The sequence below is a fragment of the Streptomyces sp. NPDC088157 genome, assembly GCF_044741545.1.
Lineage (GTDB): Bacteria > Actinomycetota > Actinomycetes > Streptomycetales > Streptomycetaceae > Streptomyces.
In genome coordinates, this window is record NZ_JBIUSU010000003.1 from 461,374 (window position 1) to 519,044 (window position 57,671).

The 57,671-nt window shown below is 72.3% G+C and carries 43 protein-coding genes and 2 pseudogenes (2 of these 45 only partly in view); 21 read left to right on the top strand and 24 right to left on the bottom strand.

Going from position 1 to position 57,671, the window contains the following annotated elements; translation table 11 throughout:
- The 3 genes from ACIPFH_RS13315 to ACIPFH_RS13325 form a co-directional block, all read left to right on the top strand.
- On the top strand, positions 1–615 hold the 3' end of the coding sequence (locus tag ACIPFH_RS13315) for an APC family permease (RefSeq protein WP_401825831.1). Its footprint begins 900 nt before the window's first position; 615 of the gene's 1,515 nt are visible here — the last part of the coding sequence; its start codon lies beyond the left edge, outside the window; its stop codon occupies positions 613–615.
- A gap of 102 nt (positions 616–717) precedes the next feature.
- Entirely contained in the window at positions 718–2,376 is a 1,659-nt protein-coding gene (locus tag ACIPFH_RS13320) for an amidohydrolase (protein ID WP_401825833.1), read from the top strand.
- A 122-nt stretch (positions 2,377–2,498) separates the two neighbouring features.
- Positions 2,499–3,152 (top strand): lysophospholipid acyltransferase family protein, encoded by a 654-nt coding sequence (locus ACIPFH_RS13325; protein ID WP_401825835.1) that lies wholly within the window; start codon positions 2,499–2,501, stop codon positions 3,150–3,152.
- 412 nt (positions 3,153–3,564) lie between these two features.
- Here ACIPFH_RS13325 and ACIPFH_RS13330 read toward each other — a convergent pair whose 3' ends face one another.
- Complete coding sequence (locus ACIPFH_RS13330; RefSeq protein WP_401826852.1) at positions 3,565–4,557, bottom strand: LacI family DNA-binding transcriptional regulator; 993 nt, start codon at positions 4,555–4,557, stop codon at positions 3,565–3,567.
- A 292-nt stretch (positions 4,558–4,849) separates the two neighbouring features.
- Here ACIPFH_RS13330 and ACIPFH_RS13335 point away from each other — a divergent pair, with 292 nt between their 5' ends.
- The 5 genes from ACIPFH_RS13335 (at position 4,850) to ACIPFH_RS13355 (ending at position 12,443) form a co-directional block, all read left to right on the top strand.
- Positions 4,850–5,776, top strand: coding sequence for a carbohydrate ABC transporter permease (locus ACIPFH_RS13335; protein ID WP_401825837.1), 927 nt, complete (start codon positions 4,850–4,852; stop codon positions 5,774–5,776).
- A gap of 4 nt (positions 5,777–5,780) precedes the next feature.
- Positions 5,781–6,704 carry a carbohydrate ABC transporter permease gene (locus tag ACIPFH_RS13340; RefSeq protein ID WP_356265101.1) on the top strand — a complete coding sequence of 308 codons (924 nt, stop codon included), beginning with the start codon at positions 5,781–5,783 and terminating at the stop codon, positions 6,702–6,704.
- Positions 6,705–6,794: 90 nt separating this feature from the next.
- Complete coding sequence (locus ACIPFH_RS13345) at positions 6,795–8,132, top strand: ABC transporter substrate-binding protein (RefSeq protein ID WP_401825839.1); 1,338 nt, start codon at positions 6,795–6,797, stop codon at positions 8,130–8,132.
- Positions 8,133–8,234: 102 nt separating this feature from the next.
- On the top strand, positions 8,235–10,280 hold the full coding sequence (locus ACIPFH_RS13350) for a beta-galactosidase (RefSeq protein ID WP_401825841.1): 2,046 nt from the start codon (positions 8,235–8,237) through the stop codon (positions 10,278–10,280).
- 135 nt (positions 10,281–10,415) lie between these two features.
- Positions 10,416–12,443, top strand: a complete 2,028-nt coding sequence (locus tag ACIPFH_RS13355; RefSeq protein WP_401825843.1) for an RICIN domain-containing protein — start codon at positions 10,416–10,418, stop codon at positions 12,441–12,443.
- On the opposite strand, the gene ACIPFH_RS13360 is transcribed toward ACIPFH_RS13355, so the two are convergent.
- Genes ACIPFH_RS13360 through ACIPFH_RS13380 form a run of 5 tightly spaced genes read right to left on the bottom strand, consistent with a single transcriptional unit; the run spans position 12,424 to position 17,735 of the window.
- Complete coding sequence (locus ACIPFH_RS13360) at positions 12,424–13,359, bottom strand: STM4011 family radical SAM protein (RefSeq protein ID WP_401825846.1); 936 nt, start codon at positions 13,357–13,359, stop codon at positions 12,424–12,426. The two genes, ACIPFH_RS13355 and ACIPFH_RS13360, sit on opposite strands and share 20 nt — an antisense overlap.
- A gap of 9 nt (positions 13,360–13,368) precedes the next feature.
- Positions 13,369–14,733 carry an STM4012 family radical SAM protein gene (locus tag ACIPFH_RS13365; protein ID WP_401825848.1) on the bottom strand — a complete coding sequence of 455 codons (1,365 nt, stop codon included), beginning with the start codon at positions 14,731–14,733 and terminating at the stop codon, positions 13,369–13,371.
- Positions 14,730–15,557 carry an STM4013/SEN3800 family hydrolase gene (locus ACIPFH_RS13370; protein WP_401826855.1) on the bottom strand — a complete coding sequence of 276 codons (828 nt, stop codon included), beginning with the start codon at positions 15,555–15,557 and terminating at the stop codon, positions 14,730–14,732. Before ACIPFH_RS13370 ends, ACIPFH_RS13365 begins: the two co-directional genes overlap by 4 nt.
- Positions 15,558–15,603: 46 nt before the next feature.
- Positions 15,604–16,767, bottom strand: coding sequence for an STM4014 family protein (locus ACIPFH_RS13375; RefSeq protein WP_401825850.1), 1,164 nt, complete (start codon positions 16,765–16,767; stop codon positions 15,604–15,606).
- Positions 16,768–16,778: 11 nt separating this feature from the next.
- Positions 16,779–17,735, bottom strand: coding sequence for an STM4015 family protein (locus ACIPFH_RS13380; RefSeq protein WP_401825852.1), 957 nt, complete (start codon positions 17,733–17,735; stop codon positions 16,779–16,781).
- A 197-nt stretch (positions 17,736–17,932) separates the two neighbouring features.
- Between ACIPFH_RS13380 and ACIPFH_RS13385 the strand changes: the two genes are divergently transcribed.
- Together ACIPFH_RS13385 and ACIPFH_RS13390 are read left to right on the top strand one after the other, a co-directional pair.
- Complete coding sequence (locus ACIPFH_RS13385) at positions 17,933–18,259, top strand: hypothetical protein (RefSeq protein ID WP_401825855.1); 327 nt, start codon at positions 17,933–17,935, stop codon at positions 18,257–18,259.
- 31 nt (positions 18,260–18,290) lie between these two features.
- A complete protein-coding gene (locus ACIPFH_RS13390) occupies positions 18,291–19,400 on the top strand; it encodes a DUF6745 domain-containing protein (protein WP_401825857.1) in 1,110 nt (369 codons plus the stop codon).
- A 24-nt stretch (positions 19,401–19,424) separates the two neighbouring features.
- On the opposite strand, the gene ACIPFH_RS13395 is transcribed toward ACIPFH_RS13390, so the two are convergent.
- Positions 19,425–20,147: an FAD binding domain-containing protein gene (locus ACIPFH_RS13395; RefSeq protein WP_401825860.1), complete on the bottom strand. Its 723-nt coding sequence runs from the start codon at positions 20,145–20,147 to the stop codon at positions 19,425–19,427.
- A gap of 199 nt (positions 20,148–20,346) precedes the next feature.
- Here ACIPFH_RS13395 and ACIPFH_RS13400 point away from each other — a divergent pair, with 199 nt between their 5' ends.
- Positions 20,347–21,273 carry a GNAT family N-acetyltransferase gene (locus ACIPFH_RS13400; protein ID WP_401825863.1) on the top strand — a complete coding sequence of 309 codons (927 nt, stop codon included), beginning with the start codon at positions 20,347–20,349 and terminating at the stop codon, positions 21,271–21,273.
- Positions 21,274–21,316: 43 nt separating this feature from the next.
- Here ACIPFH_RS13400 and ACIPFH_RS13405 read toward each other — a convergent pair whose 3' ends face one another.
- Positions 21,317–22,483 carry a M23 family metallopeptidase gene (locus tag ACIPFH_RS13405; protein WP_401825866.1) on the bottom strand — a complete coding sequence of 389 codons (1,167 nt, stop codon included), beginning with the start codon at positions 22,481–22,483 and terminating at the stop codon, positions 21,317–21,319.
- Positions 22,484–22,709: 226 nt separating this feature from the next.
- On the opposite strand from ACIPFH_RS13405, the gene ACIPFH_RS13410 reads away from it, so the two are divergent.
- On the top strand, positions 22,710–23,681 hold the full coding sequence (locus ACIPFH_RS13410; protein WP_401825869.1) for an STM4015 family protein: 972 nt from the start codon (positions 22,710–22,712) through the stop codon (positions 23,679–23,681).
- A gap of 19 nt (positions 23,682–23,700) precedes the next feature.
- Here the strand turns inward: ACIPFH_RS13410 and ACIPFH_RS13415 are convergent, their stop codons facing one another.
- Together ACIPFH_RS13415 and ACIPFH_RS13420 are read right to left on the bottom strand one after the other, a co-directional pair.
- On the bottom strand, positions 23,701–27,075 hold the full coding sequence (locus tag ACIPFH_RS13415) for a pyruvate carboxylase (RefSeq protein WP_401825872.1): 3,375 nt from the start codon (positions 27,073–27,075) through the stop codon (positions 23,701–23,703).
- Between the two features lie 130 nt (positions 27,076–27,205).
- Positions 27,206–27,632: pseudogene (locus ACIPFH_RS13420) on the bottom strand (hypothetical protein); the annotation flags it as partial.
- Between the two features lie 38 nt (positions 27,633–27,670).
- Here ACIPFH_RS13420 and ACIPFH_RS13425 point away from each other — a divergent pair.
- Complete coding sequence (locus ACIPFH_RS13425) at positions 27,671–28,120, top strand: helix-turn-helix domain-containing protein (protein ID WP_401825875.1); 450 nt, start codon at positions 27,671–27,673, stop codon at positions 28,118–28,120.
- Between the two features lie 46 nt (positions 28,121–28,166).
- Positions 28,167–33,359 carry a family 43 glycosylhydrolase gene (locus ACIPFH_RS13430; RefSeq protein ID WP_401825878.1) on the top strand — a complete coding sequence of 1,731 codons (5,193 nt, stop codon included), beginning with the start codon at positions 28,167–28,169 and terminating at the stop codon, positions 33,357–33,359.
- 371 nt (positions 33,360–33,730) lie between these two features.
- Here the strand turns inward: ACIPFH_RS13430 and ACIPFH_RS13435 are convergent, their stop codons facing one another.
- The 5 genes and pseudogenes from ACIPFH_RS13435 to ACIPFH_RS13455 form a co-directional block, all read right to left on the bottom strand.
- Positions 33,731–36,547, bottom strand: a complete 2,817-nt coding sequence (locus tag ACIPFH_RS13435; protein WP_401825881.1) for a hypothetical protein — start codon at positions 36,545–36,547, stop codon at positions 33,731–33,733.
- Positions 36,544–37,668, bottom strand: coding sequence for an AAA family ATPase (locus ACIPFH_RS13440; protein WP_401825884.1), 1,125 nt, complete (start codon positions 37,666–37,668; stop codon positions 36,544–36,546). Before ACIPFH_RS13440 ends, ACIPFH_RS13435 begins: the two co-directional genes overlap by 4 nt.
- Positions 37,669–37,696: 28 nt before the next feature.
- Complete coding sequence (locus tag ACIPFH_RS13445) at positions 37,697–39,103, bottom strand: VWA domain-containing protein (RefSeq protein ID WP_401825886.1); 1,407 nt, start codon at positions 39,101–39,103, stop codon at positions 37,697–37,699.
- Positions 39,100–40,476, bottom strand: a complete 1,377-nt coding sequence (locus tag ACIPFH_RS13450; protein ID WP_401826857.1) for a hypothetical protein — start codon at positions 40,474–40,476, stop codon at positions 39,100–39,102. The genes ACIPFH_RS13445 and ACIPFH_RS13450 overlap by 4 nt, the downstream gene beginning before the upstream one ends.
- 54 nt (positions 40,477–40,530) lie before the next feature.
- Positions 40,531–41,058: pseudogene (locus tag ACIPFH_RS13455) on the bottom strand (hypothetical protein); the annotation flags it as partial.
- Positions 41,059–41,276: 218 nt separating this feature from the next.
- On the opposite strand from ACIPFH_RS13455, the gene ACIPFH_RS13460 reads away from it, so the two are divergent.
- The 3 genes from ACIPFH_RS13460 to ACIPFH_RS13470 all read left to right on the top strand — a co-directional run bounded on the left by ACIPFH_RS13460 (position 41,277) and on the right by ACIPFH_RS13470 (position 45,292).
- A complete protein-coding gene (locus ACIPFH_RS13460; RefSeq protein WP_401825889.1) occupies positions 41,277–43,532 on the top strand; it encodes an ATP-binding protein in 2,256 nt (751 codons plus the stop codon).
- Between the two features lie 307 nt (positions 43,533–43,839).
- Entirely contained in the window at positions 43,840–44,820 is a 981-nt protein-coding gene (locus tag ACIPFH_RS13465; protein WP_401825892.1) for a helix-turn-helix domain-containing protein, read from the top strand.
- A gap of 109 nt (positions 44,821–44,929) precedes the next feature.
- A complete protein-coding gene (locus ACIPFH_RS13470) occupies positions 44,930–45,292 on the top strand; it encodes a hypothetical protein (protein WP_401825895.1) in 363 nt (120 codons plus the stop codon).
- A gap of 11 nt (positions 45,293–45,303) precedes the next feature.
- Here ACIPFH_RS13470 and ACIPFH_RS13475 read toward each other — a convergent pair whose 3' ends face one another.
- From ACIPFH_RS13475 to ACIPFH_RS13490, 4 genes are all read right to left on the bottom strand, one after another.
- Positions 45,304–45,912 (bottom strand): flavin reductase family protein, encoded by a 609-nt coding sequence (locus tag ACIPFH_RS13475; protein WP_401825898.1) that lies wholly within the window; start codon positions 45,910–45,912, stop codon positions 45,304–45,306.
- A 51-nt stretch (positions 45,913–45,963) separates the two neighbouring features.
- A complete protein-coding gene (locus ACIPFH_RS13480; protein WP_401825901.1) occupies positions 45,964–46,404 on the bottom strand; it encodes an Lrp/AsnC family transcriptional regulator in 441 nt (146 codons plus the stop codon).
- A 28-nt stretch (positions 46,405–46,432) separates the two neighbouring features.
- Positions 46,433–47,782 carry a transaminase gene (locus ACIPFH_RS13485; RefSeq protein ID WP_401825904.1) on the bottom strand — a complete coding sequence of 450 codons (1,350 nt, stop codon included), beginning with the start codon at positions 47,780–47,782 and terminating at the stop codon, positions 46,433–46,435.
- An 82-nt stretch (positions 47,783–47,864) separates the two neighbouring features.
- Positions 47,865–48,539, bottom strand: a complete 675-nt coding sequence (locus ACIPFH_RS13490) for an ANTAR domain-containing protein (protein WP_401825906.1) — start codon at positions 48,537–48,539, stop codon at positions 47,865–47,867.
- Positions 48,540–48,800: 261 nt separating this feature from the next.
- Between ACIPFH_RS13490 and ACIPFH_RS13495 the strand changes: the two genes are divergently transcribed.
- The 3 genes from ACIPFH_RS13495 (at position 48,801) to ACIPFH_RS13505 (ending at position 52,426) form a co-directional block, all read left to right on the top strand.
- Positions 48,801–49,148 (top strand): helix-turn-helix transcriptional regulator, encoded by a 348-nt coding sequence (locus tag ACIPFH_RS13495; protein WP_401825909.1) that lies wholly within the window; start codon positions 48,801–48,803, stop codon positions 49,146–49,148.
- A 239-nt stretch (positions 49,149–49,387) separates the two neighbouring features.
- Positions 49,388–51,100: an NlpC/P60 family protein gene (locus ACIPFH_RS13500; protein ID WP_401825912.1), complete on the top strand. Its 1,713-nt coding sequence runs from the start codon at positions 49,388–49,390 to the stop codon at positions 51,098–51,100.
- 138 nt (positions 51,101–51,238) lie between these two features.
- Complete coding sequence (locus ACIPFH_RS13505; protein ID WP_401825915.1) at positions 51,239–52,426, top strand: cytochrome P450; 1,188 nt, start codon at positions 51,239–51,241, stop codon at positions 52,424–52,426.
- Between the two features lie 12 nt (positions 52,427–52,438).
- On the opposite strand, the gene ACIPFH_RS13510 is transcribed toward ACIPFH_RS13505, so the two are convergent.
- Positions 52,439–52,612, bottom strand: coding sequence for a hypothetical protein (locus tag ACIPFH_RS13510; RefSeq protein ID WP_401825918.1), 174 nt, complete (start codon positions 52,610–52,612; stop codon positions 52,439–52,441).
- A 129-nt stretch (positions 52,613–52,741) separates the two neighbouring features.
- On the opposite strand from ACIPFH_RS13510, the gene ACIPFH_RS13515 reads away from it, so the two are divergent.
- Positions 52,742–53,377, top strand: coding sequence for a class I SAM-dependent methyltransferase (locus ACIPFH_RS13515; protein ID WP_401825921.1), 636 nt, complete (start codon positions 52,742–52,744; stop codon positions 53,375–53,377).
- 42 nt (positions 53,378–53,419) lie between these two features.
- Here the strand turns inward: ACIPFH_RS13515 and ACIPFH_RS13520 are convergent, their stop codons facing one another.
- The 4 genes from ACIPFH_RS13520 to ACIPFH_RS13535 form a co-directional block, all read right to left on the bottom strand.
- A complete protein-coding gene (locus ACIPFH_RS13520) occupies positions 53,420–54,001 on the bottom strand; it encodes a phosphatase PAP2 family protein (RefSeq protein ID WP_401825923.1) in 582 nt (193 codons plus the stop codon).
- Positions 53,994–55,448 (bottom strand): diacylglycerol/lipid kinase family protein, encoded by a 1,455-nt coding sequence (locus ACIPFH_RS13525; protein WP_401825925.1) that lies wholly within the window; start codon positions 55,446–55,448, stop codon positions 53,994–53,996. Before ACIPFH_RS13525 ends, ACIPFH_RS13520 begins: the two co-directional genes overlap by 8 nt.
- A complete protein-coding gene (locus ACIPFH_RS13530; RefSeq protein WP_401825928.1) occupies positions 55,445–57,226 on the bottom strand; it encodes a hypothetical protein in 1,782 nt (593 codons plus the stop codon). Before ACIPFH_RS13530 ends, ACIPFH_RS13525 begins: the two co-directional genes overlap by 4 nt.
- Before the next feature lie 208 nt (positions 57,227–57,434).
- Positions 57,435–57,671, bottom strand: the end of a protein-coding gene (locus ACIPFH_RS13535) for a DUF1996 domain-containing protein (RefSeq protein ID WP_401825931.1). The gene runs 1,824 nt beyond the window's last position; the window shows 237 of its 2,061 coding nt (coding positions 1,825–2,061); the start codon falls outside the window, past its right edge — the gene reads right to left on this strand; its stop codon occupies positions 57,435–57,437.

Consider the following 57,671-nt stretch of genomic DNA (forward strand, 5'->3'; position numbering starts at 1 on the left):
GCGAGCCTGCCGCTGCTCGCCCTGATGTTCTCGGCCGTGGCCTCCGTGCAGTCCTCCGTCATCCCCACCGCCCGCGGCCTGCTGGCCATGGGGCGCGACCGCACCATGGGCCGGGTGTGGACGCGGATCCACCCCCGGTACGGCACCCCCGCCGCCGGAACCGTCATCGTGATGTCGATCGCCGCCGGCGTCGCCCTGCTCGCCGTGGCCATCCCCAAGCTGAGCGACATGCTGCTGGCGGCGGTCAACGCCATCGGCCTGGTCGTCGCCCTCTACTACGGGCTCACCGCGATCGCCTGCGCCGTCCGCTTCCGCGCCGCCCGGCACGACGGACCGCGTGAGGCGCTGCTCGCGATCGGCGTGCCGGCCGCCTCCGGGACGGTCCTGCTCGGCCTCGGGGTCTACCTCGGGTACTCCTACGTCACCATGAGCGACCACTTCGCGCTCAGCCCCGACAACGGCTGGTTCATGCTGTCGCTGCCGTCCGCCATCGTCCTCGGCGGACTCGTCATGGCGGCGGTCGCCAAGTACGCCCGCCGCTCGCCGTACTTCGCCTCCGGTCAGGGCACCGACGCCGATGCCCTGACCCTCCCCATGGACCGCACGGCTGCCTGACCCGTCCACCCGCGTCGTCCTCCCCCGCACATCGGCCCCCCTCGCCGTCCCCCACGCACCTCTGCTCCCCCACCCGCATCGGCCCACATCGGAGATCACCCCATGTCCCACCCCCAGGCCGCCGATCTCGTCTTCACCGGCGGTCCCGTGCACACGGTCGATCCCGCCCGCAGCAGCGCCACCGGCGTGGCCGTGCGCGGCGGGCGGATCGTCGCCGTCGGCCACGACGAGGTCCTCGACCTCGTCGGCGCCCGCACCGAGGTCGTCGACCTCGCCGGGCGCCTGCTGGTGCCCGGCTTCCAGGACGCACACGTCCACCCGCAGGGCGCCGGGCTCGAGCTCGCCCTGTGCCACCTCGGCGACACCGTCGACCCCCAGGAGTACCTGCGGCGCGTCAAGGCGTACGCCGACGAGCACCCGGACGCCGAGTGGATCACCGGCGGCGGCTGGTCCATGGAGGCGTTCCCCGGCGGCACTCCCACGGCGGCCCTGCTCGACGCGATCGTCCCCGACCGGCCCGTCTTCCTGCCCAACCGCGACCACCACGGCGCCTGGGTCAACACCCGCGCCCTGCAGCTGGCGGGCATCGACGCCCGGACGCCCGACCCGGCCGACGGCCGCATCGAACGCGACGCCGACGGCAACCCCACCGGCATGCTCCAGGAAGGCGCCGTCCATGTCGTCGGCGCTCTGGTGCCCGATCCCACCCGCGCGGAGCAGACCGCGGCCCTGCTGCGCGCCCAGGCCGTGCTGCACTCCTACGGCGTCACCGCCTGGCAGGACGCCATCATCGGCACCTACGCCAACATGACCGACCCCTCCCCGGCCTACCACGCGGCGATCGCCGACGGCCTCCTCACCGCCCGGGTGGTCGGCGCCCTGTGGTGGGACCGCGCGCGGGGCGCCGAGCAGATTCCCGAACTCGTCGCCCGGCGGGAGGAGTTGAGCCGAGGACGGTTCCGGGCCGGCACCGTGAAGATCATGCAGGACGGCATCACGGAGAACCACACCGCCGCCATGCTCGACCCGTACCTCACCGGCTGCGGCTGCGTCTCGGACAACAGCGGGATCAGCTTCGTCGAGCCCGATGAGCTGAACAGGCACGTCACCGCACTCGACGCCCTCGGCTTCCAGGTCCACTTCCACGCCCTGGGCGACCGAGCCGTCCGTGAGGCGCTGAACGCCGTGGAGGCCGCCCGCGCCGCGAACGGACGGCGCGACACCCGGCACCATCTGGCACACCTCCAGGTCGTCCACCCCGAGGACGTCCCACGCTTCCGCTCGCTGGGCGCGACCGCCAATCTCCAGGCGCTGTGGGCCGCCCACGAACCGCAGATGGACGAGCTGACCCTGCCCTTCCTGGGCGCCCGGCGCGGCACCCGGCAGTATCCGTTCGGCGACCTGCTGCGCTCCGGGGCCACCCTCGCGGCGGGCAGCGACTGGCCGGTCAGCAGCCCGGACCCGATGGCCGCCATCCATGTCGCCGTCAACCGGATCGCCCCCGACGCGCCCGAGGGCGCACAGGTCTTCCTGCCCGAACAACGACTCGACCTCGGAACGGCCATCGCCGCGTACACGGCCGGCAGCGCCCATGTGAACCACCTGGACGACACCACCGGCAGCATCACGACCGGCAGGTTCGCCGACCTCGTCGTCCTGGACCGCGACCCGTTCGCGGGCCCGCCCGCGGAGATCGCCGCCACCCGCGTCCTGCAGACCTTCGTCGAGGGCAGGCGCGTACACGCGGCCTCCGACGCGTGAGGAGCGCTGCGGCACGAGTGCGCTGCGGTACCGGGCGCGCTGCTTGAGTATCCGTACTCAGGCGCGTTCCTCCCCCGCGGCACGACACTGGGGCTCCGATCGCCCTCACCGGAGGTTCCCACGTGCTCAGCCGTGCCGTCCTCGCCCTGACACCGCTCTTCGGGCGCCTCACCGTCACCAGTGAGATCAAGCTGCGTCTGCCCGCGGGGACCCTCTTCGTGGCCAACCACGACTCCCTGGCCGACCCCGCCGTCGTCATGGCCGCGCTCCGGCGGCTGGACCTCGAGCCGGTGGTGATGGCGACCGCCGGGCTGTGGCGCGTACCGCTGCTCGGCAGGGCGCTGAGCCGGGACGGACACATCCCGGTCCACCGCCGTACGGCGCACGCTGCGCTGGCCCTGGACGCCGCCGCCGAGGCGCTGGCGGGCGGGCGGCACGTACTGCTCTACGGCGAGGGCCGGCTGCCGCGCCGCAGGGACGCGGCCGCCACCGCGCCCGAGCCGTTCCGCACCGGGCTCGCCCGCCTGGCGCAGGCGAGCGGCGCGCTGGTGGTGCCGGTGGGTCACGCGGGTGCCCGGCGGATCGCCTCGGGGTCGCCCGCGAAGCAGCTGGCGGGCACGTTGACCGCGCCGGTCCGGCGTCCGCACTGCCATGTCCACCTCGGCGCGCCCCTGCGGCTCCCGGCGGAGACGGAACGCGGCACGGCGGCCGCCCGCCTCGCCGTCACCGCGGCCTGGCGAACGGCGGCCCGCGCCGTGGGCGAACACCCTCGGTAGCACGGGCGGCCACCGAGGTCCCAACCGCCGTCACACACGTACGAGGCAACCGGCACGGCGCCGAGGAGGCCGTCCCGAGGCCCACGACGAACGCCCCACGGCCACGCGGACCACGGCCCACGACCAACGCCCGGCCCCCGCGGCCAACGAACCGCGCCACGCGGCCCAAGGCCAACGCCCCGCGGCCACGCGCCGCAGCGGCCCACTCGAACACCAAGGCCGTCACAGGCGGACGCCCGCCACTCTCACGGCCCCGTACACCCGACCGCAGCCACCGTCGCCACACCGCACCGCCGCCCGTGGCAGGCAACCCGCGCCGCAGGGCCCGGCCCCGCGCCACGGGCGAACACCGGAGCCGTCACAGCCGGGACGCCCGCAATGGTCACGGACGCGCGTGTGACCGCGGCCGCCCTCAGCCGGCCGCGGGCGGCGGTGCCGTGCTCTGCCGGAGAACCAGCCGGGTCGGTACGAGCGTCGTCCCGCGTTCCGAGCCGTCCGGACGCATCTTGCGCAGCACGGCCTGGACGCAGAGCCGGCCGACCTCGGCGAAGTCCTGGTGCAGGGTGGTGAGCGGGGGCAGGAAGGAACCCGCCTCGGGGATGTCGTCGAAACCGATGACGCTGACGTCCTCGGGCACCCGGCGCCCGCGTTCGTGCAGGGCGCGCAGCAGGCCCAGGGCCATCTGGTCGTTGGCCGCGAACACGGCGGTGCACTCCTCGCGGGCGGCCAGCTCGAGACCGGCCAGGTAGCCGGACTCCGCCGACCAGTCGCCCCTGACCAGGGGCGGCGCGGTGCGGCCCGCCTCGGTGAGGGCCGCCCGCCAGGCGTCCGCGCGGCGCTGTGCCGCGAACGAGCCCTCGGGACCGCCCAGGTGCCAGACGGTCCGATGACCCAGGTCGAGGAGGTGCTGGACGGCGGTCCTGGTGCCGCCCGCCTGGTCGGTGTCCACGACGGTGTAGTGGTCGCCGGCGTCGGAGTCCACCACCACGACCTGGACGTGCGGCGGCAGTTTCACGGTCGCCGCGTCCAGCAGGTGGACCTCCATGATGACGATCACCGCGTCGACGGCCAGTTCCTCCAGCCGGGAGAACGCGCCGCGCACCTCGTCGGTGGTGGGCACGGCCACCGGCAGCAGCGTCACCGCGTAGCCCTCGGCGGCCGCCGAGGTCGCGATGGCCTCCAGGGTGCGCACATTGCCGGTGGTGGACAGCGTGAAGGTGATGACGCCGATCGTGCGGAACTCGCCCCGCTTGAGGGCCCGGGCGGCGCTGTTGGGCCGGTAGCCGAGTTCCGCCATGGCTTCGAGGACCTGCTGCCGGGTCTCCTCGTTCACACCCGCGTAACCGTTGGAGACCCGGGAGACGGTCTGCGAGGACACCCCGGCGAGCCTCGCCACGTCCGCCATGGAAGCCGTGGCCCGGGTACGTCTCGGCACGTTGGCCGGTGTTCTTTCAGCCATGCCCACTCGGTGTGCCCACCTCTCTGTCGGCGCAGGTGCCACGGTCGCCCCGGAGGACCCTTGACCATCGTTATCGGGGCAGTGTAGACATGCCGCCATCAGATGTTTACGTAAACATAACAGCTTGCCAAGCCTCTTGCGTGGCTGATGTTTACGTAAACATCATGGTGGTGGTGGGGCGTTCGGAAATCTCCGCGCAACACTGCCGGGCTCCAGGACTGGACGAGCGAGGAACGACATGACGACGCTGCAACCGCCGGTGGCCGCCGAGCCGCGGCCGGCACCTCCCCCGGCGAAACGGGACCGCCGCTCCTGGACCGGGTGGGGTTTCATCGGTCCCTTCGTGGCCGTCTTCGCCCTGGTCTTCCTGGCCCCGATCATGTACTCGATCTACCTGAGCCTCTTCCGCGACCAGCTCATCGGCGGAAACCAGTTCGTCGGCCTGGACAACTACACCCGGGCCCTGCAGGACGACGCGTTCTGGTCGGCAGTCGGCCGGGTGACACTCTTCCTGGCGATCCAGGTGCCGATCATGCTGGGCATCGCCCTGCTGGTGGCGCTGGCGCTGGACAGCGGCCGGCTCTACGGCAAGAGCTTCTTCCGGATCACGATCTTCCTGCCGTACGCCGTGCCCGCGGTGGTCGCCACCCTGATGTGGGGCTTCATGTACGGCACCAAGTACGGCCTGGTGGGCGACATCAACTCCGCGTTCGGTGTCACGCTGCCCGACCTGCTCTCCCCCGGCTGGGTGCTCGCCTCCATCGGCAACATCGTGACCTGGGAGTTCGTCGGGTACAACATGCTGATCTTCTACTCGGCGCTGCGGGTCATCCCGACCTCGCTGTATGAGGCGGCGGAGATCGACGGCGCCGGCCAGTGGCGGATCATCAGCTCGATCAAGATGCCCGCGATCCGGGGTGCGATCGTCATCGCGACGATCTTCTCGATCATCGGCAGCTTCCAGCTCTTCAACGAGCCGAGCATCCTGCGTCCGCTGGCACTGAACTCCATCACCACGGACTTCACGCCGAACTTCTACACGTACTCGCTGTCCTTCAACGGTCAGCAGCACAACTACTCCGCGACGGTGGCCATCATCATGGGCGTCATCACGATGATCGTCGCCTACGCCGTCCAGCTGCGCGGCATGCGCAAGGGAGCGTGACCCGATGAGCACCTCTGTCACCGCTTCCCCCGCGAAGAGCACCGCGCCCAGGCTGCGGACCCCCCGTAAGAAGCACAGCCCGAGCAAACCGAAGCGCAACGTGCTGCTGACGGTGCTGATGGCCCTGATGGTCCTCTACACCGTGGTGCCGCTGATCTGGCTGATCATCAACTCCACCAAGACCCAGTCCGGCCTGGCCGACTCCAACGGCCTCTGGTTCGCCCACGACTTCGCCCTGTGGGACAACATCCGGGACACCTTCACCTACCACGACGGCATCTTCGGCCGCTGGCTGCTGAACACTCTGCTGTACGTGGTTCTCGGTGCGGGCGGCGCGACGCTGCTCGCGGTGCTGGGCGGGTACGCGCTGGCGAAGTTCGACTTCCCCGGCAAGCGTGCGATCTTCGCCGTGGTCATCGGCGCGGTGGCCGTGCCGGGTACGGCGCTGGCGGTGCCGACCTTCCTGATGTTCAGCAAGATGGGGCTGACCGACACCCCCTGGGCGGTGATCATCCCGTCGCTGGTCTCGCCGTTCGGCCTCTATCTGATGTGGGTGTTCGCCGCGGAAGCGATCCCGACCGAGCTGCTGGAGGCGGCCCGGATGGACGGGGCGAGCGAGGCGCGGACCTTCTTCCAGGTCGCGCTGCCGCTGCTGGCCCCCGGGATCGTGACCGTGCTGCTGTTCACCACGGTCGCCACCTGGAACAACTACTTCCTCCCGCTGATCATGCTGAAGGACCCGAACTGGTACCCGTTGACGCTGGGGCTGAGCGCCTGGAGCTCCCAGGCACAGACCATCGGTGGCGACGTGATCTTCAACCTGGTGATCACGGGGTCCCTGCTCACGATTCTTCCGCTGATCGCCGCCTTCCTGTTCCTCCAGAAGTACTGGCAGTCCGGCCTCGCCGCCGGAAGTGTCAAGGAGTGACCCGGGCCGCGGCCCCCAAGCCCCACGTTTGAGCAACACCCGCACCACCCCCACCCTCACCTGTCCCACCCACGAAGAAGTGGAAGCCCCATGCGCAGTACAACGAGCCGCATCCTGCGCGGCATCGCCCTCGTCTCCACCCTCGCCCTGGGCGTCACCGCCTGCGGCGGCTCGGACGACGACTCCGACACGAAGGCCGTCTCCGCCGGCGACCTCCAGGCCGCCCTGGACAAGGGCGGCGACATCACGGTCTGGGCCTGGGAGCCCACGCTGAAGACCGTGGCCGCCGACTTCCAGAAGAAGTACCCGAAGGTCAAGGTCAACCTGGTCAGCGAGCGCTCCGGCGACAAGCACTACACCGCGCTGTCCAACGCGATCTCGGCCGGCAAGGGCGTCCCGGACGTCGCCCAGGTCGAGTACTTCGCGCTCGGCCAGTACTCCCTGACCAAGGGCCTGACCGACCTGGCCCCCTACGGCGCCGACAAGCTCGCCTCGAAGTACACGCCGGGCCCGTGGAACGCGGTCAGCGACGGCGGCAAGGTCTACGGCCTGCCGATGGACTCGGGCCCGATGGCGCTGTTCTACAACAAGACGGTCTTCGACAAGTACAAGATCGCCGTCCCGACCACCTGGGACGAGTACCTGGACGCGGCCCGCAAGCTCCACAAGGCCGATCCCAAGGCCTACATAGGCAACGACACCGGTGACGCGGGCCTGACCACCTCCCTGCTGTGGCAGGCCGGTTCGCGCCCCTACAAGGTCGACGGCACAAAGGTCGGCATCAACTTCGACGACGCGGGCGCCAAGAAGTTCGAGACGGTCTGGCAGCAGCTCATCAGCGAGAAGCTGCTCGCCCCGGTCACCGGCTGGACCGACGACTGGTACAAGGGTCTGGGCGACGGCACCATCGCCACCCTGGCCACCGGCGCCTGGATGCCCGCCAACTTCGTCACCGGCGTCCCGAACGCCAAGGGCCAGTGGCGCGCGGCGGCGATGCCGGCCTGGACCAAGGGCGACAAGGCGAGCGCGGAGAACGGCGGCAGCTCACTGGCCGTCCCGGCGCTGGCCAAGAACAAGGAACTCGCCTACGCCTTCACCGAGTACGCCAACTCCGGCGCCGGTGTCGCCACCCGCGTCGGCGAGGGCGCCTTCCCCGCCACCAAGGCGGAGCTCGAGTCGCCCGCGTTCCAGAGCAAGAAGTTCGACTACTTCGGCGGCCAGGAAGCCAACAAGATCTTCGCCGACTCCGCCGCGAACGTGGCGAGCGACTGGTCGTACCTCCCGTTCCAGCCGTACGCCAACTCGATCTTCAACGACACCGTCGGCAAGGCCTACGTCTCCGGCACCAAGCTGGCGGACGGTCTGAAGGCCTGGCAGGACGCCTCGATCAAGTACGGCGGGGAGCAGGGCTTCACCATCGAGAAGTAGTCGGGAAGCAGTCGGTACGCAGTAATCGGTACGCAGTAAAACGCCGGGCGGCGCGGCTCCCGGGCCGCGCCGCCCCCGTGCACCACCTTCGGAAGGACCGCCATGATCTCCACCCTCCAGTCCCGCATGCTGCGCGGGGCGGACGGTGACCCCGCCCCGCGTCTGGCGTACGGCGCCGACTACAACCCCGAGCAGTGGCCCCGGGACGTGTGGGAGGAGGACGTCCGGCTGATGCGGGAGGCCGGTGTCACCGTCGTCTCCGTGGGGATCTTCTCCTGGGCCCGTATCCAGCCGGGCCCGGACACCTGGGACTTCGGCTGGCTCGACGAGGTCATGGACCTGCTGCACGCGGGCGGGATCGGCGTCGACCTGGCCACCGCCACCGCGTCCCCGCCGCCCTGGCTCACCACCGCCCACCCGGAGATCCTGCCGGTCACGGCGAACGGTGAGACGCTCTGGCCGGGCGCCCGCCAGCACTGGCGGCCCACCTCGCCCGTCTTCCGCGAGCACGCCCTGCGTCTGGTCCGCGAGATCGCCGACCGGTACAAGGACCATCCGGCCCTCGTCGCCTGGCACGTCTCCAACGAGCTGGGCTGCCACAACATCTACGACCACTCGGACGACGCGGCCCGCGCCTTCCGGGTCTGGCTGCGCGCCCGCTACGGCTCGCTCGACGCCCTCAACCACGCCTGGGGGACGGCGTTCTGGTCGCAGCGCTACAGCGACTGGGAGCAGATCCTGCCGCCGCGGCTGGCCGCCTCGCACCCCAACCCGACCCAGCAGCTGGACTTCAAGCGGTTCTCCTCGGACGCGCTGAAGGACCATCTCGTCGCTGAGCGCGAGATCCTGCGGGAGATCACGCCCGGGATCCCGGTCACCACCAACTTCATGGTGATGGGCGGCACGAAGGGCATGAACTACCCGGACTGGGCCGACGAGATCGACTTCGTCTCCAACGACCACTACGTCCACCCCGGGCCGCAGGACCGCGACGAGCTGTCCTTCTCCGCGAACCTCGTCAGCGGCATAGCGGGCGGCCGGCCCTGGTTCCTGATGGAGCAGTCCACCAGCGCCGTCAACTGGCAGCCCGTCAACGTGGCGAAGCGGCCCGGCGACCTGGCCCGTGACTCGCTGCTGCACGTGGCGCACGGCGCGGACGCGGTGTGCTTCTTCCAGTGGCGGCAGTCGGCGGCCGGGGCCGAGAAGTACCACTCGGCGATGGTCCCGCACGCCGGTGCGGACAGCGACCTCTTCCGCGCCGTGGCCGACCTCGGCGCCACCCTCAAGTCCCTTGCCCCCGTAGCGGGTTCGGAGCGGGAGTCGGCGGCCGTCGGCATCCTCTACGACTGGGAGTCGTGGTGGGCCAGCGAGCAGGACTCGCACCCCACCGCGCTGCTGGACTACCGGCAGGAGGCGCTCGACTGGTACTCGGCGCTGCTCGCGCTCGGCGTCCGCGCCGACCTCGTCACCACCCGCGCCGACCTCTCCCGCCACCAGGTGCTCATCGCACCCGTGCTGCACGTCATGCCGGCCGAGCTCGCCAAGGAGCTCACGCGCTACGCCGAGCAGGGCGGCCACCTCGTCACCACGTACTTCTCCGGGGTCGTCGACGAGAACGACCACGTCTGGCTCGGCGGTTACCCGGGCGCCCTCCGGGAACTGCTCGGCATCCGCATCGAGGAGTTCGGTCCGCTGCTCGCCGGGGAGTCCGTGGAGCTGGACGACGCCACCTCGGGCAGCCTGTGGACCGACCGGATCACGGTCACCGACGGCGACACCGAGGTCCTGGCGCACTACCGCACCGGTGTGCACGCCGGACGTCCCGCCGTCACCCGGCGCCCGACCGGCGGCGGTTCGGCCTCCTACGTCTCCACCCGGCTGGGCGTCGACGGGCTCCGCTCGCTGCTGCCCCGGCTGTTGGACCCGGCCGGGGTCAGCAGTGAACTGCCCTCGGACGTCCGGGGATCGGTCGAACTGACCGTCCGGCGCGGCGCCGAAGACCGGTTCCTGTTCCTGGTCAACCGGACCGACGACACGGTGCCGGTGACCGGACTCGACGGAGAGGTGCTGATCGGCACCGGCGGCACGCACGGCGGCCTCGTCCTCGGGCCGCGCGAGGTCGCCGTGCTGCGACAGCCCGTCGGCTGACGTCACCCGTTCCCACCCCCTTCTCACCCCCACCACTCCTCGGCACGGCACGCGCCCGTACCGGGGGCCATCCCCTCCTGCCCGCACGGCAGGAGGGGGCCCACCACAGCGACCGCACCGCAGTTGGGAGCACACATGGCACGCCGTACCCGCAGCAGACGGACCCTCGGGGCCGCCGCACTCACCGCGCTGGCCACCGGGGCCGCCCTGCTCAGCGTCCCCGTGCAGGCGCACGCCGAGGCCGCCGTCACCGTGACGCCGGACCCGTCGTACGCGCACGACGAGTTCGAGGGCTGGGGCACCAGTCTGGTCTGGTTCGCCAACGCGACCGGCGGCTACCCGCCGGCGGTCCGCGAGAAGCTCGCGGACCTGCTCTTCGGCGACGACGGTCTCGCGCTGAACATCGCGCGCTACAACATCGGCGGCGGCAACGCCCCGGACGTCAAGGACTATCTGCGGGCCGGCGGCGCGGTCGAGGGCTGGTGGAAGGCGCCCGCGGGCACCACCCGCACGGACACCGACTGGTGGAGCGCCGACGACGAGGCGGACTGGAACGAGGACGCCGACGCCAACCAGCGGTGGTGGGTGGAGCGCATCAAGAAGGACATCGACCACTGGGAGACGTTCAGCAACTCGCCGCCGTGGTTCATGACCGTCAGCGGATACGTCTCCGGCGGCTTCGACGCGAACGCCGACCAGCTGAAGACCGACTCGGTCGACGACTTCGCCGCCTACCTCGCGGGCGCGACCAAGCGGCTCGAGAAGTCCGAGCACATCAAGGTCGACACGATCGACCCCTTCAACGAGCCCAACACCGGCTACTGGGGCACGCGTCTGGGTGCGGACGGGCAGCCCACGGGCGGCCGTCAGGAGGGCGCCCACATCGGGCCCGAGCTCCAGCAGAAGGTGCTCGCCTCGCTTCCCTCCGCGCTGAAGAAGGCGAAGGTCAAGGCGGGCATCTCGGCGATGGACGAGACCAACCCGTCCATCTTCGCGACGAACTGGAACTCCTACTCGCAGGCGTCCAAGGACGCCGTCGCGCAGATGAACGTCCACACCTACGGCACCGGGCAGCGCACCACCGTGCGCGACCTCGCCAAGGCCGCCGACAAGCCGCTGTGGATGAGCGAGGTCGAGGGCGACTGGGGTGACGGGCAGAGCTTCACGGACATGCGTCCGGGCCTCGGACTCGCCCAGCAGATGGTGAACGACCTGCGCGAACTGGAGCCCAAGGCCTGGGTGTTCTGGCAGCCGGTCGAGGACTACGACAACATGAAGCCGGGCGGCGAGTCCGCCAAGGGCGGCAACTGGGGCTCCATCCAGCTCCCGTTCAGCTGCACCGAGGCCGACACGCTCCAGTCGTGCCCGATCTTCACGAACACCAAGTTCGACACCGCGCGCAACTTCACGCACTTCATCCAGCCCGGCGACCAGCTGATCAAGGTGGACGACACGTCGAGCGCCGCCGCCGTGACGAAGAACGGCAAGGGCGCCTCGCTCGTCCACGTCAACTCCACCACCGCGGCCCGCACGGTCACCATCGACCTGTCCAAGTTCGGCACGATCAAGGACAACGCGAGGGTCACGCCGACCGTGACCAGCGCGGACGGCAAGCTGCAGCAGCAGGCCTCGATCAGGGTCGTCGACGGCAAGGCCACCTACACCGTCCCCGCCCAGTCGGTGACCTCCTTCGCCATCAAGGGCGTCTCGGGCGTCGCGGAGAACGCGAGCCTGTTCACCACGGGCCACTCCTACACGCTGACCGGCGTCCAGAGCGGCAAGGCGGTCACCGTCAAGGCCAACGGCGCCAACCTGGCGATCGGCTCGGCCAACGGCACCGTCGCGCAGCGGTGGCAGCTGGACGCCCGGTACGGCGAGACCGGCAACCGCCAGCGGTACGTGTTCGCCAACCCGGCCGAGGGCAAGCGCCTCGCCGTCCGCGACAACGTGCCCGTGATCGAGCCGGACACCGGCGAGCGGGACCCCGCCACCGAGTGGATCATGTCGACCACCGGTGACGGCACCTGGACCCTGGTCAACGCGGCCACCGGACGCCTCCTCGAGGTCGGCGGTCAGGCCACGAACGAGGGCGCGGCCGTCACGACCTGGCAGGCCAACTCCGGTTCCAACCAGCGTTGGAGGGTCACGGACGTGACTCCGTAACGCCCCGCTGGTCCGCTGTCTCCGCCCGCATCGCGATCGTCGCGATGCGGGCGGAGTGCTGTACGGGGGCGGGGGCGGCCGCCGGGATGCGCTCCAGGACCCCGCCCGCGAAGACGTCGTACAACGGCAGCGTCTCGAGGTGGACGTAGCCGATGTGGCAGTCGCAGACGGCGAGCGGGCAGGGGCGCGGGCGCAGGGCGGCGCGGTACGAGCCGTCGTAGAGGTTGCCGAGTTCGGCGCGGACGAAGTGGCAGCGGCGCACCTTGCCCTCGCCGTCGACGGAGATCACGGACTCGCCGGTGCGGCACGGCAGGCCGGCGCTGGTGTGCGGGTGGCGGCTGTAGGGGAAGAGCGGGTCGAGGGCGGTCCACCGGTCGGCCTCGGCGTCCTCGTAGGTGCGGCCCTCGGCGGCGTTGATCCACAGGTAGACGTGCGCGGGCAGGTCCGCGCGCAGTCGGCGGGCCGCGTCGAGGTGCTCGGGCAGGCCGACGACGCCGACGCTGAAACGGATGCCCCGGTCCGACAGTTCGCGGCACTTGCCGAGGAAGCGGTCGTAGGGCGTCTGGCCCGGGTGGTAGGTGCACCACAGGGCCAGGGTGCCGGGGTCGGCCTCGGCGAGCCAGTCGGTGCGGCAGCTGAGGTTGGTCTGGATGGCGACCCGGCGGATGTGCGGGAGGCGGGAGAGGTCGGCGAGGGCACGCCGGTACCAGGAGCGGACCAGGCCCTCGCCCCAGGGGGTGAAGAGGAGGGAGAGGCTGTCGTCGGTCCGGGCCGCGGCCCACTCCGTGAACCGTTCGAGAGCGGCCCGGTCGGCGCGCAGTTGCTCGCTGCTGTCGCGCCGCTTGGCGAACGGGCAGTAGGGGCAGTCGTAGTCGCAGGAGGCGAGCGGACCGCGGTAGAGCAGGGTCAGTTCCATGGCGGCACGTCACTTCCGTTCGTAGGCGGCCATGGCGGCCCGTACGGCCGGGGAGAACAGCTCGGGACCGATGGCGTCGGAGTGGGCGAGGCCCTCGGGGGTGAGCCGGAGGGTCGTCGGGTCGGCGTCGGTCAGCCAGCCGCGGTCGGCGAAGCGTTCGAGTTCCAAGCCGAAGTCGTCGGCGGGCGCGCCGCCGAAGCGGACCCGGTAGTCGTCGAGGCGCAGGCCCTCGGCCTGGAGGAGCGACTGGAGGAGGTGGCGGCGGCGCGCCTCCTGGGGGTTCATGAGGTGGCCGACCTCGGCGTGGGCGAAGTCGGAGGCGTCGGCGGCGACGTAGTCGTCGATGATGCCCCGGATCTGGTGCATGCCGACGGCGTAGTCGAAGGAGTAGTGCAGGCCGGCCGTGTAGGAGCGGGCGCCGCAGCCGAGGCCGATCATGCCGTCGGTCTGGCAGGCGTAGTCGTCCGCGCCCTGCGAAGGGGCGTCGGCGCGGCGGAACATGCGCATGGACTGCTGGGTGTAGCCGTGCGCGAGGAGATGGTCGCGGCCCGCGCGGTACAGCCGCAGCCGCTGCTCGTCCCAGGCCGGGTCGCCGCCCGCGGCCGGTCCCGGGCCCGGGCCGCGGCGGTCGAGGCCGGTCAGGGGGCGGACGTAGAGCGGGTACAGATAGAGCTCCTCGGGCCGCCAGGCCAGGGCCGCGTCCAGGGAGTGCCGCCAGGTCCGCTCGCTCTGGCCGTCGATGCCGTAGATGAGGTCGATGTTGAGGACCGGTACGGTGCTGTCGCGGATGCGGGCGAGGGCCGCCTCGACATCGGCACGGCGCTGCGGGCGTACGGCGGCCCGGGCCTCGGCGTCGACGAAGCTCTGCACGCCCAGGCTCAGTCGGGTGGTGCCCCGGCCGGCGAGGACGGCGAGCCGGTCGGCGGTGGCCGTGGCGGGCGAGGCCTCGACCGACAGCGGGACCGCGCGGAGGTCGGCGCCCATGCGGTGCTCGGCGATGTCGCAGAGGCGGTCCAGCTCGGCGGCGGTGAGGAAGGTGGGGGTGCCGCCGCCGAACGCGGCCGTGGCGAACCGGACGTCGTCCGTCTCCCCCAGGGCCTCCCGTACGGCGGTCGCCTGCCGTTCCAGGGCGTCCAGGTAGGCGCCGGTCAGGCCGTCGGGGGCGCCGATGCGGGTGAAGAGGTTGCAGAAGCCGCAGCGGACCTCGCAGAACGGTATGTGCAGGTAGAGGGAGAGGGTGTCCTTGGGCTCGGCCGCCCAGAGGGCCTTCAGGGACGGACGGTCGGGGAGCCGGCGGTAGGCCGTCTTGTGCGGGTAGGCGTAGACGTAGTGCTGGTAGGGGCTGGTGCGGGTGGTCGGCTCCGCGGTGGTCATCGGCCGGCCTCCGTCGGACGGGGTGCGGGATCGAGGAAGAAGTGGGCGTACGGCACGGTCCACACGGACTCGTGGCCGATGCGGTGGCCGGTGTAGCCGTCGTCTCCGTAGGCGGTGCCGTGGTCGGAGCAGACGATCGCGAAGCAGCGGCGCCTGCTGCTCGCCGCGTCGAACAGCCGCCCGATGTGCCGGTCCACGTACTCCAGCGCGGCGGCGTGCGTCTCCCGGCTGTCGCCTGCCTCGTGGGTCGCGCCGGGCAGATGGAACCAGTTCGGCTGGTGCAGGGCGGACACGTTGACGAAGAGGAACAGCCGCTGCTCGGGCGGAAGCCGACGTACGGCGAGCTCGGCGCGGGCGACCTGGTTCTCGAAGGACTCCGGTGAGGTGACGCCGAACTCCGGTGCCCAGTGGGACTCGTGGAACAGGCCGGGCAGCACCGAGCCCAGCGGGCCCTGCTTGTTGAAGAAGCCCACGCCGCCGACGCACACGGTGTGGTAGCCGTCCTCGGCCAGGCCCGAGACGAGGTCGGGCGTGTCGTAGACGTAGGTTCGGCCGGCCGTGGTCTCGCTGCCCGCGAAGCTCGCCGCGAACAGCCGCGGATGCGGTCCGGGGGAAGCCGGGGTCGGCAGGAAGCCCGCGAAGATCGCCTGGTGGGAGGCGTAGGTGAAGCTGCCCGGTGCGTGCCGCTCCTCCCAGCGGCCGCCGGGGAGATGGCGGGCCAGGTGGGGGATGCGGCCGGCCGCCGCCAGCTCCGCGGCGACGTCGTGGCGGAGCGTGTCGAGGGTGACGAGGAGGAGGTCGTGGCTGCCCACCACCTCGTTCATGTCGGGCACTTCGTCGTTCATGTCGGTCACTTCGTCGATGTCGTGCTCAGGCATGCGGTGTTCCTGTTCTGTGCCGGGCGAAGTCACCGACGACGGCGGCCACTTGGGCGGCGTGGGTGTCGAGGCCCTCCGCGCCGCTGCCGGGCAGGCCGGTGAGCCGGGGCAGCAGGTCCCCGAAGGCGTTGACCTCTCCCACCGCGGCCCTGCGCCAGCCGACGGCCGGCAGCAGGTCGACGCCGACGCACAGGGTGCGCGGGAAGCAGGCCGCGGCCCGCTCGCACACGCCCAGCAGGTCGGCCCAGCGGGCGCCCGCCGCCTCGACGGCCTCCCGGGCGGTGTCCAGGTCGCCCCGGCGGCCGCCGAGATGGAGGTTGGTCATGGGCGAGCGGCTGGTGCGGACCACCGCGTGGGTGGCGCGACCGGCCACGACGACGACCCTGAGGTCGGCGGCCCTGCCCTCCTGGGACGCTTTCGGCAGCCAGCGCTCCAGGTGCAGCCCGTCCGGGGCGAGCGCGTCGACGATGGCCGCGACCTCCTGCTCGCGTTCGTAGCGGCGCACCCTGAGGGAGTTGTACAGGCCGCCGTCGGCGGCGAGTTCCACGGAGGTGGTGGCCCGGATCCGGCCGCCGCCGCCCGACTCGACGGCGAGGACGCCCGACGCGGACGACCCGTGCGCGGGCTTCACGAACAGCCGGGGCATCCGGTGCTCGCGCATCGCCGCGCGGACGTCGTCCCAGCCGCGTACCGGCGCGCCCCGCGGGCCCGAGGTGGGTGAGGCGGGCACCGGGACGCCCGCCGTGTCGAGGACGGCGTGGCAGAGCCGCTTGTCGAACAGCACGGCGAGGTCGTCCGGGTCGTCGAGGCGGACGCCGCCGCGCAGGCTTCGTACCGCGGTGGTGAAGGCGGCGTACCAGCGGGCCGAGCCCTCGACCCGCGTGGGGTCGAGGGCGCCCCGTAGCAGCCGGTCGACCTCGGGGTTCTCGCCGGGTGAGTCCAGGCGGACGATCTCCTCGGCGGCGAAGTCGGCGCCTCCGTCGCGCAGTACCTCCGTCCATGGGACGACACGCGGGGCCGGCAGGCCGGCCGCGCGTACCGCGTCCTCGAAGAGGGCGACCCGGCGGTTCTCCGGGTTGCCGACCACCGCCAGGCGCGGTTCGGGCGCGCGCCGCGGGCGGCGGCACTCGTCGAGGGAGGGGAGACGGTGACCCATGGGTGGTGTGCTCACTCCCCCACGGCCACGTAGCGCCACGGCGTGCCGTCGTCGTCCGCGTCCTCCTCGGCGTCGTCGCGGTCGAGGTCCACCTCGACGCCCGCGGTCTCCACGGTCCGCCTGATGCGCTCCTGGAGGGGGTCGCTCAGGTAGTGGTAGTGCAGGTCGAGCTTCTTGAGGTGGGTGAGCGGCTGGCCGCCGAGCAGGGCGGCCGCGCCCTCGTCGGTCAGCACGCCCATGGAGAGGTCCAGCACCTCCAGACGCGCCACCACCGGCGCGGACGCGACCGCCGCGGCCACGGCGTCCTGGATCTCGCTGTTGCGCAGGGCCAGATGACGCAGGCTCGGCAGACGGGCGCCGGACAGGATCGGCTCCAGGTCGGCGACCTCGCTGTCGCCGCCGTATTCGGGCGTGCCGAGCCACAGGTCGAGGTGGACCAGGGCGGGCAGGTCGCTGCCGCCGACCCCGCGCACGACCTCCGCGGGCAGCCCGCCCGTCTCGATCACGAGGCTGCGCAGCGCGCCGTGACTCACGGCGGGGAAGAGCAGCCCGGATCCGCCGCGCACGCCGAGTTCCTCCAGCGCGGGGAACGCGGTCAGGAGCGGGGTGACGTCGGTCTGGTTGATCCAGGAGATCTCGCACTCCTCCCCCACCATGTCTCCGAGGAAGACGGCCCGCAGCGCGGGGAACCGGTGCCGGGCGGCCACCAGCGCCTCAACGACGTCCGAGGGGTCCGTGTCGTACGCCTCCTGCCAGGCTCCGACGATCAGGGCCTTCACCCGGGTGGTGTCGACGGCGGAGCAGAAGCGGGCGAACGCCTTCGTCCAGTCCTCGTCGGCGTCGTAGACGTCACTGGTGACCCGCCAGGCGACGGATTCCGGCTCCACCGGGCGGGGCTGGTGCTCCGGGCCGGGAAAGGTGTACGCGGGCAGCCCGAACAACACGTCGAGGTGATCACCGATGGTCATGCAGCTGCTCCTGGAAAGAGAAAGTGCGCGGTCCGTCATGTGTCCGCAGTTCTACCAACAGGCACCGACAACGCCCCTCGGCGGGGCCTCGGTTCAGGGCCGGGTCCGGCCCCGGTCCGAAGCCGTTGTCAGTGGTGGTCCGTACGGTTTTCGTCATGAGGCCGGTCCGTGAAGCGTCCGGCGGGAGGGGGAGAGCCATGTACCGGCAGGGAGACGTGCTGATCGTGCCCGTCACGCGGGAGGCGGTGCCGCCGCACGTGGCGGCAGCGCCGAAGGAGCGGCGGGACCCGCGCGGCCGGCTCGTGCTGGCGCTGGGCGAGGTCACCGGGCACGCCCACGCGGTGGTGGGACCGGGTGATCTGGTGCGGGAGGCCGGGCCGTTCGGTCCGCTGCTGCTGCACCTTCCCCAGGGCGGCCGGGTGGTCCATGAGGAGCACGCGGCGATCGCGCTGCCGAAGGGCTGGTACCGGGTGATCCGGCAGCGGGAGTACGTGCCCGGATCCGTGCGGATCGTCGCGGACTGAGCGGCGGGTGTCGAGGGTGACGGAGGGGCAGATGACGACTACGAGGACCACGGACGTCGCCGAGGCGGTACCGGAGACCGTGCCCGGGGCGGGTGCGGGTGCGGTGGTGGAGACGGTGGTGGAGGGCACGTCCTTCGACGACGTCCGTGAGTGGCGCGCCTGTGCCGCGGCGGCCGTGCCCGCCGACCGCGCGGCCGCCGAGGACGGCGTGCGTCGGGCCTACCGGCAGGCCGGGCTGGCCGACCCGGAGCGCGTGGTGTGGGCCGCTTCACCGCGCGAGGCGGTCACGCTGGTCCGGGAGCAGGCGGACAAGGGCCCCAGTGTGCGTGAGGCGGTCCGCAGCGCTCCGTGGGCCCGCGAACGGCGGCGGCTGCACACGCGGTTGGGCCCGGCGGGCTGGGCGGCGCACTGGGCGTCGACCGGTGGGCTCCTGTGGGAGCCCACCCAGGCGCTCGTCGACCGGATCCGCGCCGGGGTGCTGGAGGAGCTGGCCGGCAAGGACACGGGGAAGGAGGCCGCGGAGATCCGGCTGGTGCTGCTGGACGCCGTGCTCGGTCAGCACGACGCACCGTGGCTCGCCGCGTTCCCGACGGACCGGGGCCCGCTCGAGGGGCTGGCCGCGGTGAGTCGCAGCGCCGGCTGGTGGTGGCCGTTCGCACGGGTGGCGGTGGTGTGCGAGCGTCCCGTCGCGCTGCATCGCGACGAAGCCGGACGGCTCGACCACGGGGACGGCCCGGCGCTGGCCTACCCCGACGGTTTCGCGCTGCACGCCTGGCGCGGCATGCCGGTGCCGGCCGATTTCCTCGCGGAGCTGCCGGCGCTCACCCCGGAGCGGATCCGGTCCGAGGAGAACGCCGAACTGCGCCGGGTGATGCTGGAGCACTACGGCTACGACCGCTATCTGGCGGACTCCCGGGCGCGTCACGTCCACCGCGACGAGACGGGCACCCTGTGGCGGATCGACCTCCCGGACGACGAGCCCGTCGTCATGGTGGAGGTCCTCAACTCCACACCGGAGCCGGACGGAACGCGGCGCACCTACTGGCTGCGGGTACCGCCGGCGACCCGCACGGCGCGGGAGGGCGTCGCCTGGACGTTCGGCTTGGCGGCGGAGGTGTACGCGCCCGAGCGGGAGACGTGACCCGGGGAACCTCGGGGCCGGGCCTCAGCCCCGTGCGGTGCGGGCCAGTACGTCGGTGACCTGCACGCGGACCGCGTCGCGGGCGGCGGCGGGGAGGGCGCCCAGGTCCGTGTCGGCCAGGGCGCGCAGAACCTGTTCGGGGTCCGGGTCGTACGGCGTGCGCTCGCTGAACACCTCGTAGCCGTCGCGCACGGCCACCCGCAGGTCGCTCGGGCCGTCGTCGGCGGCGTGGACCGCGGCGGCGACGACGAGGGGCGGCGCCCCGCCCGCCTCGCCCTCCAGCTTGCGGTAGCCGCTGACCAGGGGGGTGCGCCAGCGCAGGGCGAGCAGTACGTGACGCTTCGCCAGCAGTTCCGTCAGGTCGGTGTCGTAGACGCTGTCGGGATCCAGGACCGTGGCCCGGGCGTCGAGGACGAGGGCCGCGGGGAGCAGACAGCGCAGGGTACTGCCGACGATGTTGCCGCCGACCGTGGCGGCACGGCGCACCGCGCCCGTGCCCACGCCGGAGGCCGCCCGGTGCAGCACCTCGGGCACGGTCGCGTCGACGCGGTGCAGCAGCACGGCCCCGCCGAGTTCCTCGGGACCGACCGTCCCCGCCTCGGGCACGTTGCGCAGCGACACGGCCTGCTCGGGGAAGCCGTCCCGCTGCCAGCCGGCCCAGACGAGGGTGGCGCCTCCTATCGGTACCGCTCCCTCGGCCAGACAGCGCTGCGCTTCGGATATCGAGGAGGGAAGACGCAACTGCACGACAACCGACCTGCCTTCCCTGGAAGTTCGCGGTGAGTGACACGGCGTCGTGGTGTGTCCCCGTGTCCACCCGCCCGCATGATCAATGGCAGAACGGATTCTGCCCAGACGCACGGGGGCGCATACAGGGCTCATGGCTGCACCTCGCGCGACGTGGAATTGCGTTGCGGCCGGCCACCCTGCCCCGGACCCTGGCGTCATGCCCTACCTCCTGCGTGCCGCGTCCCTCGCCGACGCGCCGGCCGTCACCGGTCTCCTCAACGAGATCGACCTCGTCGAGATCGGCCGGCCCGAGACGGACCTGCACACCGTCGAGGCCGATCTGAAGCACCCCGAGACGGATCTGGAGCGGGATTCCTGGCTGGCCTTCGACGGGGACCGGCTGGTCGCCCACGGGCTGTTGTGGGACGAGTCGGGCGGCGAACGCGTCGACGTCGACCACTACGTGCTGCCCGACCGGCAGGAGGCGGGGCAGCTCGTCCTGGCGGCGATGGAGACCCGGGCGCTGGAAAAGGCGCGGGAGAACGGAGCCGGGCGGGCCGTGGTGCATCTGCATCTCAACGCGGAGCCCACCCTCGACACCGCGCTGCTCCGGGCCCGCGGCTGGTCCGTCGTACGGCGGTATCACGTGCTGCGCCGCTCCCTGGACCGGGCCGGGGACCGGCCGCCGACGCCGCCCGCCGGGGTACGGCTGCGGTCGTGCGTCACCGAGGCGGACCGGGTCCGCGTCCACGAGCTCTACCAGGCCGCCTTCGCCGAACACTTCGACTTCCAGCCGCGCGGCTACGAGCAGTGGCTGCACGACGTGGACGCGGCGGGGCTCGACTGGTCCCTGGTGTGGATCGCCGGCACCGACGGGTCCGGGGACGCCGGCTTCCTGATGGCCCGCGACGACCGTGGGGCGATGGGGTGGATCCGCAGCATCGGCGTGCTGCGCGAGGCCCGGGGACACGGTCTCGCGGGGCTGCTGCTGCGGCACGCCTTCGCGGCCTTCGCCGCCCGGGGCCGGGACACCGTCGGGCTCGGTGTGGACACCTCCAACGCGACCGGCGCGCCCGGGCTGTACGCCCGCCACGGGATGGTCCTGCATTACGCCGTGGACACCTGGGAGGCCGTCCTGCGCTGACCGCGAGGGCAACGTCGGGTGCCCGGTCCCCGGGGCGCGGCGGTCAGCCGGAGGACGCCAGCCAGGGCACCGGGTCGGCGTAGTAGCCGTCGTAGATCACCTCGAAGTGCAGATGGGGGCCGGTGGACAGGCCGGTGGAGCCGACCCGTCCGAGCGGGGTCCCGGTCTGCACGGTCTGTCCCGCGGCGACCTCGATCGCGGACAGGTGGCTGTACGTCGTCTGGAGCCGTTTGCCCTCGATCGTGCCGTGGTCGACGACGACGCGGTTGCCGTAGGCCGTGGTCATGGCTGCGAAGACGACCGTCCCCGCCCGGGCGGAGGAGACCTGGGCTCCCTGGGGCGCGCCGAAGTCCACCCCCGTGTGGAGCTTGGTGACCCCGGTCAGTGGGTGCTGGCGCGATCCGTAGGGGGAGGTGACGGTGAGGGTGGTGACCGGTGCGGACAGGATCGCGTCGGCCAGGACGCCGCCGGCCGGCGGGTCCTCCCGGTCGAAGGCCTCGTACTTGCCGAACAGGGCCTTGACCTCGGTGAGGTAGGTCTTCGCCGTGGCGGGGACCGCTCCCGCCGTCGTCACGGCGTCCGTACCGACCGCGTAGGCGGCCAGGGTGAGGTCGACCAGGTCCCCGTTGACCGTGCCGTCGGTTCTGAGGCCGGTGACCTCGCGGGCCAGGGAGCAGTCCTGGCGGCCGAGCGCCATGATGGCGTCGGCCGGATCGGTCGGCGAGGAACGCCCGTTGCCGTCGTCGTCCTTGCCCCAGGTCTTCCAGCCGGCGTCGGTGAAGGCCGCGATGCCCTGCGTGCCGGAGGTGGTGGCACTGTCGTTGCTCCAGCCGGTGAGCTGGTCGATCTGGGCGGCGAGGACGGACGGGGTGACGACCGTGCAGGCGTCGGCGGACTTGCGCAGCCAGGGGCCGTAGGTCGCGTTGACGCCGCCGGCGGCGTCCTGAGGTGCGCTCCCCTCCGCGCTCCCGTCGTCGGGGAACCCGCCCGTCAGGGCGAGGAACCCCGCGACCGTGGAGAGGGTGACGAGGCCCGGGAGGACCAGGAGGGTGAAGGCACCCGGGCCGCGTCGGCGGGGGCGTGGGGCGGGCGGTTCCTGGGCCGGTGCTCGCGGGGCCGATGGTTGCGGGGCCGGTGCTTGCGGGGCGGTGGCCTCCGGACCGGTGACGGCCTCGTGCGGAGGGCTCTCGACGGCATGCTCGTCGCTCACGCGGCGGGCTCCTGACGGTCGGTCACCGGCCGTTGTGCGGAAGTGCGGTTGCTCACGGGCGGACGTTAGCCGGTGTCCCGTCCCCCGTCACCGGACGCGAGGGCAGACCTGCTGCCCGTGGGGGCAACCGCGGCCCGGGGACGGTGGGCGGGGGTTGGTAGAAAGTACGGCGCACGGGCCGGGGCGCGCAGTTTCCGGCCACCGTCCGCTCACGGAGGTACCCGCCATGACGCTGAGCCACATCTCGGAACTGCACGGCCTGCCGGTGTTCGTCTTCCCCCTGCCCGGGGAGGACATCCGGGGCCTGCCCGAAGCGGAGTCGGTGGCCTGGAAGCTCGTCCGGCAGGAGGGCGACCCGGAGGACTTCGACGAGTGCTGGAACCGGTTCCTGGACACCGTGGACCCGGCGCGGGTGCGCGCCCTGGTCCTCGGCGCGGGCGCCTACGGCAGCGAGCTGGACGCCGGTGACGCCTGCGACGAGGTGGTGGAGCGCCTCGCCGGAGCGGCGGACCGGCTGACCGGCCTTCGGGCCCTCTATCTCGCGGACCTCGAGTTCGAGGAGTGCGAGCTCTCCTGGATCGTCCAGGGCGACGTCAGCCCGTTCCTCGCTGCCTACCCGGGGCTGGAGGAGCTCGCCGTACGCGGTTCGGGCGGTGGCTTCGGCGGTGGTCCGGGGCTGGAGTTCACGCCGTTGCGCCATGAGAGCCTGCGCGTCCTGCGCTTCGAGAACGGCGGACTGCCCGCCGAGGTGGTGCACGGGCTCGCCGCCTCGGATCTGCCCGCGCTGGAGCATCTCGACCTGTGGCTGGGGGCGGAGGGGTACGGCCGCACCACCACCGTGGCCGACCTCGCGCCCATCCTGGACGGCTCCCGGCTGCCCGCCCTGCGCCGGCTGGGTCTCCAGAACGGCGACAACCAGGACGAGGTGGCCGCCGCCGTCGCCGCCGCACCCGTGGTGGCCCGGCTGACCGCCCTGCACCTGGGCCGCGGCACCCTGTCGGACACGGGTGCCGCGGCTCTGCTGAGCGGCCAGCCGCTGGTGCATCTCCAGGAGCTGGACCTGCACCACCACTATCTGTCCGACGCGATGGCGCAGCGGATACGACAGGCTCTGGAGCCCTACGGCGTGAAGGTGGACGTGTCGGGGCGGGAGGACGCGGACGGCCCGGACGAACGGTACGTGGCCGCGGGCGAATGACCGTCCGCGGCCGGTGACCTCACCCCACCTCGGCCAGCAGGTCGCCGCCCTCCACCTGCTGGATCCGGTTGATGGCCAGCCGCGAGACCGTGCCGGCCTTCGGGGCGGTGATCGTGGCCTCCATCTTCATCGCCTCGATGGTGGCGATCGTCGCGCCGGCCTCCACCTCGTCGCCCTCGGCCACGGCCAGCGTGACCACGCCCGCGAACGGCGCGGCGACATGCCCCGGGTTGGCACGGTCGGCCTTCTCGGTCACCGGCACGTCGGAGGCCGCCGCCTTGTCCCGGACCTGGATGGGCCGCAGCTGGCCGTTCAGGGAGGACATGACCGTGCGCAGGCCGCGCTCGTCGGCCTCGCCGACGGCCTGGAGCTCGATCAGCAGCCGGACGCCCGGCTCGAGGTCCACGGCGTACTCCTTGCTCGGACGCAGACCGTAGAAGAAGTCCTTGCTGTCGAGCACGCTGGTGTCGCCGTAGGCCTGACGGTGGGTTTCGAAGTCACGGGTCGGGCCGGGGAAGAGCAGCCGGTTCAGGGTGGTGCGGCGGGTCTTCTCCAGGCCCTCGCGGTCCTCGGTGGTCAGGTCCTGGACGGGCTTGGCGTCGGCGCGGCCCTGCAACGCCTTGCTGCGGAACGGCTCGGGCCAGCCGCCGGGCGGGGTGCCGAGCTCGCCGCGCAGGAAACCGATGACGGAGTCGGGGATGTCGTACCGGTCGGGCGTCGCCTCGAACTCCCGCGGGTCCACTCCGGCGCCGACCAGGTGCAGGGCGAGGTCGCCGACCACCTTGGAGGACGGGGTGACCTTCACCAGGTGGCCGAGGATGCGGTCGGCGGCGGCGTACATCGCCTCGATGTCCTCGAAGCGGTCGCCGAGGCCGAGCGCGACGGCCTGGGTGCGCAGGTTGGAGAGCTGTCCGCCGGGGATCTCGTGGTGGTAGACGCGTCCGGTCGGGGAGGCCAGGCCCGCCTCGAACGGGGCGTAGATCCTGCGGACACCCTCCCAGTACGGCTCCAGGTCACCGACGGCCTGGAGGTCGAGGCCGGTGGGCCGCTCGGAGTGGTCGGTCGCGGCGACGATCGCCGACAGCGAGGGCTGCGAGGTCGTCCCGGCCATGGAGGCGACGGCTCCGTCGACGGCGTCCGCGCCGGCCTGGATCGCGGCCAGGTAGGTGGCGAGCTGACCGCCCGCGGTGTCGTGGGTGTGCAGGTGCACCGGCAGGTCGAACTCGCGGCGCAGCGCCGACACGAGCTTCGCGGCGGCCGGTGCACGCAGCAGGCCCGCCATGTCCTTGACGGCCAGGACGTGGGCGCCCGCCTCGACGATCTGCTCGGCCAGGCGGAGGTAGTAGTCGAGGGTGTACAGCCGCTCCGACGGGTCGGACAGGTCGGAGGTGTAGCACAGGGCGACCTCGGCGACGGCCGTCCCCGTCTCCCGTACGGCGTCGATGGCGGGCCGCATCTGGCCGACGTCGTTGAGCGCGTCGAAGATGCGGAAGATGTCGATGCCGGTGGCGGCGGCCTCCTGCACGAAGGCGTCGGTCACCTCGGTCGGGTAGGGCGTGTAGCCGACGGTGTTGCGGCCGCGCAGCAGCATCTGGAGGCAGATGTTGGGGACCGCCTCGCGCAGGGCCGCCAGCCGCTCCCACGGGTCCTCGGCGAGGAAGCGCAGGGCGACGTCGTAGGTGGCGCCTCCCCAGCACTCCAGGGACAGCAGCTGGGGCAGGGTCCGGGCGACCAGCGGGGCCGGGGCCAGGAGGTCCTTGGTGCGGACCCGGGTGGCGAGCAGGGACTGGTGGGCGTCGCGGAACGTGGTGTCGGTGACGCCGATGGTCGGGGACTCACGCAGCCAGCGGGCGAAGCCCTCGGGGCCGAGGTGGACCAGGCGCTGGCGGGAGCCCGCGGGCGGCTCGGTGTCGGGCAGCGGCGGCAGCTTGGTGACCGGGTCGATCAGCTCGGGCCGCTCGCCGTGCGGCTTGTTCACCGTGACGTCGGCGAGGTAGGTGAGCAGCTTGGTGCCGCGGTCGGCGGAGGAACGGGCGGTGAGCAGGTGCGGGCGCTGCTCGATGAACGACGTCGTGACGCGTCCGCCCTGGAAGTCCGGGTCGTCCAGGACGGCCTGGAGGAAGGGGATGTTGGTGGCCACGCCCCGGATGCGGAACTCGGCCACGGCGCGCCGGGCGCGTCCGATCGCGGTCGGGAAGTCCCGGCCCCGGCAGGTCAGTTTGACCAGCATCGAGTCGAAGTGCGCGCTGATCTCCGTACCCGCGTGGGTGGTGCCGCCGTCCAGGCGGATGCCGGAGCCGCCGGGCGAGCGGTAGGCGCTGATGCGGCCGGTGTCGGGGCGGAAGCCGTTGGCGGGGTCCTCGGTGGTGATCCGGCACTGGAGGGCGGCGCCGTGCAGGGTGACGGTCTCCTGGGACAGACCGAGGTCGGCCAGGGTCTCGCCCGCGGCGATGCGCAGCTGGGCCTGGACGAGGTCGACGTCGGTGACCTCCTCGGTCACCGTGTGCTCGACCTGGATGCGGGGGTTCATCTCGATGAAGACGTGGTTGCCCGCGGGGTCCAGCAGGAACTCGACGGTGCCGGCGTTGCGGTAGCCGATCTGCCGGGCGAAGCGGACCGCGTCGGCGCAGATGCGGTCGCGCAGCTCCGGGGCGAGGTTGGGCGCGGGGGCCAGCTCGATGACCTTCTGGTGACGGCGCTGAACCGAACAGTCGCGTTCGAAGAGGTGGATGACGTTGCCCTCACCGTCGGCGAGGATCTGCACCTCGATATGGCGCGGGTCGACGACGGCCTTCTCCAGGAAGACGGTGGGGTCGCCGAAGGCGGACGCGGCCTCACGGGACGCGGCCTCGATGGACTCGCGCAGCACGGCCGGGTCCTCGACGCGGCGCATGCCTCGTCCGCCACCGCCGGCGACGGCCTTCACGAACAGGGGGAAGCCGACCTCCTCGGCGGCCCGCACCAGTTCGTCGACGTCGTTGGAGGGCGCGGAGGAGCCGAGGACGGGCACGCCCGCCGCGCGGGCCGCCGCCACGGCGCTCGCCTTGTTCCCGGTCAGTTCGAGGGTGCGCGCGTCGGGGCCGACGAACGTGATGCCCGCCTCCTCGCAGGCGCCCGCGAGTTCGGGGTTCTCGGAGAGGAACCCGTAGCCCGGGTAGACGGCGTCGGCGCCCGCCCGGCGCGCGGCGCCGACGATCTCCTCCACGGAGAGGTAGGCGCGCACCGGGTGCCCGGGCTCGCCGATCTCGTAGGCCTCGTCGGCCTTCTGCCGGTGGAGTGAGTTGCGGTCCTCGTGCGGGAAGACCGCGACCGTGCGCGCGCCCAGCTCATAGCCGGCGCGAAACGCACGGATCGCGATCTCACCACGGTTGGCGACCAGCACCTTGCGGAACATCCGGGACCCCTTCAGCCTGGCGGTGACGAGGACCATCGTGTCGGTGGGGGGCCGGATTGGCCATGTGAGTCGGGCCACTCGGCCCATGTCTCGCTCGATCGGACCGTGCCCGGCCGCGTGCGACGCCCTGTCAGGTCGCGGTGGCCGCCGCGGCCGCGCGTCCCGCCTGGCGCGCCCGGAGAACAGACAGCCGCCGAGGATCGTGCCCTCGAGGGAGCGGTAGCCGTAAATTCCGCCGCCGCCGAAGCCGGCGACCTCCCCGGCCGCCTACAGACCGGTCACGGGGTTTCCTTGTCCCACCGGGCACCGGGTGGACGGCGCCGGCTTCCGCAACCGGGCAGGACGCGGATGCCGTGGCCGCGCCAGATCGGGTCGTAGTTGCGCAGGCCCTCGGTGTGGTGCCCCATGCGGTCGGGGATGACGATGCGCCCACCCGCCTTCTCGGTGATGCCCGGCATGCGGCCGTCGACGTGCGCGGGCACTCCCGTGCCCACGCCCGCCGCAGGCCGGTGAGGTCGACCCCCGAGGCGCTCGTCGTGGTCGCGCCCACCGCTCCCCTGCCGGAACTGCCCGCGCCGTACCGGCTGTGCGCGCCATGGATCTCGGCCGACAGCACGTCCTGCGGGCACTGTACGACGTCACGGACTTCGCCGCCCGGATCCCGCTCGCCGAACGGCCTTCACTGGGCTCCCTGTTGAGCCGTGGGCTGCTCGGCTCCCTTGGTCCGGCGGACGCGTTTCACCGCCAACTCACCCGCACCGCACTGGCGTTCCTGGACAACGGGGGTCGGCTCGACCGGACGGCAGCGGCGCTCTTCGCCCAGCCCAACACCGTCCGCCACCGACTCGGCAGGCTCCGGCAGATCACCTCCTTCCCTGGCGGACGGCGACGGCCCGTTGGCCACCCTGCACTGGTGGCGGGCCCTCACCGCGTGGCTGGAGTCGTCAACCCGGCGCTGAGTCAGGGACCTTGGCCGCCACCCCGTCGCGTTCGGCCTGTCGGACATTGTTCGAGAACTCTTGACGCGACCATGCACACCGTTTGACACTCTCGCAACATCACGTCACACGGTTGAAACGGCGGTTGCCCCCATGACGCACAGACATCGACTCCGCGACCGTGCGAGACGTGGGGCGGGGCGACTGGCCGCACTGACCGCCGTCTCCCTGCTCGTAGGCCTCGTCGGGGCGACGACTCCCGTCCAGGCGGACGAGGCGGCCGACCTCTCCGAGGGTCTGGCGCTCTGGTACAAGCTCGACGCCACGTCCGGCACCACGGTGACCGACGCCTCCGGCCACGGCCGCGACGGCACGGTGGCCGGCACCGCCGGATGGTCGTCCACCGGGCAGGGCCTCGCCTTCAACGGCTCCGACACCTACGTCAAAGTGCCCAACGACGTGATGAAGGGCATGGACGCGATCAGCGTCGCCATGGACGTGCGCATGGACGCCGCCCAGTCCACGCCCTACTTCCTCTACGGCTTCGGCAACTCCAGCGGCAGCAACGGCAACGGCTACCTGTTCACCACGGGCAACTCCCTGCGCACCTCGATCGCCACCGGCAACTGGTCGACGGAACAGACCACCAAGCCCGCCGACTCCCACAACCTGACCCGCTCGGTGTGGAAGCACCTCACCTACACCCAGTCCGGCACCACCGGTGTGCTGTACGAGGACGGCGTCGAGGTCGCCCGCAACGCGTCGGTCACCATCACGCCGGGCGCCATCGGCTCCGGCATCACCACCGCCAACTACATCGGCAAGTCCGTGTACTCGGGCGACAAGCTCTTCAAGGGCGACATCCGCGACTTCCGCGTGTACGACCACGCGCTGCCCGCCTCCGACGTGGAGCAGCTCGCCCTCCCCGTGGCCACGCAGGGCGTCGCCGACGACGAGGCCGCCCTGGACCTCGGTGACACCGACGCCGTCGTGGCCGACCTGGACCTGCCCAGGACCGGCACGGCCGGCGGCGCCTCGATCAGCTGGGCCAGCGACAACGCCTCCGTGGTGTCGGACGCGGGCAAGGTGACCCGTCCCGCCGCGGGCGAGCCGGACGGCCACGCCACCCTCACGGCGACCCTCAGGAAGGGGACGGTCACGGCCACCAAGTCGTTCGACGTCACGGTCCTCGCCGCGTTCGACGACGCGACCGCCGCCCGGCAGGCCGCCGACGCCCTCGCGGTCCACAACCTCGACGACGCCCGCGGCAACCTCAGCCTCCCGGCGACGGGTTCCTACGGCACCGACGTGACCTGGGCCTCCGAGCGGGCGGACGTGGTCTCGGCCGACGGAGTGGTCCACCGTCCCGCGCACGGCGCGGGCGCGACCACGGTCGCCCTGACGGCCACCGTCACCAAGGGCGCGGCCAAGGCGACCCGCGTGTTCACCGCGAAGGTCCCGGAACTCCCCGTGAAGGAAGCCCTCAAGGGCTACATGTTCAGCTACTTCACCGGTGAGGGCACGTCCGACGGCGAGCAGCTCTACGCGGCGCTCAGCAAGGGCAACGACCCGCTGAAGTGGCGGGAGCTGAACGACGCGAAGCCCGTCCTGACCTCCACCCTCGGCGAGAAGGGCCTGCGCGACCCGTTCATCATCCGCTCCCCCGAGGGCGACAAGTTCTACCAGATCGCCACCGACCTCAGGATCTACGGAAACGGCGACTGGGACGCCTCCCAGCGCACCGGCAGCAAGTCCATCATGGTCTGGGAGTCCACCGACCTCGTCCACTGGACGGACCAGCGCCTGGTCAAGGTCTCCCCCGACAGCGCCGGCAACACCTGGGCCCCGGAGGCCTACTACGACAGCGCCCTCGGTGAGTACGTGGTCTTCTGGGCGTCGAAGCTGTACGACAACGCCTCGCACTCCGGTGACACCTACAACCGGATGATGTACGCCACGACCCGCGACTTCTACACGTTCAGCGAGCCCAAGGTCTGGATCGACCGCGGCTACTCGGTCATCGACTCCACGGTGATCCAGCACGACGGCACGTACTTCCGCCTGTCGAAGGACGAGCGCAACAACACCTCCTCCACCCCCAACAGCAAGTTCATCTTCGAGGAGAAGAGCGACTCGCTGCTGAACCTCTCCTGGAACGCGGTCGCCGAGGGCATCGGCAAGGGCGCGATGAACGCGGCCGAGGGACCGCTGGTGTTCAAGTCCAACACCGAGGAGAAGTGGTACGCCTTCCTGGACGAGTTCGGCGGCCGCGGCTACCTCCCGTTCGAGACGACGGACCTCGCCTCCGGCGTCTGGACCCCGTCCACCGGCTACGACCTGCCGGCCAAGCCCCGCCACGGCACCGTCCTGCCGGTCACCCAGGCCGAGTACGACCGGCTGCTGCGCGCCTACCAGCCGGACCAGCTGGTCGAGAGCGTCGAGGACACCGCGGTGAAGACCCGCATCGGTGACGCCCCGGTCCTGCCTGCCACCGTGATCGCCACCTACGCCGACGGCGTGCGCCGCCCGGTGGCGGTCACCTGGGACGCCGTCCCCGCGTCGGCCTACGCCCAGGCCGGCACCTTCACCGTGACGGGCAGCCTCCCCGACGGCGCCGCGCTCCCGGTCCGCGCCGAGGTCACGGTCTCGGCGGAGGGCCCGGACGTGCCCGCCGACCTGCTCCTGCACTACGACTTCGACGAGACGTCCGGCAACATCGCCCGTGACTCCAGCGGCCACGGCAACCACGGCACCTACGTCCGCACGCCCGAGTTCGGGACCGGCGTGGACGGCGGCTCGTTCAAGATGTCCGGCGACTCCGCCACCTCCCCGTACGTCAAGCTCCCGAACGGCGTACTGAAGGGCGCCGACAGCGTCACCGTGTCGACGTACGCCAAGTGGAAGGGCGGCTCGGCCTTCCAGTGGCTGTTCGGGCTCGGCCCCGACAGCAACAAGTACCTCTTCGCCACCCCCTCCAACGGCGGCTCCAGTCTGTACTCGGCCATCACGAAGGCGAGTTGGTCGGCGGAGTCGAAGCTGACGGCCGGCTCGCAGCTGACGCCCGGCGAGTGGCGGCACGTCACGGTGACCCTCGACGGCTCGACCGGCACGATGGTCCTCTACGTCGACGGCGTCGAGGCCGCCCGGGCCACCGGCGTCACCAGCAAGCCCTCCGAGCTGTACGACGCCGCCAAGGACTACAGCGGCTACATCGGCAGGTCGCTGTACTCGGGCGACCCGTACTTCGGCGGCGAGGTCGACGACTTCCGCGTCTACGGCCGGGCCCTGTCGGCGGCGGAGGTCATGGAGCTCAGCGGCAACACCGCGGGCATCGCCAAGGCGACGCACCCCGCGCTGAAGGTCGACGCCCTCCTGGACAACGCGGCCGGCAAGATCACGCTGCCGCTGAAGGAGGGCACCGATCCCACCTCACTGGCACCCGAGTTCACCCTCGCCCACGGGGCCGCGATCAGCCCCGCCTCCGGCAGCGTCCACGACTTCACCCAGCCGGTGACGTACCAGGTGACCGGCTCGGACGGCACGAAGCGCACCTGGACCGTCTCCGCGCTGATCATGAAGAGCCCGGTACTGCCGGGTCTCAACGCCGACCCCAACATCGTGCGCTTCGGGGACACCTTCTACATGTACCCGACGACCGACGGCTTCGAGGGCTGGAGCGGTACGCAGTTCAAGGCGTACTCGTCGACCGACCTGGTGCACTGGACGGACCACGGCGTCATCCTCGACCTGGGTCCGGACGTGAGCTGGGCGGACAGCAGGGCGTGGGCGCCGACGATCGCCGAGAAGAACGGGAAGTACTACTTCTACTTCTGCGCCGACGCCAACATCGGTGTCGCCGTCTCCGACTCGCCCACCGGCCCGTTCAAGGACGTCCTGGACAAGCCGCTGCTCACGGCGGGCCAGTACAGCGGCCAGATGATCGACCCGGCGGTCTTCACGGACGACGACGGCCGGTCGTACCTCTACTGGGGCAACGGCCACGCCTACGTCGTCCCGCTCGGCGACGACATGGTCTCCTTCGACGCCTCGAAGGTCACCGACATCACCCCGAGCGGCTACAACGAGGGCAGCTTCGTCGTCAAGCGCAAGGGCACCTACTACCTCACATGGTCGGAGAACGACACCCGGGACGAGAACTACCGCGTCGCCTACGCGACCGGCCCCTCGCCCACCGGCCCGTGGACCAAGCAGGGCGTGATCCTGGAGAAGGACCTCTCCCTCGGCATCAAGGGCACCGGCCACCACTCGATCGTCCAGGTGCCGGGCACGGACGACTGGTACATCGCCTACCACCGCTTCGCCATCCCCGGCGGTGACGGCACCCACCGCGAAACCACCGTCGACAAACTGGAGTTCGACGCCGACGGTCTGATCAAGAAGGTCGTGCCCACCCTCACCAGCGTCGACCCGGTGACCATCGTGCACGCCGGTCCGGACGCCAAGGGCGTCGAAGGCGCCGCGATCGCGATCGACGGCACGGTCTCCGGGGCGGGCGGTGCGCGATGGACCCTCGAGAAGGGCGCGCCGTGCACGATCGCGGACCCGGCCGCCGCCCGGACCACGGTCAGCTGCACCGACGACGGCGCCTACACCGTCACCCTGACGGGCGGCCGCAGCACCGACGCGGCCGTGGTGACGGTGACGAACGCGGCACCGGCCATCACGTCCGCCACCGGCCCGTCCGGCCCGCTGCCCACCGGGCGCCGTACGGCGGTCACCGCCCGGTTCACCGACCCGGGCGCCGGTGACAGCCACACCTGCGTGGTCGACTGGAAGGACGGCGGCAGGCCGGCCGTCGGCACGGTCACCGCGTCCGGCTGCCGTGCGGAGCACACCTACACCTCGGCGGGCATCCGCCGTCCGGTGATCACCGTCACCGACGACGACGGCGCCTCGGCCGCGACGACGCTCCCCGAGCTGATCGTGTACGACCGCGCTGCCGGACCGGTGGTCGGTGCGGGCACCTTCAGTGCCCCGGTCGGGCCGAAGCTGAGGGGCCGGGCGTCCTTCTCGCTCGCGGCCGGCTATCTGCCCGGGGCCACCGCCCCGGCCGGAGAGGTCTCCTTCGACTTCAGGCAGGCCCACCTGAAGCTCCGCTCCACCGGCCTCGACTGGCTCGTCGTCTCCGGCTCCACGGCCGTCCTGCAGGGCTCGGGCACGGTCAACGGCAAGGGCGGCTACGCCTTCCGCCTCACGACGACGGACAACCCTGACACCTTCCTCGTCAAGATCTGGAAGAAGTCCGACGGGAAGGTGATCTACAACAGTGGTGCCGCGGCGAAGGTGAACGGCGTCATCACGGTCGGCGTCCAGCGCCGCCGGTAGGACATCCGTCCGGTCCCGACACCGGATGACCGGTCAGTCAACGGGCCCCCTGCTCACGCAGGGGGCCCGCTCGTCTCCCGGGCGCCCCCTGACCTCGTGGGCCCGGCGGACACGTACACCACGTCAGCCCGGCCGCCCGCGCCAGCCGGGGCCGCCGGGGCCGCCGGATCAACCCTGTCGGTCCGGTCAGCCGGGTCGGCCCTGTCGACGGAGTCGGCCCGGTCGGTCCGGTCAGCTGGGTCGGCCCTGTCGACGGAGTCGGCCCGGTCGGTCCGGTCAGCCGGGTCGGCCGGATCAGCCCGCTCGGGCAGGCCCGGTCGGTCGCGTCAGCCGGGGCCGCCGGATCAACCCTGTCGGTCCGGTCAGCCGGGTCAGCCCGGTCGGCCGGGGGTCAGTAGTGCTTCCAGGGCCGTCGCGGTCTCCGGGTGGCGGGAGAGCAGGGCGGCTCCGGACGAGGCGGCTTCGCCGGTCTCCCACGGCCCCTCGCAGCCGAGCAGCTCCGCCAGCGCGTCGCAGGTCTCCGGGTGCGCGGCGAGGAGCGGCAGGCCGCCTCCGGTGAGCGCCGCCGACTCCGCCGGTACGCGCGGCGGTTCCTGCGGGAGCAACCACGGCGGTACCCAGGTGTCCAGTTCGGTGAGCCGGGCGGGGAAGACCCGGCCGGCCTCGCGGATCAGCAGCGGGGCCGACTCGGCGCCTCCGGCCCGCAGGGTGGTGATGAGGGTCGGCAGCCAGGGCAGCAGCACCGCGTCCGGGAGACGGGCGAACGCGTTCGACACGGCCTCCACGACGAAGTCGGCCAGGCCCGGAACCGGTTCCAGGGCGTGCACGAAACCGCTGAGGTAGCGAGGGTAGGAGGGCACCACCAGCGGGTTGCCGAGCAGCTCGGCGCAGCGCGCCCGCAGGGCCGTCCTCGGCAGGGTGCCCAGGTGGGTCTGGGCCGCCCAGAGAAGTGCGGTGCGTGCGGGATCGGTCGGGTGGGACTGGGCGAGGGCGAGTTCGAGCTGGGTGCGGTCGCAGCCCAGGGACAGGGCCAGGCCCTCCATGCCGAACAGGAAACCCAGCATCGCCGCGACCTGACGGACGGTCGCGTCCTCGTCGGTGAACGCCGTCGGCAGCAGGGTGCAGTAGTGCGCGTACCCGGTCTTGACGAAGGACTCGATCCAGGGCGGGAGCACCGGTTCGCAGGTGCGGTAGTGGGCCAGCAGACGGCGGACCCGGCGCAGTACCTCCGGCGCGCCGTCGACGCTGCGTTCGCCCGCCAGGACCTCCAGGGCCCGGGTGCCGAGCTCGTCGGCGAGACGGCGGCTGCGCAGGTAGAGCGTGGCGTCCTCGACGGCCTCCAGAACCTGGGCCGCCGTGGCCTGCGGGGCGTACGCGGCGCGCCGCAGCCGCTGTTCGAGGACCTGCTCGATACTGACGCCCTCGTAGCCCAGTTCGATGAGGGCGCGCTGGTGGGTGCCCAGGGCCAGGTCCCAGGACTCCTGGATGGGGTGTTCGCCGAGGCGGCGCTCGCCCATGATGGGCCGGGCCGCGCCCTGCGGCAGCAGTCGGCGCAGCATCCACAACAGGTCGGAGCAGCGCGCGAGTTCCGGCCGGGAGGCGATGTCCAGCAGCGCTCGCTGCACCCCGCGCTGCTGGAGCCTCAGGTCCAGCGGGGCGAGCCGGTCGTGCACATCGCGGGCCAGCGGCGGCAGGGCGTCGTAGCCGACCTGGCCGACGCGGTCGCCGCCCATCATGATCTCGACCAGCCGGCCCACGTCGCGCCGGCCCGGTACGGCGTCCTTCTCGATGCAGGTGACGGCCGCGTCCTGGAAGTCGTACGGCGTCGGCTTGGCGCGGTCGCGCATCCCGGCCAGCAGGATCGAGGTCTCGAAGACCGCGATGGCGTCGGCGGTGGAGGCTAGGTAGCCGTTACGGCGTGCGGCGCGCACGATCTCCACGGACCAGCCGAGCAGTTCGGCCTCGTCGAGGGCGTCGAGGGCGGGCGGCCGCCGCAGAAAGCCCGTGAGCCGGTCGGCGGGCGGGGCGGGGCGCATGGAGACCGTGGTGGCGAGGGCCTTCCTCGGCTTCGTGCTCCTCTTCGTGCCCGCCTGGCCGTCCAGGCGGAACGGGCGGACGCCGGTGCGCCTGACGTTCTTCGCCCATTCCGTGGCGGCGATGGACACCGAACCCGCGGCCAGTCCGAACTGCGCTTCGATCGCGCCGTGGCTGGAGGGGATCAGGCCGTGCCGCCACTCGGTGCCGCTCGGCGGGCTGATGGCGAAGGTGTCGCTGCCGTGCACGCCGAACTCGGCGACACGGCTGGCCGCGTGGAAGGCGCCGCAGACGTAGAGGCAGTCGGCGGGGTCGGTGCCGGTGCGGGTGAGGTGCCGGCGCATCCGGGTCCACATGTACCGCTCGCGGTCCTCGTCCACCCGTACCCTGCGGGGGTCGCCGGGGGCGAGGCGCCGAAAGAGGCTGCCGATGAGCAGCATCACCTGGCGGTAGGTGTCGTGGTCGCTGTCGCCGAGGGGCAGTTCGACGTACTGGTGCCACCATTCCGACCAGTGCCGTACCCGGCCGTGGCGCAGCAGGTGCTCCTCCAGTTCGGTGAAGCGGGGGCGCAGGTCGCCGATCTCCACGCCGACGGCGTCGCCGTGCAGGGCCGCCTGCTCCGCCGCCTCGGGCGCGTCGGGGTCCCCGTCGCCGTCACCTTCGCCGTCGGGGCCGGTCTCCCACTGGAAGACGTGGTCCGAGGAGCGGTCGACGAGGACGAGTTCGACGCCCGGGGTGTCCAGCGCGTAGGCGATGGCCTGGTACTCGGCGGAGGCCTCGGTGACCGGGGCGACCACCGAGAGCGGTGCCCAGTCGGCGGGGAAGCCCTCGATCTCGCTCGCGAAGGACTGGACCGCCACCGGCAGACGGCAGTTGCGCAGCTCGGTGAGGAGGGGTGCCATGTCCTCGCACAGTTCGAGGTAGACCACCTTCGGCTGTTTCTCGTGCAGCCGGCGTGCCATGGCGATGGCCGAGGCCGGTGAGTGGTGGCAGACGGGGAAGATCTCCAGGGGTTCGCGTACCGCGCGTTCGACGTCGTCGACGATGCCCCGAAGGATGCCCTCCAGGGCGCCGGGTCCGTCGGCGAACGTGGTGGCGGCGTCCTGGAGTTGGCTGCGCAGGGCGGTGAACGTGCCCTCGGGGGTCGCGGTCACGAGAGGGTCGCGATCGCGTCGCGGCCGCCCTCGAGGAACTCCGGCCAGGAGCCCCCTTCCTCCTTGCTGCGCGGTTCGACGACTCCGTGCAGGTACTTGTTGAGGATCGCGAGGTCCTCCGGTGCGCGCCGGGCCAGGGAACCGACGAGGGAGGAGGCGAGCGTGTGGGCGGTGAGGGCGCGTTCGCCGAAGAAGTTGCTGTGCAGGATGGCGTCCTCCAGGACGCCGATCTGCTCGGCCGTGGACAGCGCCGACTCCAGCTTCTCGTCGTCGCTGCCGGCGGCGGCCGACGAGGCCCGCAGGTCGGCGAAGCTGCGCAGCAGCACGTCCAGCAGGGTCGGCGGGACGTCCAGCTCGATCCGGTGGCGGCGCAGCAGTTCCTCGGTGCGGAAGCGGACGATCTCCGCTTCGCTCCTCTTGTTGGTCACCACGGGGATGCGCACGAAGTTGAAGCGGCGCTTGAGTGCCGAGGAGAGGTCGTTGACGCCCCGGTCGCGGCTGTTGGCGGTGGCGATGACCGAGAAGCCGGGCTTGGCGAACACGATGTTGTCGCTGTCCCCGTCGCTGCCCAGTTCCGGGACCGAGATGTACTTCTCGGAGAGGATCGAGATCAGCGCGTCCTGGACGTCGCTGGTGGAGCGGGTGAGTTCCTCGAAGCGGCCGATCGAACCGGTCTCCATGGCGGTCATGATCGGGGAGGGGATCATCGACTCGCGTGACTGGCCCTTGGCGATGACCATCGAGACGTTCCACGAGTACTTGATGTGGTCCTCCGTGGTGCCCGCCGTGCCCTGCACGACCAGCGTGGAGTTGCGGGAGATCGCGGCGGACAGCAGCTCGGCCAGCCAGCTCTTGCCGGTGCCGGGGTCGCCGATGAGGAGCAGGCCGCGGTCGGAGGCGAGGGTGACGATGGAGCGCTCGACGAAGCTGCGGTCGCCGAACCATTTCGGGGCGATCTCCCGGTCCAGGCCGTCGGCGCGCTCGGAGCCCAGGACGAACAGGCGGACCATCTTCGGGGACAGCCGCCAGGAGAACGGCTTGGGATCGTCGTCGACGGACTCCAGCCAGTCGAGTTCCTCGGCGTACTTGAGCTCGGCGGGGGCGCGCAGCAGGTCGGTCATCCGAAGGCCTTTCCAGGGGAGGGGTGGATCAGGTGAGGAACGTCTTGAGTTCGTGCACCAGCTTGTCGATGTGGCCGGAGATCACCGGTGTGCCGAGGGCCTTGAACCGTTCCCGGAACCACGGGTTGACCTCCTGACGCCCGGAGCTGGTCACCGAGCCGACGGGGATGAACTTCACTCCGGAGCGGTGGACCTCCTCGATGCCCTCGAACAGCGGCTGGGACCGGTCGAACTCGTAGAAGTCCGAGATCCACACCAGCACGGTGTTCTTGGGCTCGGCGATCTTCGGGCGGGCCATCGCCATGGCGACCGGGCCGTCGTTCCCGCCGCCCAGCTTGGTCCGCAGCAGCACTTCGAACGGCTCGTTGACCCAGGGGGTGAGGTCGATGGCGCGGGTGTCGTACGCGATGAGGTGCACGTCCACCTTGGGCAGTCCGGCGAAGATCGACGCCAGGATGGTGCAGTTGACCATCGAGTCGACCATCGAACCCGACTGGTCCACGACCACGACGAGCCGCTGGGGTGTCGTCCTGCGGGCGGTGTGGCGGTAGTACAGACGGTCGACGTAGAGGCGTTCCTCTTCGGGGCTGTAGTTGGTGAGGTTCTTCCAGATCGTGCGGTCGAGGTCGAGGTTGCGGTACACGCGTTTGGGCGGGACCGAGCGGTCGATCGCCCCGACGGTGGCCTTCTCCACCTGGGTGCGCAGCACTTCGGCGACCTCGTCGACGAAGCGGCGGATCAGCGCCTTGGCGTTGGCGAGGGCGACCCCGGAGAGGTTGTTCTTGTCCCGCAGCAACTGCTCGATCAGCGACATGCTCGGGGTGAGCCGCGCGGCGAGCTCGGGGTCGGCGAGCACCTCTCGCAGGTGCATGCGCCGGACGAGGTCCGCTTCGATGGCGCCGAGTTCCGGGCCGATCGCGGGGAGGAGTCCCGTACCGTCGGGTGCCGTCCCGCGACCGCCTCGCAGTTCCCCCGGACCGCAGCCGAGCGCGCGCTCCAGCCAGTCGGCGTCGCTCTGCCAGCGGGACAGCTGCCCTGCGCTCACGGCTCCGGAGCCGGTGGAGAAGACGTTCAGCAGCACCTTGGACACGAGTGCCGCGCGCCGCACCTCGGCCGCACGATCGCGCTCGTCGTCGTCAGCGGCAGCGGCACTGCCGGTGCCTTCCTCGGTACGGGTGCCGGCGTCGGCGCCGGTGCGGGGGGCCATCAGCCCGTCGAACTCCGCCGCCAGTTCCGGGTGGCGCTGGACGAGGGAGTCGACGGAGGTCTGCGGGTCGAGCAGGGCGGGCGGCAGGCCGATGTCCTCGACGACGGCGAGACCGGCCGATTCCAGACCGGCCTGCTCCTCGGGGTCGAAGAGGCGGGCCAGCAGCCGCCAGTAGAGGACCTGCCGGCGGTTGTCGTGGGGAACGGCTTCCGGCGTGGGGGCGTTCATTTCCGCAGCAGCCTTCCCGCTCGTTCGCGCAGGACGGTCACGGCGTCGGTGGCGGCCTTCTCGGCCCGGACGCCTGCCTTGTCGGTGGTGCCGCCGGCCCACGCGCCCGCGTGCAGGGCGACGGGCTTCTTGCGCACCATGGTCTCGACGGCGAGCGGGTGGAGACGGAAGCCGCCGCCGTCCCAGCGGAGCAGGCCGACGCAGGCGCGCGAAGCCTCGACGGCCTCCGGCGTGAGCGGGCTCGCGGTCGGGATGCGGTCGGTGTCGACCGGGAACGCCTGACCGGCGACGTCGAAGGTGAGCGTGTCGCCGTCCCGCCTGCTGTCGTAGCCCTCCAGGAACACCGGCTCCGCGATGCGCACGGGGTGGCGGTCCAGGGGCGCGGTGGGCAGGGCGGTGGCGGTCGGCAGAACGACCCGTGCGGTGGCGAGGGCGTCGGCGGCGGCGCCCACGCGGGCCCGGTCGCCGTCCCAGATCAGGTCGCCCTCGTCGGTGAGGGGCATGGCGTCGAGGTCCATCGCGCGGCCTTCGCCGAGGGCGGTGAGCAGCGACAGATGCGGCCGCAGCAGTTGCCAGACGCCTGCCGCGACCACGGTGTCCGGCTTGGGCACCGAGACGCTCGCGCGGACCAGCCGGGGCGCGGTGCCGTCGGCGGGTTCGAACACCGCGTGGACCTGGACCTGCGCGGCGGTGGCGTGTTCGTGCAGGTCGACGCCGAGCGGCAGCAGGCGGCCGGTGGCGGTCGCGACGGCGGGCCGGTCGGCGGCGCCGGGCAGGGTCAGCAGCAGGGCGCGGGACCACAGGTCGCCCCAGCGACGCGCGGGGATCCGTTCCAGGGTGGCGCCGGGGCAGGAGGCGGCGAGTTCGGCGGCGAACCCGTCGAGCAGTGTGGCCAGGCGGCGCAGCTCGGGATGGGGCAGCATCGCGGAGACGATGGGCGCGGCGCCGCCGGCCAGTTCGTGGTCGATGCCCTGCCAGCCCGCGCGGGCGAGGTCCGACAGCCAGGTACGCGCGGCGGCCGGCAGGTTCACCGCCGGCCGCTCGGCGAGCGGCCCGGCTGTCCGCTCCTCCCGCCTCCGGCCGGTCAGCGCGTCCACACCGAGGGTGAGCGCGTCGTGCACGGCACCGAGCAGGGCGGTGCGGGCGGCGGCGAGGGCGACGAAGTGGTCCTCGCTCGCGGCTCCGGCCGCGGCCTTCGCGGCGGCCTCGGCGACCCGGGCGGCCGGCGGGCTGCCGGCGACGGCGCGGGCGAGCACCGTGAGATCGTCCACCTGTTCGGGTCGGGGACGCAGCAGACCGGCCACCAGGGTCCGGTCGAAGGCGTCGACCGCCGCCAGGGCCTCGCCCAGCCCCTCCACGGGAGAGCCGAGCAGGCCGGCCCGCTCCCCCGTGCCCGGACCGTGCTCGCTCGGGGTCGCCTGCGGGCCGGCCGTCGCCCGGGTCGGCGGGAACCACTGGAGCTCCGGGAGCGGGGCGGTGACCGGCGGCAGCTCCAGGTAGGCCAAGTGGCGCAGGAACCGGCTGAAGACGGGTGCGGCGGCCGCCTTGCCGTCCGCCTGCGGCGGGTGGGTGCCGGTCATCGCGGCGGTCAGGGCGGCTGCGTCCGCCTCCGCGCCCGCGGGCTCGACGCGCAGGTAGCGGGCGACGCGGTCGGCGCCGTACTGGAGTACGGCCTCGGTGACCAGCGCGCGGATGTGGTTGCAGAACGAGCCCCGCGCGCCTCCGCAGGGACGGTTGTTGTTGGTGCTGCAGGCGAAGGCGTAGGTGCCGGCGGCGACCGACGAGACGTACACGCGCTCGATGTCCGAGCCGCTGGAGACCACGCCCTGCAGGCGTCCGTCGGCCAGTTCGACGAAGGGGACCTTGGCGAGCTTGCGGGGCCGTGCGGGTGGCACCACCCGGGCCGTACTCGAACTCTCCCAGTCGGACAACGCACCATCTCCTTTGCGGCACAGGGCTCCGCACGCCGAATCGGCGCGGCACAGGGGGGTTGTCGCGCCAGATCGGCCCGACAACGACGAACCTACCGGCGACCACTGACAACGCCGTCCGCGACCGGGGAGGATCCCGTCCGTATGCCGGTCGGGCCGGATCCCGCCGTCCCGGTTCTTCTAGAATTCCGATGATCATGCCCGGGGGCGACGGCGGGGCATGTCGACCTGAAGGGGTGGGGTTGAGCGGGGAGCAGGCGGCGTTCGGGGCGCTGCTGCGGGAGTTTCGGCTGGCCGCGTCGCAGACCATCGAGGGGCTGGCCGAGGCGTCGGGCGTGAGTGTGCGGGGCATCGGGGACCTGGAGCGCGGGCGGCGGGCGGCGCCGCAGCGGCGGACGGTCGCCGCGCTCGCGGACGGTCTGCGGCTGGACGAGGCGCTGCGGGAGCGGCTGCTCAGCGCCGCGCGGGCCGGGCGCGGCGGAGGTTACAGCCCGGTGGGAGTGCGGGCGTTCCCGCGCGGTGTCGACGATTTCGTGGGCCGGGACGGGGAGTTGACACGGCTGGCGGCGCTCGCGGAGCACGGGGCCACCGCCCAGCCGGTGGTGGTGGCGGTGTCCGGGCCGCCGGGCACGGGCAAGACGACGCTGGCGCTGCACGCGGCCCGCGAGCTCGCCGACCGGTTTCCGCACGGGCAGCTGGTGCTGGACCTGCGCGGCACGGACGACGATCCGCCCGGCCCCGCCGAACTCGTGTTGCGTGTGCTGAAGGCCCTCCAGGTGGCCGACCGGGACCTCGCCCAGGCCGGACCGGAGGGTCACCCGGCCCTGTACCGGCAGCTGTTGGCCGAGCGACGCTGTCTGCTGATCCTGGACGACGCGCGCGACGAGGGGCAGGTGCGTCCGCTGCTGCCGGCCGCGGGCGCCGGCATGGTGGTGGTGACGAGCCGTCGCATGCTGACCGGGCTGGACAGCGTGCATCGTCTGCCGCTCGGCGAGCTGAGCCCCGCGGAGGCCGCCGAGTTCCTGGCCTCACTCGTCGGAGCCGACCGGGCCGCCGCCGATCCGGCCGCCCTCCACGATGTCGCCGAGCGCTGCGGACATCTGCCGCTCGCCCTGCGGGTGGCGGGCAACTGGCTGGCCACCCGCACCGGTTGGAGTGTCCGCAGGCTCGCGGACCGCCTCGCCGTCGAGGACCGGCGGCTGGACGCGCTGGCCGCCGGGGACGTTCGCGTGGCCGCGGCCTTCGACCTCTCCTACCGTCAGCTGACTCCCGCCGCCGCCCGGCTGTTCCGGCGTCTCGCCCTGGTCCCCGGCCAGGACACGGCGGCACCCGGCGCGGCCCGGCTCACCGGGCAGCCGCTGTTCGACGCCGAGGACACCCTGGAGGAGCTGGTCGAGACCGGGCTGCTGGGGACGGACGGGGACCGCTACCGCCTGCACGACCTGCTGCGGCTGTACGCCCGCAGCCGTCTGGAGGGGGAAGAGAGCGCGCGGGACGTGGACGCGGCCCGTACGGCGCTCTTCCACTGGCTGCTGGAGACCGCGGTCGTCGCCGGCCGCTGGTTCGAGCCGGGCCACGGCGCTCCGCCGCCCACCTGGCAGGGCGCGGTGGACCTGTCGACGGCGGCCCGGGCCCGCGCGTGGCTTCAGGCGGAGGGCGCCAACTGGCTGGCCGCCCTGCGCGCGGCCGAGGCCGCCGGTGAGCACGCGACGGTGGTGGAGGTGGCCGAGGCCCTGCACTGGTTCTCCGACCAGTGGATCTTCTGGGGGCACTGGCCCGAGGTGTTCGGCACGGCCGCCCGCTGCGCGCAGGCGCTGGGCGATCCGTCCCTGGAAGCGACCCAGCTCAACTACCACGCCTGGGCGCTGCTCGTGTGCGAGCGCCGCCACCAGGACAGCCTGCGGCGTTCCGCCGAGGCGCTGACCGCCGCGGAACGGGCGGACGACGTCGGCCAGCAGGCGTGGGCCCACATGTACCAGGGCTGGGCGCTGCAGCAGATCGAGGACCTCGGCCCCGCCGCCGAGCAGATGCACCGCGCCGCCCGTCTGTTCGAATCCGTCGGCGATCTGCACGGCGGTCTCCAGGCCCGGCACGGGCATGCCATCGTCCTGGAGAAACAGGGCCTGACCGAAGAGGCCCACCTGTTCTACCAGGAGACGCTGGCGTTCCTCGAGCAGGTCAGCGACCGGCTGGAACCGCATATCGCCGACGTCACCCGGATCGGACTGCACGCCGGCCTCGGCAGCAGCTTGCGGGCTCTGGAGCGCTGGCCGGAGGCGGTGGACCAGCTGACCACCGCCGTCGCGATCTGCCGGGCCAGCGGCAACACCGCCCTGGAGAGCCGCCAGCTCGTCCACCTCGGCAACGCGCTGCTGTCCGCCGGACGTCCGGCGCAGGCACGCGCGACCTTCGCGCGCTGTGTCTCCCTCGGTGTCCACGCCGATCCCCTGCCCGTCGCCGAGGCCCGCGACCGGCTCGCCCGTCTCGACGCGTCCTGACCCCGCGCCCCGTCCCCGGTCCGCCGCGACACGGGGACAGGGCGGGGGCGGCACACACCGCAGACGGGCGAGGCCCTCGCCGTGCCACCCATCCTGCTCCCACGCACTCCCCCGCGTCTTGTCCCGGAGCGCACCGCGCTGTTCTCTCAGCGCACGAGGCACGACCGTTCCCGCGCCGGTCCGCGTTTCTGCCTGCTTTCTGCCTGGAGCCCGCCGTGGAGCGCTGCTTGGCTGAGGACAGCGGGGAGAACGGGTTGCCTGTGCACCCCCTCCCCGCCGCTTTCGCACAGGTGGAGAGGAGAGCCAGGTGGCCCTGGTGCTGACGACTGCTTCGGTTCCCGACGGGGAGCGACTCGCGTACTGGCGGGACGCGCTGGGCGACGCGCTGGTACCGGTGGCCGTCACCGCGCGGCACGACGGCCCGTTCGAGGGCCGGGTCTCCATCGGGCGACTGGGATGTCTTCGCATCGCCACGGTCGAGGCCGACGCGCAGCGCGTGCGCCGCACCCCCGCGCAGCTCGCCGGAACGGCCGCGGCCCCGGCCGCGGCCGATGTGGCGGTCGGACTCCAGACGGCGGGTACGGCGACCCTGGTCCAGGACGGCCGGCGCGCCTTCGTGGACGAGGGCGACCTCGTCGTCTACGACACGGGACGGCCGTACTCCCTGGACTTCCCGCGGCGCTTCGCCACCCATGTCGTCCACATGCCCCGGCGTGCGCTCGGCGTACCGGAGGATGATCTGCGCCGGGTGACCGGGACCGCCATCACCGGGACGGAGGGCCTCGGTGCCCTGCTGGTGAACTTCCTGACCTCGCTGACCGCCTCGGTCCCGCCCTGCGCCCCGGCCGTCGCCGCCAGGCTGGCCGCGGGTGTCGTGGACCTCTTCGCCACCCTGGTCGACGAGCGGACCCGGGACGGTGCGAGGCCCGAGGCGAACCAGGGAGACCACCTCGTCCCGCGCGTCCGCGACCACATCGACCGCAATCTCGCCGATCCCGCCCTCTCCCCGCAGACCCTCGCGGCGGCGCACCACATCTCCGTGCGCTATCTCCACCGGCTGTTCGAGAGCGAGGGCGTCACGGTCACCCGGCTGATCCAGCAGCGCCGTCTGGAGCGGTGCGCCCGGGAACTGCACCGGTCCGACGCCACGGCCGCGACGGTGTCGGCGGTCGCCCAGCGGTGGGGTTTCGCCAGCCCGGCGCACTTCAGCCGGGTCTTCCGCGCCGCGTACGGGCGCTCCCCGCGTGAGTGGCGCGATGCCCGGCACGAGCTGCTCCCGACCGGCTGACCCGACCGGGTCACCGGTCGGCCCGTGCGCGGCCGGGACCGGCGCACGTCACCCCGGGGAACGGCTTCGTCCCGATGCCCGGGTGCACAGGAGGACCGTCCCGGCGACCGTGAGCGCCGCCGTGCCGACGGCGCACATTCCGCCGCGGGAGCGCCAGGACAGTACCGAGCCGGTCGAGTGGCCGGACAGCACCGAACCCGAGCTGAGCCAGGAACCCGCGGAGACGAAGGACACCGCGGAGCCCACGGATCCCACGGACAGGAAACTGCCGACGGAGGCGATGGAAAGGGAACTGCCCACCGAACCGATGGAGAGGAACGAGTCGACGGAGCCGATCGACAGCGCCGAGTTCTTCGACCACAGCGAACGCCAGGAACCGTCGGCGGCGCCCTTGGTCGCGGCCCGCGCCACGGTCCTCGTCCTGGATCTCGTACTGGATCTCGTACTGGAGTCCGTCATGCTCCGATCATAGGAGCGGACGGGTCAGGACGGCGGCCGGTCGCGGTAGGCGACGCGGGCTCGGTCGTGGACCTCCCCGACGGTGCCCCACTCGTTGCGGCCCAGCCGGGACAGGGGCAGCAGGCGACGGATGTCGGGGTGCCCGTCGACGACGACGTCCTCGCGCACGGCGGCGTGCACGACCTCGCCGAGGACCAGCGTGGAGTTGCCGATGCGGAGCGTGGAGTGCAGCCGGCACTCCAGAGCCACCGGCGAGGCGGCCACGCGCGGCGGCTTCACCCGCAGCGAGGCCTCCCGCTCGATGCCCACGGCGTCGAACTCGCCCTCGTGCGAGGGGAAGTCGGTACCGGTGGCGTTGATCTCGTCGAGGAGCGGCTCGGACGCGAAGTTGACCACGAACTCGCCCGTGGCCTCGACGTTGCGCAGCGTGTCCTTGCGTCCGACGGAGGTGAACTGGACGATCGGTGGGTCGGTGCAGGCGACGGTGAAGAAGGAGTGCGGGGCGAGGTTGGCGGTCGTGCCGTCCGGCGCCAGGGTCGACACCCAGGCGATCGGCCGGGGTACGACGACGGCGGTGAGCAGCCGGTAGAAGGCTCCCGCACCCAGGGTCCCGGGATCGTAGTCAACGCGCATGTCGGCAAGTTCTACCTGATCAACCGCCCGGGAGCGGAATCGGGCCGTCGCTCAGCCCACCTCCCAGAGGAATCGGTGGGTGTGGATGGCGAAGTAGGGGAAGGACTGCACACCGCTCACCCCCTCGATCTGCCGCACGGTGTCGTTGACGAAGTCGAGCAGGTCCTTGGCGGTGGGGCTGACCACCTCGGCGAAGAGATCGAAGCCCCCGGAGGTGAGCACGGAGTAGACGACCTCGGGGTGGAGGGTCAGTTCGTCCGCCACGGGACGCGGGTCCCCGGCGGCGGTGATGCCGAGGAGGGCCATGGCCTGGCCGCCCATGGCCATCGGATCGGTGACGCCGACGACCTGGACGGCCCGGGAGTCCAGCAGGCGTTGCAGGCGCTGGCGGGCCGCGGAGGCGGACAGACCGACCCGGGGGCCGAGGTCGGCGTAGGCGATGCGTCCGTCGGTCTGAAGTTCACGCAGGATGGCCCGGTCGATCTCGTCCACGCGCGGTTCCCTTCCCGTCTCGGTGGAGTCAGCCGGCCAGCTCGGCGAGGGCCGCGGCGTAGAGCTCGGTGTGGGTGTCCACGTCCTCCTCGGTGGTGTCCGGGCACATCAGGGCCATGTTGTGGAACGGGGTGAGGAGGATGCCCCGGTTGGCCAGGTAGAGGTGGAGGTAGTCCTCCAGTTCGGTGTCACCGGCGTCGGCGGCCTCGGTGCCGGTGCGGGGTGCGGGGGCGCTGAATCGGTACTCGGTGCGGGCGCCCAGGCGGCTGACGGACCAGGGCAGGGCATGCGCTTCGATGCCCGCGCGCACGCCGGCCTCGAAGCGTTCGGACAGCTTGTGCATACGGGCGAACGCGTCGTCGGTCAGGACGTGTTCGAGGGTGGCGCGGGTCGCGGCGACGGACAGGGCGTTGCCCGCCAGGGTGCCGCCGACCCCGCCCATGTCGACCAGGTCCAGGTCGGCGCGGCCCAGCAGCCGGTCGGCCAGGTCGGCGGAGAGACCGTAGGCGCCGGCCGGGACGCCTCCGCCGATGGCCTTGCCGATCGTCACGACGTCCGGTTCCAGGTCCCACGCGGCGGTGCAGCCACCGGGGCCGGCGGAGAACGTGTGCGTCTCGTCGTTGATCAGGAGCGTGCCGTGGCGTCGGGTCAGCTCTCGGACGCCCGCCAGGTAGCCGGGCTCGGGCAGCACGATGCCGATGTTGGTGAGGGCGGGCTCCATCAGGACGGCGGCCACGTCGCCGTGGGCGAGTTCGCGCTCCAGGTGGTCCAGGTCGTTGAACTCGGCGACCCGGCTGGTGAGGGTGACGTCGCAGGGAGCGCCGACGTTTCCGGGGCGCGCGCTGCCCCGGCCGTCGGGGCCCGTCACGATCAGGGACTCGTCGACGCTGCCGTGGTAGCAGTAGCTGTTGACCAGGATCTTCGGACGGCCGGTGACCGCGCGGGCCAGGCGGATCGCCCACCGGTTGGCGTCGGTGGCGGTCAGCGAGAAGCTCCACCGGGGCAGGCCGAAGCGGCGGGTCAGCTCGGCGCCGACCCATTCGGCATCCTCGGTCGGCAGCATCGCGGTGGCGCCGCCGAGTGTCGCGAAGCGGTGCTGGACGGCCTCGGCGACGGCCACCGGCGAGTGGCCGGCCATGGCGCCGGTGTCTCCGAGGCAGAAGTCGATGTACTCGTGCCCGTCGATGTCCCGGACCCGCGCGCCCCGCGCCGACTCCAGGTAGCGGGGGAAGGCGCCGGCCGTCTTGTTCATCCACGTCATCGGCACCCGGCCGAAGAGGTGGTCGGCCCCGGCGTAGGCGGCCTTGGAGCGCGGATTGCGCCGGTCGGCGTCCGCGCTCTCACGGGCCAGCAGCTGACGCAGTCGGGCACGTTCCATGGCACACCCCGGATCCGAGGGACGAGTGGATACGACAAATCTAGGGCCGAAAGCGTCGCTACCTCAAGGCCCGGCGATGGAATCAATCGTCCGCACGATCGATTCCGTCGTCCAGTCGGACCGCGACGGCCTCCGATCTGGCCTTGGCCACCGCGGCGGCCACCTGCTCCCGCACGGCACCCGCGGGCGGTTCGCCGTGAACGGCGTCGACCAGGTCGCCGGCGAGGTGGTGCAGCTTGGTGTTGGTGTTCTGCGATGCCTGGACCAGCACCCGCCAGGCCTCCTCGACGCTCAGGCCGAAGGACGCCATGAGGATGCCGCGGGCCACATCGATGACCGGGCGCGTCTGCATGGCGCGCCGCAGCTGGACGACCTCGATGCGCAGGTCCTCCAGGGCGATGCCGCCCGGGGCTCCGGCCGACGCGTCCCCACGGGCCGCCCCGCCATCGCCATCGCCATCGCCATCGCCATCGCCATCGCCATCGCCATCGGGGCAGGGGACGTCGAACAGCGTCCGGGTGCCGGTGAGGGTCAGCAGCCGTGCGACCGCCGGACCAACCGTGCGCAGGGCCACCGTCTTCCCCTGTTCCAGCCCCTGTTCGCGCACGCCGAGCAGCACGTTCAGGGCCGAGCAGTCGCAGAAGTCGACACCGCCGAGATCCAGATCGACGCCGCGCACGGAGGCGCCGAGAGCCGCGCACAGCGCATGTTCCAGTCGCTCGGCCGAGTCGAGGTCGAGGTCGCCGCGCACCGCCACGAGGACACGGTCGCCGTCAGGACGGACACCGATCTCGGGAGCGGGGGCCGACCGGGCGTCACGCGCACGGCTCGTCTCCGTACCGGTGCGGGCATACCCGTCGCCGGTGTTCGCATCTCCAGCACGTTCCGGCATGACCGCCTCCCTCGGTCACTTCACATGTCACGTCCAGATTCACTCCCACTCCGTCATACGTCAAGCGATACATGAAATGAAGTTCCGGCATTTGTATACGTGAACGTTCGGCCGTACCATCACCTCATGGAAGGAGTGCCCGAGTCACACAACGGATGGACGTTTCTCACCAACCACGCCCGCGTGCTGGCCGCCATCGCCGACAATCACAGCGCCCGCATCCGGGACATCGCCGCACACTGCCGGCTCACCGAACGGGCCGTCCAGAAGATCATCGCCGACCTCGAGCAGGACGGTTACCTGTCCCACACGAAGGAAGGCCGCGGGAACATCTACCGGGTCCAGGCCGGCAAGGTGCTGCGCCACCCCGCGGAGGCGGGACTGAGCGTGGCGGCCCTGCTGTCGATACTGGCCCGGGACGAGGCGGGCCGCGTCGAACACCCGCAGGCGGAGGCCGTCGACCGCCGTTCGTGACCGGTACGCGACGGTCCGTGGAGCCGTCGACCGGGGCGACGACGGCGAGAGACGAAGGTCACGAATACGTATCGGACATTTGGCGCTTCAATCTTCACGCCAGCCACACAAGTTGGTTAAGTTGACGCCCAAGGCCGTACGACTGCCCGTCAGGGCAGGGGGCTTGAGGCACCTGCGACAAGGGTCGCCCGGATTCCTCCGCCGACTGACAGGCGGAGCACGGAAGGAGTACGTCTTCCATGGCGACGGATCGCAGCCCGCGCTCCCCAGGCAGCAACACCGACGAGCCGAGCCGGGCCGAGATCCAGCAGCGGGTCAGCTCGCTGTACGACCGGGCCGAGAGCGACACCGGCAACCACAACCTGACGCGGGCCATGTCGACGCGCAGGACGGTCACGTCCGTCGCCAACGGCGGTCGGGGGTCGGCCGATCCGTCGCTCGAAGCGGTGGCCAGGCAGTGGTTCGACACAGCACGCGACCGGGTCGGGCCGACCACCCCGGCCGTACTCCCGGCCGATCGCCTGCCCGCCCGCCCGGCCCGGGCCGCGCGCCCGGCGAGCGCACCGGAGCGGTCCGCCGACAGCTCCGTCGTACGGGAGTTGGAAGCGGCCACCCGTCGGGTGCCGGAACTGACCGCGCGCGCCGTCGCCGCGCTCCCCGCGGCAGCCGAGCCGCGCCGGGAGGAGCCCAGGGCCCTGCTGCCCGCCGTCCCCGCCCCGGCCACGGCTCCCGCCCCGGACGCCGTGCCCGCCCCGGCCGGCTCCGTCGCCTCCGCACCCACGGACCGGCAGGCCTCGCTCAAGAACACCAAGGAGCAGATCGGGCGGAAGCTCAGCACCGCCCGGGAGGTACTGGCCCGGGCTCTCGCCCAGCCCGTGCCGGCCGTGCCCGCGCCGGCCGCGCCCACCTCCGCCCTGTCGGCCTCCTCGCTGCTGACCGCCTCCCTGCCCACGATCGGGACGCAGCCGGCCGGGTCGCAGCCGGTCCAGCAGCCCTGGGACACCGCCGAACAGCAGGCGTTCCGCGCGGAGATCACGGCCGCCTGGGCAGGACGGCCGCCCGCCGCCGCGTCCGGCACGACCCCATCGGTCGGTCCGGACGCACTGCTGACGACAGGTGAACTCGGCTTCGACACTGCGGCTGCGGGCTTCACGGCGCCCCAGGCCGCCTTCTCCACGCCCGCTCCCGACTATCCGGCGGCCGCGCGACCGGGCCTCGTCACACCGCCGTCCGGCTTCCCGATGCCCGAACTCGGTCCGACAGCAACGGAATCCGGATTCATGCCGACGGGCACAGGCTTCGCCGCGCCCGCACCCGGCTACGCGACGTCCGAACTCGACGTCCTCACAGCGCCCTCGGCCTACGCCACATCCGAACTCCCCCTCCCCGCACCGGAGTACGGCTACGGGGCAGCCGCCTTCGCGTCTCCCGCGCCCGCCATGCCCTCCGTGCCCATGCCGAGCTACCAGGCGCCCGCGGCGGACATCCTGACCGCCGGTGCCGGCTACCCGGCCCCGGCCGCCCCGTTCCCCGAGGCCCTCTCCCCGGCCGCCCCGGCCGATGTCACGTTCAGTTCCACCGGGACGGGATACCTGGGGAAGGCGGACAAGGCTCTCGCCTTCGCACGGGCTCAGATCGGCCGACCGTGCGTGACGGGAGCGACGGGGCCGGAGTCCTACGACTGCTCGAGTCTCACGCAGGCCGCGTGGCGGGCCGCCGGGGTGACGCTGCCCCGCACCGCCATCGATCAGGCGAAGGCGTTCACCCGGATCAGCCTGGCCGAACTCCGCCCCGGCGACCTCGTCTTCTTCTTCGACGACCTCAGCCACACCGGCCTGTGCACGGGCAACGGCATGATGATCCACGCCCCAGGTCCGGGCGCGTCCATCCGCGAGGAGGCGATCCTCCCGTTCGGGGAGGGGGCCCTGCGCGGCGCCGTCCGTCCCGCCTGACTTCCGGCGGGCCGTGCGCCAAACCCTGCCGGACGGGCGGAGTGTGCGCCGGCCAGGTGCGCGTGTGGCCGGTAATGAGGCATCGCGGAGGCGGCCCCGGCAGCCACACTGGCGTCCGAGGCGGCCGAAGGGGGTCCGATGGGGGACGCGCGGGAGAGCGTGCGGAAGGTCGAACGGGGGCCCGGCCGGCCGAACTGTCCGGTACGCCGTGGCGCGGACGGGACGTGGGAGGTACGCGGATACGCGGCCGCCCGTGAGCTGCTGCGCGCCACGGAGACCGTGCAGGCCGGACTCGGGATCGAGACGGTGGAGAAACTCCCGGCGCGCATCCGCCGCCCCGTGCTCTACCAGGACGGCCCCGGCCACCGCGAACAGCGGCGGCAGACCGCCCGGTTCTTCACACCGAGGCACGTGGACGAGCACTACCGCGAGCTGATGACCCGGGTCGCCGAGGAGCAGACGGCGGTGCTCCGGGCCGCCGGGACGGCACAGCTGTCCGATCTGAGTTTCACCATGGCGATCGAGGTGGTGAGCGACATTCTCGGGCTCACGCACAGCCGCCCCGGGCTGAAGGCCAGGCTGGAGCGCTTCTTCCCCGAGGAGTTCGGGCAACCCGGCCTGACCAGCCTCCGGGGCCTCTACTGGCTCTTCCGCCAGAACGCGAACTGGCTGCGCATCCACCTCGCCGACGTCCGCCCGGCGATACGTGCGCACCGGCGCCGGGAGCGGGACGACCTGATCTCCCATCTGCTGGCCGAAGGATGCTCGGACGCGGAGATCCTCGGTGAGTGCCTGACGTACGCGGCGGCGGGCATGGTCACCACTCGCGAGTTCATCTGCGTCGCGGCCTGGCACCTGTTCGACGACCCGGCGCTCCTCGGCCGGTACCGCGCGGCCGAGGAACCGGAGCGGCTGGAACTCCTCCGGGAGATCCTGCGCCTGGAGCCGGTCGTGGGACGCCTGTCCCGCCGGGCCACCGCGCCGATGCGGGTCGGTGAGGCGTCGGTCGGCCCCGGTGAACTGCTCACCGTCCACGTCGACGAGGCCAACGCGGACCCGGCCGTCGTGGGCCGTGCCCCAGATCTGCTGCGCCCCGGCCGGGTGCGGGAGCTGGGTCCGGGGCCGGCGGGGCTCGCCTTCGGCGACGGCGCCCACCGCTGTCCGGGCGCCGGTGTCGCCGTACTGGAGGCGGACGTCCTGCTCAGCCGGCTGTTCGCGCTGGACGGCCTGCGGATGACCGGCAGGCCGCGGGTGTCGTTCAAGGACGAGATCGGCGGCTACGAGATCAGGGACCTGACGGTGACGGTGCCCATGTCGGCGCCGTGAGCCGCCGGCTCCTCAGCGCAGCGCGGAGTTCGTGCGCGCCTGGGCCCTCCTGGCGTTGTTGTAGGCACGCGCGAGATGCTTGGAGACGGCGCACGGCGACATGTCGAAGTGGCACTGACGGCAGGTGCGCACGTGCTCCTCGTAGGCGGTACGGGACTCTTGCAGGGCGTCCTCTGGCGAGGGCATGGGGGTCCTCCGAACGGAACGACGGTTACCCGGGGCCTTGGCTACTCACCAGTAGGGCCCACGTCAAGAGGATTGGATCATGTTACTTACGGTAGTGGAAAATACGATTTCGGCCAGAAGGGAACCCTCTTGAGCGGCGAGGACGGCGGGCAGCGCGCGGCGCGGGTGTTCGACGCGCTGGGGCCCGAGTACGAGAAGGCGTTCGCGCACTCGGAGGCGCATCGCAGGTCCCTGGAGTGGCTGCTGGGGCGGCTCGCCCCGGGCGCCCGGGTGCTGGACGTCGGCAGCGGGACGGGGCGGCCGACGGCCGAGACCCTCGCCCGGGCGGGCCATCACGTGCTCGGCGTCGACGTCTCCCCCGTCATGGTGGAGCTTGCCGCCCGGCAGGTGCCCGAGGCGGAGTTCCGGTGTACCGACGTACGTGAACTCCCCTTGGAGGACCACTCGTTCGACGCGGTCTGCGTGTACTTCTCGCTGCTGCAACTGGATCGGGCGCAGCAGTCCGAGCTGGTCGGGCGGCTGGCTCGGGCGCTGCGCCCGGGCGGCAGTCTCGTGTTCGCCACCGTGCCGCTGGACGTGGCGGGTGTCGACGCCGTGTTCATGGGGCAGCCCGTACGGGTGACCAGCTTCGCCGCCGGTGCCCTCGTCGACGTGGTCACCGGGGCCGGTCTGACCGTGCTGGCCCAGGAGGACGTGCTGTTCACGCCCGATCACCCCGAGGCCGGTCCGGAGCCGCACCTCTTCCTCCACTGCGGCAGGGAGTAGGAACTCCTCGGCCCTCTCGCCCCCTCACGCCTCTTGGGCCTCTCAGGCGCCTCGGACGCCCCTGCGGGAGGTGAGGGCCAGGACCAGGGCCGCCGAGCCCGTGCCCAGCAGCGCTCCGGCCACGACGTCGCCCGGGTAGTGCACTCCGGTGTGGACCCGCGAGTAGCCCACCGCGCAGGCGAGCAGGCCCAGCGGGACCGCGGAGACGGGCAGGGTCGGGCCGACCGCCGCCGCGAAGGCGACGGCCGAGGCGGTGTGCCCGGACGGGAAGGACGCCGAGTGCGGCATCGGCACGTGCCGCCCCGGGAACGGCGAGTCCTCGGCGCGGTGCGGTCGCGGGCGGCGTACGAGCTGCTTGCCGAGCAGGTTCGCGGTCGCCGAGGCGACGCCGATGGCCGCGACACCGAGCACGGCGGCGCGGCGCGGGCGGCCGCCGCGCAGGGCGAGCGCGGCGGCTACCGTGAAGGAGAGCTTGGAGTGGTCGGCGGCCGCCGACAGCCGGCGCAGCGCGCTGTCCAGAGTGGGCGTCCTGGTCACGGTGACCGTCTCGTACAGGGCCTGGTCCATGGTGACGAGGTCGCGGACCAGGCTCAGGGCGGGAATCTCCGGTCGGCGGTCAGACATCGTAGGCCTCCTTGATCGTTCGGGGGTCGGGATGGCCGAGTGCGAGGCGGAGGATGCGCCGCCAGTCGACCGTGGGGGGCGCGTAGGCCGCGCCCGGGCGGTGCCGGGGCACCCGGACCCGCAGCGCGGCGGGCCGTACGGTGCACACGACGGGGGTGGCGAGTTCGAGTGCCTCGCCGTCGACGGCCACCGCGATGCGGTCCCGGTCGGCCTCGACGACGACGCGCCGGGACGTCACCGAGGTGATGCTGCCCGCGCGCTCGCCGAGCAGCGCGAGTTCGGCGGCCTGGGCCGCGCCCTCCACCCGGACGCCGATCACTCCGAGCAGTCCGGCGTCCAGCCGGGGACGGCGTCCGCCGCCGAGCGGGTCGGCACGCGCGTAGGCGTTGTTGCTGACCAGGAGGGCCTGCGGCGCGTGCACCCGGGTGTCGTCCGTGTGGACGTCCAGGGTCGGGCCCGCCTCGCCCTGGAGCAGGTCGGGCAGGTGGTCCAGTGCGGTGGCGGCCTTGGCGTCGCGGTAGTCGGGGCTCTGCACTATCTCCGCGTACGCCCCGAAGGAGACGGTGTTGACGAAGGCCCGGCCGCCGACGTCCCCGAGGTCCACGCGGAGTTCGACGCCGTTGGTGAGGGCGTCGAGGCTGCGGGTGGGGTCGGTGCGGTCGAGGCCGAGGTCCATGGCGAAGTGGTTGCGGGTACCGGCGGCGATCACCAGGAAGGGCACGTCGTGTTCGGCGGCCACCGCCGCGACCAGTGCCTGGGTGCCGTCGCCGCCCGCGACTCCGAGCAGGTCCGCGCCCTCGGCGACGGCCCGCCGGGCCTCCGCCTCCGGGTCGGTGTGGAGGCCGTCGGCGCCGAGCAGGACCACCCGGGCCCCGAGCGTCTGGGCCCGCTCCACGAGACCGTGCTTGACGACCTTGCCGCCGCCCGAGCGCACGTTCATGATCAGGACGGGTCGGCGCGGCGGCGGGGTCTTCCGGCCGTGCGTGCCCTTGGGGCGGCGCACACTGCGCAGTGCGGCCCGGGCCGAGGCCAGGGCCCCCGCCCACAGTCCGAGCGCGCCCACCGCCACCGGCCACAGGCCGGACATGGCGTACAGCACCAGCACGCCCACGGGTGCGCTGACGGCCAGCAGCCCGCCGAGCAGCCGGGCTCCGCCCCGGTGCGCCAGCATCCACCACACGCCCGCCCCCGCCAGCGCGAGGAGGACGAACCCGATGAACAGGATCAGCCAGCCGTCGGATCCCGCGCCCGCCATCACCACCGCGACGCAGGCGGCGAGCAGCACCAGGGCGAGCCGGGCCCAGCCCCGCGCGCGGGAGACGGCGTCCCGCTGCGCCGGGCCGACGTGCGGCAGCGCCCATTTCGATCTACGTGTCTCGTTCACCGTGCGCCCGCCATGCTTCGAGGCTCCCTCTTGTGCGTCGACAGCGCCGACGATCTCGATCAATTGTCCATGGCACAGCACCCGGATGGGACCGTGGTCCCGTTCCCGGTTCCGGTGTCGGTCCCGGCGTCGGTGTCGGTCCCGGCGTCGGTGTCGAGACGGCAGAAGCAGGACGCCAGGACGGGTACGTCGGCCAGGGCGGTGGCAAACCTCAACTGCTGGGCGATGATCCGCGCCTCGGCCTCCCTGCCCAGCCGGACCAGGCATTCGTGGAAGCCGTGCAGGGACCACACGTTGCCGGGGTGCTGGGACGGACGGGGCAGCGTGTCGTCCAGTCCGAGGTCGGCGCGGTAGACCGCCTCGGCCTCCGCGACCCGCCCCCGTTCGAGGAGCAGGGCGCCGTACGCGTGCCGGGTGGGCTGCATCCAGCCCCACGGCTCGTCGTAGGGGAGGTCGTCGTCGAGTGCGACGGACCGCTCCAGGGCCGCGAAGGCGAGGTCGTGATCGCCCTTGCGGTACTCCAGTTCGCCGTCGAGCATCGCGGACGCGATCGCGAGGATGTCCCGGCAGGTGTTGTTGAACAGCATCCGGGTCTCGGGCACGAGGTCGACCGCCGCGAGGAACAGGGCGCGCTCGGCCTCGGCCTCGGGGACCCGGCCGGTGGCGGAGAGGGCGACGCCGCGGGCGTAGTGGCGCATCGCGGTGGTCACGCTGTGCAGAACCGGGTCGGTGGGCGGCGGCACTTCGAGGACGTCCTGCCAGCGGCCGAAGCGGATCAGCACGTGGAAGCGCATGGTGCGGAACGCCTCCAGCCAGTCGGCCATGGGCGGGCTCCGCACCCGCAGCAGCTCTTCCGGGATGGAGGCCTCCAGCCGTTCCGCGGCTTCCAGCGCGGTCCGGTACTGGCCGAGGAACATCGCGCCGTAGATCTTGAAGTGGTAGTCGTGCGAGCGGTACAGCGTGTAGAAGTTCATCGCGCCGGAGCGCGCCAGGTACTTCTCGTCGGCGGTGATGGCGGTGGTGTTGTCCGCCACCACGCGCCGGTAGTCGCCGCACAGCACGTCGAGGTGGGAGGGCATGTGCTGGAGGTGACCGGCGTCGGGGACCAGGCCGCGCAGCCGGTCGGCGACCTGGAGGGCGGCCTCGGGGGTGGGTGACATCTCCATGAGGTGGACGTAGAAGTGCAGGATGCCCGGGTGGCCGTCGGCGGAACCGCCTGCGAGCGCCCGGTCGAGCACCGTCTTCGCCTCCGGGGTGCGGGCGCCCTCGGCGGGCTCGCCCGTGCGCAGGTCCCACAGCTGCCAGGGGGTGAGGTTCATCAGGGCGTCGGCGTAGAGGGCCGCGACGTCGAGGTCGTCGGGGGCCAGTTCGTGGACGGCCCGCATGGCGTCGGCGTAGGGCTCGTTCCACACCGAGCAGTCCTCGGCGGGGCGGGTCTGCGGGTAGCGGGCGCGCAGCGCGCCGATCAGGGCCCGTTCGACGGGGGTGGCCGCCTGTTCCGCCTTCTGGTGGGCGAGTTCGACGGCGGCGTGGGTACGGGCGACGGTCCGCGCCAGGTCCTGGTCGTCGAAGAACTCCCACGGTTTGTTGTAGTTGGGGCCGAGCGCGTAGGCGATGCCCCAGTGGGCCATGGCGCAGTCGGGGTCGGCGCGGACCGCGGCCTCGAAGCAGACGACGGCCTCCTCGTGGTGAAAGGCGTACGACCAGACCAGCCCACGGTCGAACCACAGTTGGGCCTCGGCGGACGAGGTCGTCACGGACCGGCCGTAGGTGCCGAGGTCGTAGTAGTCGTCCCCGGACGTCTTATACCCCGTGTGCGGTGTGGACGCCGTGTGCTCCATGGGTCTCCCATCGTCGCGCGCGCTTCGAACAACGACGTATACCGCGCGGTCCGGCGTGAGGGCGGTCGCTCGTGGGCGGGAGCACCCGTTCGGGGCCGCGACGGAGCGGGCGGACCGGGTCGCTTCGGCAGGTCTCGGCCGCGGGACCCGGCCGCTCGCACGAAGGGCCCGTCGGCATCCGACGGGCCCTTCGTGGCGTGGCTGGATCTCAGAACTTGCGACGTGCGTCGCGGAACAGCACGGCGAAGCCGGCGAGCACCAGCAGCCCTCCGCCCGCGGCGGGCCAGAGGTTGGCGCCCGTTTCGGCGAGGCCGCCCTGGACCGCCTGGGGTTCGGTCCCGCCCGGGACGGTGGTGCCGGCGCCCGTGTCGGCCGGGCTCTGCGACTGCTCGGGAGCGCTCGCGGCAGCGCCCGCGGGAGCGGTCGCCGGGGTGCCGATCTCGCC

What these genes read in the sequence shown, in the direction of transcription:
- ACIPFH_RS13340 (WP_356265101.1), top strand. Translation starts at nt 5,781, where the DNA reads ATGAGCACCTCTGTCACCGCTTCCCCCGCGAAGAGCACCGCGCCCAGG.
- ACIPFH_RS13375 (WP_401825850.1), bottom strand. Translation starts at nt 16,767, where the DNA reads ATGGGTCACCGTCTCCCCTCCCTCGACGAGTGCCGCCGCCCGCGGCGC.
- ACIPFH_RS13510 (WP_401825918.1), bottom strand. Translation starts at nt 52,612, where the DNA reads ATGCCCTCGCCAGAGGACGCCCTGCAAGAGTCCCGTACCGCCTACGAG.
- ACIPFH_RS13400 (WP_401825863.1), top strand. Translation starts at nt 20,347, where the DNA reads ATGCCCTACCTCCTGCGTGCCGCGTCCCTCGCCGACGCGCCGGCCGTC.
- ACIPFH_RS13330 (WP_401826852.1), bottom strand. Translation starts at nt 4,557, where the DNA reads ATGGCGGACGTGGCGAGGCTCGCCGGGGTGTCCTCGCAGACCGTCTCC.
- ACIPFH_RS13500 (WP_401825912.1), top strand. Translation starts at nt 49,388, where the DNA reads ATGGCGACGGATCGCAGCCCGCGCTCCCCAGGCAGCAACACCGACGAG.
- ACIPFH_RS13360 (WP_401825846.1), bottom strand. Translation starts at nt 13,359, where the DNA reads ATGGAACTGACCCTGCTCTACCGCGGTCCGCTCGCCTCCTGCGACTAC.
- ACIPFH_RS13320 (WP_401825833.1), top strand. Translation starts at nt 718, where the DNA reads ATGTCCCACCCCCAGGCCGCCGATCTCGTCTTCACCGGCGGTCCCGTG.
- ACIPFH_RS13520 (WP_401825923.1), bottom strand. Translation starts at nt 54,001, where the DNA reads ATGTCTGACCGCCGACCGGAGATTCCCGCCCTGAGCCTGGTCCGCGAC.
- ACIPFH_RS13365 (WP_401825848.1), bottom strand. Translation starts at nt 14,733, where the DNA reads ATGACCACCGCGGAGCCGACCACCCGCACCAGCCCCTACCAGCACTAC.
- ACIPFH_RS13390 (WP_401825857.1), top strand. Translation starts at nt 18,291, where the DNA reads ATGACGACTACGAGGACCACGGACGTCGCCGAGGCGGTACCGGAGACC.
- ACIPFH_RS13415 (WP_401825872.1), bottom strand. Translation starts at nt 27,075, where the DNA reads ATGTTCCGCAAGGTGCTGGTCGCCAACCGTGGTGAGATCGCGATCCGT.
- ACIPFH_RS13335 (WP_401825837.1), top strand. Translation starts at nt 4,850, where the DNA reads ATGACGACGCTGCAACCGCCGGTGGCCGCCGAGCCGCGGCCGGCACCT.
- ACIPFH_RS13445 (WP_401825886.1), bottom strand. Translation starts at nt 39,103, where the DNA reads ATGAACGCCCCCACGCCGGAAGCCGTTCCCCACGACAACCGCCGGCAG.
- ACIPFH_RS13425 (WP_401825875.1), top strand. Translation starts at nt 27,671, where the DNA reads ATGGATCTCGGCCGACAGCACGTCCTGCGGGCACTGTACGACGTCACG.
- ACIPFH_RS13475 (WP_401825898.1), bottom strand. Translation starts at nt 45,912, where the DNA reads ATGCGCGTTGACTACGATCCCGGGACCCTGGGTGCGGGAGCCTTCTAC.
- ACIPFH_RS13370 (WP_401826855.1), bottom strand. Translation starts at nt 15,557, where the DNA reads ATGAACGAGGTGGTGGGCAGCCACGACCTCCTCCTCGTCACCCTCGAC.
- ACIPFH_RS13380 (WP_401825852.1), bottom strand. Translation starts at nt 17,735, where the DNA reads ATGACCATCGGTGATCACCTCGACGTGTTGTTCGGGCTGCCCGCGTAC.
- ACIPFH_RS13410 (WP_401825869.1), top strand. Translation starts at nt 22,710, where the DNA reads ATGACGCTGAGCCACATCTCGGAACTGCACGGCCTGCCGGTGTTCGTC.
- ACIPFH_RS13505 (WP_401825915.1), top strand. Translation starts at nt 51,239, where the DNA reads ATGGGGGACGCGCGGGAGAGCGTGCGGAAGGTCGAACGGGGGCCCGGC.
- ACIPFH_RS13385 (WP_401825855.1), top strand. Translation starts at nt 17,933, where the DNA reads ATGTACCGGCAGGGAGACGTGCTGATCGTGCCCGTCACGCGGGAGGCG.
- ACIPFH_RS13355 (WP_401825843.1), top strand. Translation starts at nt 10,416, where the DNA reads ATGGCACGCCGTACCCGCAGCAGACGGACCCTCGGGGCCGCCGCACTC.
- ACIPFH_RS13350 (WP_401825841.1), top strand. Translation starts at nt 8,235, where the DNA reads ATGATCTCCACCCTCCAGTCCCGCATGCTGCGCGGGGCGGACGGTGAC.
- ACIPFH_RS13440 (WP_401825884.1), bottom strand. Translation starts at nt 37,668, where the DNA reads ATGACCGACCTGCTGCGCGCCCCCGCCGAGCTCAAGTACGCCGAGGAA.
- ACIPFH_RS13495 (WP_401825909.1), top strand. Translation starts at nt 48,801, where the DNA reads ATGGAAGGAGTGCCCGAGTCACACAACGGATGGACGTTTCTCACCAAC.
- ACIPFH_RS13485 (WP_401825904.1), bottom strand. Translation starts at nt 47,782, where the DNA reads ATGGAACGTGCCCGACTGCGTCAGCTGCTGGCCCGTGAGAGCGCGGAC.
- ACIPFH_RS13430 (WP_401825878.1), top strand. Translation starts at nt 28,167, where the DNA reads ATGACGCACAGACATCGACTCCGCGACCGTGCGAGACGTGGGGCGGGG.
- ACIPFH_RS13345 (WP_401825839.1), top strand. Translation starts at nt 6,795, where the DNA reads ATGCGCAGTACAACGAGCCGCATCCTGCGCGGCATCGCCCTCGTCTCC.
- ACIPFH_RS13530 (WP_401825928.1), bottom strand. Translation starts at nt 57,226, where the DNA reads ATGGAGCACACGGCGTCCACACCGCACACGGGGTATAAGACGTCCGGG.